At 42.3% G+C, this 57671-nt stretch carries 58 protein-coding genes, 1 tRNA gene, 1 other RNA gene and 2 pseudogenes (1 of these 62 running past the window's edge); 39 read left to right on the top strand and 23 right to left on the bottom strand.

The window, feature by feature from the left end; all coding sequences use genetic code 11:
• Positions 1-604, bottom strand: the 5' end (the start) of a protein-coding gene (gene fumC, locus NNJ73_RS01735) for a class II fumarate hydratase (protein ID WP_254475541.1). It extends 785 nt beyond the left edge of the window; 604 of the gene's 1389 nt are visible here — the first part of the coding sequence; its start codon is at positions 602-604; the stop codon falls past the left edge of the window.
• Positions 605-835: 231 nt separating this feature from the next.
• Between fumC and groES the strand changes: the two genes are divergently transcribed.
• From groES to NNJ73_RS01715, 4 genes are all read left to right on the top strand, one after another.
• Positions 836-1132: a co-chaperone GroES gene (gene groES / locus NNJ73_RS01730; RefSeq protein WP_005774667.1), complete on the top strand. Its 297-nt coding sequence runs from the start codon at positions 836-838 to the stop codon at positions 1130-1132.
• A gap of 61 nt (positions 1133-1193) precedes the next feature.
• Positions 1194-2837 (top strand): chaperonin GroEL, encoded by a 1644-nt coding sequence (gene groL, locus NNJ73_RS01725; protein ID WP_254475537.1) that lies wholly within the window; start codon positions 1194-1196, stop codon positions 2835-2837.
• A 339-nt stretch (positions 2838-3176) separates the two neighbouring features.
• Entirely contained in the window at positions 3177-3485 is a 309-nt protein-coding gene (locus NNJ73_RS01720; RefSeq protein ID WP_254492424.1) for a hypothetical protein, read from the top strand.
• On the top strand, positions 3392-3718 hold the full coding sequence (locus tag NNJ73_RS01715; protein ID WP_254492423.1) for a hypothetical protein: 327 nt from the start codon (positions 3392-3394) through the stop codon (positions 3716-3718). The genes NNJ73_RS01720 and NNJ73_RS01715 overlap by 94 nt, the downstream gene beginning before the upstream one ends.
• 1619 nt (positions 3719-5337) lie before the next feature.
• On the opposite strand, the gene NNJ73_RS01710 is transcribed toward NNJ73_RS01715, so the two are convergent.
• The 5 genes from NNJ73_RS01710 to NNJ73_RS01685 form a co-directional block, all read right to left on the bottom strand.
• The gene (locus NNJ73_RS01710; RefSeq protein WP_254492422.1) at positions 5338-5538 is read right to left on the bottom strand and encodes a hypothetical protein; all 201 of its coding nucleotides are present in this window, start codon (positions 5536-5538) and stop codon (positions 5338-5340) included.
• Positions 5539-5666: 128 nt separating this feature from the next.
• Entirely contained in the window at positions 5667-5903 is a 237-nt protein-coding gene (locus tag NNJ73_RS01700) for a hypothetical protein (protein WP_254492420.1), read from the bottom strand.
• Positions 5900-6562 carry a lysozyme gene (locus tag NNJ73_RS01695; RefSeq protein ID WP_254492419.1) on the bottom strand — a complete coding sequence of 221 codons (663 nt, stop codon included), beginning with the start codon at positions 6560-6562 and terminating at the stop codon, positions 5900-5902. Before NNJ73_RS01695 ends, NNJ73_RS01700 begins: the two co-directional genes overlap by 4 nt.
• A gap of 108 nt (positions 6563-6670) precedes the next feature.
• Positions 6671-6958 (bottom strand): hypothetical protein, encoded by a 288-nt coding sequence (locus NNJ73_RS01690; RefSeq protein WP_254492418.1) that lies wholly within the window; start codon positions 6956-6958, stop codon positions 6671-6673.
• Positions 6959-7240: 282 nt separating this feature from the next.
• On the bottom strand, positions 7241-8173 hold the full coding sequence (locus tag NNJ73_RS01685; protein WP_254492417.1) for a YopJ/AvrA family T3SS effector serine/threonine acetyltransferase: 933 nt from the start codon (positions 8171-8173) through the stop codon (positions 7241-7243).
• A 901-nt stretch (positions 8174-9074) separates the two neighbouring features.
• On the opposite strand from NNJ73_RS01685, the gene NNJ73_RS01680 reads away from it, so the two are divergent.
• On the top strand, positions 9075-9401 hold the full coding sequence (locus NNJ73_RS01680; RefSeq protein ID WP_254492416.1) for a hypothetical protein: 327 nt from the start codon (positions 9075-9077) through the stop codon (positions 9399-9401).
• 871 nt (positions 9402-10272) lie between these two features.
• Here the strand turns inward: NNJ73_RS01680 and NNJ73_RS01675 are convergent.
• A complete protein-coding gene (locus NNJ73_RS01675) occupies positions 10273-10854 on the bottom strand; it encodes a hypothetical protein (protein WP_254492415.1) in 582 nt (193 codons plus the stop codon).
• 1279 nt (positions 10855-12133) lie between these two features.
• Between NNJ73_RS01675 and NNJ73_RS01670 the strand changes: the two genes are divergently transcribed.
• The 11 genes from NNJ73_RS01670 (at position 12134) to NNJ73_RS01620 (ending at position 19557) form a co-directional block, all read left to right on the top strand.
• Entirely contained in the window at positions 12134-12637 is a 504-nt protein-coding gene (locus tag NNJ73_RS01670) for a hypothetical protein (RefSeq protein ID WP_254492414.1), read from the top strand.
• 9 nt (positions 12638-12646) lie between these two features.
• Positions 12647-13186, top strand: a complete 540-nt coding sequence (locus tag NNJ73_RS01665) for a hypothetical protein (RefSeq protein ID WP_254492413.1) — start codon at positions 12647-12649, stop codon at positions 13184-13186.
• Between the two features lie 57 nt (positions 13187-13243).
• Entirely contained in the window at positions 13244-13792 is a 549-nt protein-coding gene (locus NNJ73_RS01660; RefSeq protein ID WP_254492412.1) for a hypothetical protein, read from the top strand.
• Positions 13793-13806: 14 nt separating this feature from the next.
• A complete protein-coding gene (locus NNJ73_RS01655; RefSeq protein WP_254492411.1) occupies positions 13807-14004 on the top strand; it encodes a hypothetical protein in 198 nt (65 codons plus the stop codon).
• Positions 14005-14016: 12 nt separating this feature from the next.
• Complete coding sequence (locus NNJ73_RS01650; RefSeq protein ID WP_254492410.1) at positions 14017-14349, top strand: hypothetical protein; 333 nt, start codon at positions 14017-14019, stop codon at positions 14347-14349.
• 174 nt (positions 14350-14523) lie between these two features.
• Positions 14524-14817 (top strand): hypothetical protein, encoded by a 294-nt coding sequence (locus tag NNJ73_RS01645; protein WP_254492409.1) that lies wholly within the window; start codon positions 14524-14526, stop codon positions 14815-14817.
• Positions 14818-15037: 220 nt separating this feature from the next.
• Positions 15038-15427, top strand: coding sequence for a hypothetical protein (locus NNJ73_RS01640; protein ID WP_254492408.1), 390 nt, complete (start codon positions 15038-15040; stop codon positions 15425-15427).
• Positions 15428-15631: 204 nt separating this feature from the next.
• Entirely contained in the window at positions 15632-15955 is a 324-nt protein-coding gene (locus NNJ73_RS01635; RefSeq protein ID WP_254492407.1) for a hypothetical protein, read from the top strand.
• Between the two features lie 63 nt (positions 15956-16018).
• Positions 16019-17161, top strand: coding sequence for a hypothetical protein (locus NNJ73_RS01630; RefSeq protein ID WP_254492406.1), 1143 nt, complete (start codon positions 16019-16021; stop codon positions 17159-17161).
• 74 nt (positions 17162-17235) lie between these two features.
• Entirely contained in the window at positions 17236-17622 is a 387-nt protein-coding gene (locus NNJ73_RS01625) for a hypothetical protein (protein WP_254492405.1), read from the top strand.
• Positions 17623-19383: 1761 nt separating this feature from the next.
• Complete coding sequence (locus tag NNJ73_RS01620; protein WP_254492404.1) at positions 19384-19557, top strand: hypothetical protein; 174 nt, start codon at positions 19384-19386, stop codon at positions 19555-19557.
• A gap of 234 nt (positions 19558-19791) precedes the next feature.
• Here NNJ73_RS01620 and NNJ73_RS01615 read toward each other — a convergent pair whose 3' ends face one another.
• Positions 19792-20307: a short-chain dehydrogenase gene (locus NNJ73_RS01615; protein ID WP_254492403.1), complete on the bottom strand. Its 516-nt coding sequence runs from the start codon at positions 20305-20307 to the stop codon at positions 19792-19794.
• 1076 nt (positions 20308-21383) lie between these two features.
• Between NNJ73_RS01615 and NNJ73_RS01610 the strand changes: the two genes are divergently transcribed.
• The 4 genes from NNJ73_RS01610 (at position 21384) to NNJ73_RS01595 (ending at position 25098) form a co-directional block, all read left to right on the top strand.
• Complete coding sequence (locus NNJ73_RS01610; RefSeq protein ID WP_254492402.1) at positions 21384-21950, top strand: hypothetical protein; 567 nt, start codon at positions 21384-21386, stop codon at positions 21948-21950.
• On the top strand, positions 21907-22185 hold the full coding sequence (locus tag NNJ73_RS01605; protein WP_254492401.1) for a hypothetical protein: 279 nt from the start codon (positions 21907-21909) through the stop codon (positions 22183-22185). The genes NNJ73_RS01610 and NNJ73_RS01605 overlap by 44 nt, the downstream gene beginning before the upstream one ends.
• Before the next feature lie 214 nt (positions 22186-22399).
• The gene (locus NNJ73_RS01600; RefSeq protein WP_254492400.1) at positions 22400-22831 is read left to right on the top strand and encodes a hypothetical protein; all 432 of its coding nucleotides are present in this window, start codon (positions 22400-22402) and stop codon (positions 22829-22831) included.
• 1163 nt (positions 22832-23994) lie between these two features.
• Entirely contained in the window at positions 23995-25098 is a 1104-nt protein-coding gene (locus tag NNJ73_RS01595; protein ID WP_371923244.1) for a hypothetical protein, read from the top strand.
• Between the two features lie 1009 nt (positions 25099-26107).
• Here NNJ73_RS01595 and NNJ73_RS01590 read toward each other — a convergent pair.
• A pseudogene (locus NNJ73_RS01590) lies at positions 26108-26429 on the bottom strand (hypothetical protein).
• Between the two features lie 2540 nt (positions 26430-28969).
• A complete protein-coding gene (locus tag NNJ73_RS01585; protein ID WP_254492398.1) occupies positions 28970-29536 on the bottom strand; it encodes a hypothetical protein in 567 nt (188 codons plus the stop codon).
• A gap of 338 nt (positions 29537-29874) precedes the next feature.
• Here NNJ73_RS01585 and NNJ73_RS01580 point away from each other — a divergent pair, with 338 nt between their 5' ends.
• Complete coding sequence (locus tag NNJ73_RS01580; RefSeq protein WP_254474854.1) at positions 29875-30273, top strand: hypothetical protein; 399 nt, start codon at positions 29875-29877, stop codon at positions 30271-30273.
• 312 nt (positions 30274-30585) lie between these two features.
• Positions 30586-30789 carry a hypothetical protein gene (locus tag NNJ73_RS01575; RefSeq protein WP_254492397.1) on the top strand — a complete coding sequence of 68 codons (204 nt, stop codon included), beginning with the start codon at positions 30586-30588 and terminating at the stop codon, positions 30787-30789.
• Between the two features lie 129 nt (positions 30790-30918).
• On the opposite strand, the gene NNJ73_RS01570 is transcribed toward NNJ73_RS01575, so the two are convergent.
• On the bottom strand, positions 30919-31191 hold the full coding sequence (locus NNJ73_RS01570; RefSeq protein ID WP_254492396.1) for a hypothetical protein: 273 nt from the start codon (positions 31189-31191) through the stop codon (positions 30919-30921).
• A gap of 50 nt (positions 31192-31241) precedes the next feature.
• Between NNJ73_RS01570 and NNJ73_RS01565 the strand changes: the two genes are divergently transcribed.
• Positions 31242-32033 (top strand): hypothetical protein, encoded by a 792-nt coding sequence (locus tag NNJ73_RS01565; RefSeq protein WP_254492395.1) that lies wholly within the window; start codon positions 31242-31244, stop codon positions 32031-32033.
• Between the two features lie 9 nt (positions 32034-32042).
• Here NNJ73_RS01565 and NNJ73_RS01560 read toward each other — a convergent pair whose 3' ends face one another.
• Positions 32043-34289, bottom strand: a complete 2247-nt coding sequence (locus NNJ73_RS01560; protein WP_254492394.1) for a toprim domain-containing protein — start codon at positions 34287-34289, stop codon at positions 32043-32045.
• 60 nt (positions 34290-34349) lie between these two features.
• Here NNJ73_RS01560 and NNJ73_RS01555 point away from each other — a divergent pair, with 60 nt between their 5' ends.
• Positions 34350-34670, top strand: coding sequence for a hypothetical protein (locus tag NNJ73_RS01555; protein WP_254492393.1), 321 nt, complete (start codon positions 34350-34352; stop codon positions 34668-34670).
• A gap of 31 nt (positions 34671-34701) precedes the next feature.
• Here NNJ73_RS01555 and NNJ73_RS01550 read toward each other — a convergent pair whose 3' ends face one another.
• On the bottom strand, positions 34702-35334 hold the full coding sequence (locus tag NNJ73_RS01550; RefSeq protein ID WP_254492392.1) for a hypothetical protein: 633 nt from the start codon (positions 35332-35334) through the stop codon (positions 34702-34704).
• Here NNJ73_RS01550 and NNJ73_RS01545 point away from each other — a divergent pair.
• Complete coding sequence (locus tag NNJ73_RS01545; protein WP_254492391.1) at positions 35313-35636, top strand: hypothetical protein; 324 nt, start codon at positions 35313-35315, stop codon at positions 35634-35636. The genes NNJ73_RS01550 and NNJ73_RS01545 overlap by 22 nt on opposite strands.
• On the opposite strand, the gene NNJ73_RS01540 is transcribed toward NNJ73_RS01545, so the two are convergent.
• Positions 35614-36699 carry a DUF1376 domain-containing protein gene (locus NNJ73_RS01540; protein WP_254492390.1) on the bottom strand — a complete coding sequence of 362 codons (1086 nt, stop codon included), beginning with the start codon at positions 36697-36699 and terminating at the stop codon, positions 35614-35616. The two genes, NNJ73_RS01545 and NNJ73_RS01540, sit on opposite strands and share 23 nt — an antisense overlap.
• A gap of 77 nt (positions 36700-36776) precedes the next feature.
• On the opposite strand from NNJ73_RS01540, the gene NNJ73_RS01535 reads away from it, so the two are divergent.
• From NNJ73_RS01535 to NNJ73_RS01510, 6 genes are all read left to right on the top strand, one after another.
• Positions 36777-36980: a hypothetical protein gene (locus tag NNJ73_RS01535; RefSeq protein ID WP_254492389.1), complete on the top strand. Its 204-nt coding sequence runs from the start codon at positions 36777-36779 to the stop codon at positions 36978-36980.
• Between the two features lie 123 nt (positions 36981-37103).
• A complete protein-coding gene (locus NNJ73_RS01530) occupies positions 37104-37421 on the top strand; it encodes a helix-turn-helix domain-containing protein (protein ID WP_254492388.1) in 318 nt (105 codons plus the stop codon).
• 313 nt (positions 37422-37734) lie between these two features.
• Complete coding sequence (locus NNJ73_RS01525) at positions 37735-38124, top strand: hypothetical protein (protein WP_254492387.1); 390 nt, start codon at positions 37735-37737, stop codon at positions 38122-38124.
• A 2-nt stretch (positions 38125-38126) separates the two neighbouring features.
• The gene (locus NNJ73_RS01520; RefSeq protein WP_254492386.1) at positions 38127-38315 is read left to right on the top strand and encodes a hypothetical protein; all 189 of its coding nucleotides are present in this window, start codon (positions 38127-38129) and stop codon (positions 38313-38315) included.
• A 44-nt stretch (positions 38316-38359) separates the two neighbouring features.
• Complete coding sequence (locus tag NNJ73_RS01515; protein ID WP_254492385.1) at positions 38360-38563, top strand: hypothetical protein; 204 nt, start codon at positions 38360-38362, stop codon at positions 38561-38563.
• Between the two features lie 810 nt (positions 38564-39373).
• Positions 39374-40132 carry a YqaJ viral recombinase family protein gene (locus NNJ73_RS01510; RefSeq protein WP_254492384.1) on the top strand — a complete coding sequence of 253 codons (759 nt, stop codon included), beginning with the start codon at positions 39374-39376 and terminating at the stop codon, positions 40130-40132.
• 683 nt (positions 40133-40815) lie between these two features.
• Here the strand turns inward: NNJ73_RS01510 and NNJ73_RS01505 are convergent.
• Positions 40816-41139: a hypothetical protein gene (locus tag NNJ73_RS01505; RefSeq protein WP_254492383.1), complete on the bottom strand. Its 324-nt coding sequence runs from the start codon at positions 41137-41139 to the stop codon at positions 40816-40818.
• A gap of 802 nt (positions 41140-41941) precedes the next feature.
• A tRNA-Thr gene (locus tag NNJ73_RS01500) sits at positions 41942-42016 on the bottom strand.
• A gap of 182 nt (positions 42017-42198) precedes the next feature.
• Between NNJ73_RS01500 and NNJ73_RS01495 the strand changes: the two genes are divergently transcribed.
• The 7 genes and pseudogenes from NNJ73_RS01495 to NNJ73_RS01460 all read left to right on the top strand — a co-directional run bounded on the left by NNJ73_RS01495 (position 42199) and on the right by NNJ73_RS01460 (position 49083).
• Positions 42199-42351, top strand: coding sequence for a hypothetical protein (locus NNJ73_RS01495; protein WP_254474838.1), 153 nt, complete (start codon positions 42199-42201; stop codon positions 42349-42351).
• Between the two features lie 164 nt (positions 42352-42515).
• Complete coding sequence (gene murA, locus NNJ73_RS01490) at positions 42516-43811, top strand: UDP-N-acetylglucosamine 1-carboxyvinyltransferase (protein ID WP_254492382.1); 1296 nt, start codon at positions 42516-42518, stop codon at positions 43809-43811.
• A 70-nt stretch (positions 43812-43881) separates the two neighbouring features.
• Positions 43882-44433: pseudogene (locus NNJ73_RS01485) on the top strand (UDP-N-acetylglucosamine 1-carboxyvinyltransferase); the annotation flags it as partial.
• An 858-nt stretch (positions 44434-45291) separates the two neighbouring features.
• The gene (locus NNJ73_RS01480) at positions 45292-45516 is read left to right on the top strand and encodes a hypothetical protein (protein WP_254474832.1); all 225 of its coding nucleotides are present in this window, start codon (positions 45292-45294) and stop codon (positions 45514-45516) included.
• 1793 nt (positions 45517-47309) lie between these two features.
• On the top strand, positions 47310-47540 hold the full coding sequence (locus tag NNJ73_RS10070) for a hypothetical protein (protein WP_371923243.1): 231 nt from the start codon (positions 47310-47312) through the stop codon (positions 47538-47540).
• 277 nt (positions 47541-47817) lie between these two features.
• On the top strand, positions 47818-48171 hold the full coding sequence (locus NNJ73_RS01465; RefSeq protein WP_254492381.1) for a helix-turn-helix domain-containing protein: 354 nt from the start codon (positions 47818-47820) through the stop codon (positions 48169-48171).
• Positions 48172-48777: 606 nt separating this feature from the next.
• Positions 48778-49083: a hypothetical protein gene (locus tag NNJ73_RS01460; RefSeq protein ID WP_254492380.1), complete on the top strand. Its 306-nt coding sequence runs from the start codon at positions 48778-48780 to the stop codon at positions 49081-49083.
• A 160-nt stretch (positions 49084-49243) separates the two neighbouring features.
• Here NNJ73_RS01460 and NNJ73_RS01455 read toward each other — a convergent pair whose 3' ends face one another.
• The 5 genes from NNJ73_RS01455 to ssrS form a co-directional block, all read right to left on the bottom strand.
• The gene (locus tag NNJ73_RS01455) at positions 49244-51418 is read right to left on the bottom strand and encodes an isocitrate/isopropylmalate family dehydrogenase (RefSeq protein ID WP_254492379.1); all 2175 of its coding nucleotides are present in this window, start codon (positions 51416-51418) and stop codon (positions 49244-49246) included.
• Between the two features lie 507 nt (positions 51419-51925).
• Positions 51926-53125, bottom strand: a complete 1200-nt coding sequence (locus NNJ73_RS01450; protein ID WP_254492378.1) for a multidrug effflux MFS transporter — start codon at positions 53123-53125, stop codon at positions 51926-51928.
• A 365-nt stretch (positions 53126-53490) separates the two neighbouring features.
• Complete coding sequence (locus tag NNJ73_RS01445; RefSeq protein ID WP_254474824.1) at positions 53491-54312, bottom strand: TIGR00282 family metallophosphoesterase; 822 nt, start codon at positions 54310-54312, stop codon at positions 53491-53493.
• Between the two features lie 18 nt (positions 54313-54330).
• The gene (locus tag NNJ73_RS01440) at positions 54331-54936 is read right to left on the bottom strand and encodes a 5-formyltetrahydrofolate cyclo-ligase (protein WP_254492377.1); all 606 of its coding nucleotides are present in this window, start codon (positions 54934-54936) and stop codon (positions 54331-54333) included.
• 378 nt (positions 54937-55314) lie between these two features.
• Positions 55315-55475, bottom strand: a non-coding RNA gene (ssrS, locus tag NNJ73_RS01435) — 6S RNA.
• Positions 55476-55964: 489 nt separating this feature from the next.
• Here ssrS and NNJ73_RS01430 point away from each other — a divergent pair.
• The gene (locus NNJ73_RS01430; RefSeq protein WP_254492376.1) at positions 55965-56369 is read left to right on the top strand and encodes a pentapeptide repeat-containing protein; all 405 of its coding nucleotides are present in this window, start codon (positions 55965-55967) and stop codon (positions 56367-56369) included.
• A 37-nt stretch (positions 56370-56406) separates the two neighbouring features.
• Here NNJ73_RS01430 and NNJ73_RS01425 read toward each other — a convergent pair whose 3' ends face one another.
• Together NNJ73_RS01425 and ykgO are read right to left on the bottom strand one after the other, a co-directional pair.
• A complete protein-coding gene (locus tag NNJ73_RS01425; RefSeq protein ID WP_254492375.1) occupies positions 56407-57192 on the bottom strand; it encodes a tetratricopeptide repeat protein in 786 nt (261 codons plus the stop codon).
• A gap of 143 nt (positions 57193-57335) precedes the next feature.
• The gene (gene ykgO / locus NNJ73_RS01420) at positions 57336-57461 is read right to left on the bottom strand and encodes a type B 50S ribosomal protein L36 (RefSeq protein WP_004863016.1); all 126 of its coding nucleotides are present in this window, start codon (positions 57459-57461) and stop codon (positions 57336-57338) included.
• Positions 57462-57671: the final 210 nt, after the last annotated feature.

Genomic DNA, 57671 nt, shown 5'->3' with positions numbered 1-57671 from the left:
AAAATTCTTGGGCAAGCGTTAAGGGTGTGGCATCTTGTGTATGGGTACGTCCAATCTTGATGATGTCGGCAAATTCTTCTTCTTTTTTCTTGAAAGTGGTAATGAGCGCTTCAAGAATAGGAAAAAGATGTTGGCGTGTTTGCAGCGTGGTGGCAATGTGAAGCGCCGTGGGAAAGGAATCGTTGGAGGATTGACTCATATTGACATGGTCATTGGGATGAACAGGCTTTTTGCTGCCCAGTTTGCCCCCCAAAAGCATGCTAGCATGGTTGGCGATCACTTCATTGACATTCATATTGCTTTGGGTCCCTGAGCCTGTTTGCCAAACAGAAAGGGGAAAATGTTCATCGAAAGCGCCAGAGAGAACAGCATCAGCCGCTGTGACAATCGCTTTGCCAATCTTGGGAGAAAGTTTGCCTTTGTCCATATTGACAAGGGCAGCTGCTTTTTTCACAAGGCTTAGGGCATAAATGATGGTGAGAGGCTGCTTTTCACTGCCAATATTAAAATTATGCAGAGAACGTTCAGTTTGTGCTCCCCAATAACGATCTTGGCGTACCGAAATCGTTCCAAAGCTATCCGTTTCCTGACGTGTTTCAACCATGATAAGATCCTTTATTTGTTCACGGGTTCTTAAAAAAGCTAGATAACGCGAAATGGCAAGAAGAAGCAAGACGTGGAAGCTGTATTTATAGAGAAATTATTTTATGGCTATCCTTGACATTGAGAAAAGCCGATTTTATATCTTAGAGAGTGTTAGCACTCACATACATAGAGTGCTAGCAAGAACTTTCTAAGATTAATGCAATTATGTTCAGTTTTAAGGATTTAAAACATGGCTAATATACAATTCCGCCCACTTCACGACCGTGTCGTTGTTCGTCGGGTTGAATCTGAAAATAAAACCGCTGGTGGGATTATCATTCCTGATACAGCAAAAGAAAAACCACAAGAAGGCGAAGTGATTGCTGTTGGCAATGGCGCTCTGGATGATAACGGAAAGCGTGTGCCTTTAGAAGTCAAAACAGGGGACCGTATTTTATTTGGAAAATGGTCTGGAACTGAAGTCAAGATTAATGGGGAAGACCTCTTAATCATGAAAGAATCTGACATTATGGGAATTATGGGCTAATTCAAAAGCGCTCAATTTTTCATTGTGTACTATTTTGAAAAAAACTCCAAGGAGAAATTAAATGGCTGCTAAAGAAGTCAAATTTGGCCGTGAAGCGCGTGAGCGTTTGTTGCGCGGTGTCGATATCCTTGCTAATGCGGTTAAGGTGACACTCGGCCCTAAAGGGCGCAATGTGGTGATTGATAAATCATTTGGTGCGCCACGCATCACAAAAGATGGTGTGTCCGTTGCAAAAGAAATCGAACTGGACGATAAGTTCGAAAATATGGGTGCGCAAATGTTGCGCGAGGTTGCTTCTAAAACCAACGATATTGCTGGGGATGGAACAACAACGGCAACGGTGTTGGGACAAGCGATTGTGCAAGAAGGCGTTAAGGCTGTTGCTGCGGGCATGAACCCTATGGATCTTAAACGCGGGATTGATGCTGCGGTGGATGAAGTGGTGGCTAATCTTTTCAAAAAAGCCAAAAAAATCCAAACTTCAGCAGAAATTGCACAAGTAGGGACCATTTCCGCAAACGGTGCTGAAGAAATTGGTAAAATGATTGCAAATGCCATGGAAAAAGTGGGCAATGAAGGCGTCATTACCGTGGAAGAAGCTAAAACCGCTGAAACCGAATTGGAAGTTGTGGAAGGAATGCAGTTTGATCGTGGCTATCTTTCCCCTTACTTTGTTACCAATGCTGAGAAAATGGTGGCGGATCTTGATGATCCTTACATTCTTATTCACGAAAAGAAATTGTCTAATTTGCAATCCTTGCTCCCAGTTTTGGAAGCGGTTGTGCAGTCTGGTAAACCTCTTCTTATCATCGCTGAAGATGTGGAAGGCGAAGCTTTGGCAACGCTCGTGGTGAACAAGTTGCGCGGTGGTTTGAAAATTGCTGCTGTAAAAGCACCTGGATTTGGTGATCGCCGTAAAGCAATGCTGGAAGATATCGCTATCTTGACATCGGGTCAGGTGATTTCTGAAGATGTGGGCATTAAGCTTGAAAATGTCACTTTAGATATGCTTGGTCGTGCTAAAAAAGTGAATATTTCTAAAGAAAACACCACCATTATTGATGGTGCTGGACAAAAGGCTGAAATTACTGCACGCGTTAATCAGATTAAAGCGCAGATTGAAGAAACAACTTCTGACTATGACCGTGAGAAATTGCAAGAAAGATTGGCTAAACTCGCTGGTGGTGTTGCTGTTATCCGTGTGGGTGGGGCAACGGAAGTTGAAGTGAAAGAAAAGAAAGACCGTGTGGATGATGCCTTGAATGCAACACGTGCTGCTGTGGAAGAAGGTATTGTTGCTGGTGGTGGTACCGCATTGTTGCGTGCAGCAAGTGCGTTGAGTGTTAAGGGAAGTAATCCTGACCAAGAAGCGGGGATCAATATCGTTCGTCGTGCTCTTCAAGCACCCGCGCGTCAAATTGCAACCAATGCCGGTGAAGAAGCGGCTATTATCGTTGGCAAGGTGTTGGAAAATAATACTGACACATTTGGTTACAACACCGCAACGGGTGAATTTGGTGATTTGATTGCTTTGGGAATTGTTGACCCTGTGAAGGTGGTTCGTTCTGCTCTTCAGAATGCAGCCTCCATTGCAAGTCTTCTGATTACAACAGAAGCGATGGTTGCGGAAATGCCAAAGAAAGAGGCTCCAATGCCTCCAATGCCAGCCGGTGGAATGGGCGGAATGGGCGGAATGGATTTCTAAGCTCTTTTCCCTAGAAATAATAAAGAAACGGGTCTTTTTGACCCGTTTTTTTTGTCTATTTCTTTTCTTCTTCACGTTCTTGGGGGTGGCTTCCTTCACGTGGAAAAGAAGACTCTAAACGTCCTCTCTCTAATAGTCTTTGTTTATGGTCCCCAATATTATATCACAGTCCTAATGGCTCCATAAGCAGCATGCCACTTTCATCCCTTTCATTTTTATGCCTTTTTCCCGATCCTCTTTGCCACACCCGTTATTCTTCTTTACGATTTTGACAATTTACAGAAGACGGTAGAGAATAAACCTTGCGCTTTCAAGCTCATTTCGTGATAGAGCGGCTGCGTGGTACGAGGGTTGGTGCCATGGTGCGAGGGTTGGTGCTGCGGTACGGGGGCTGGTTCCGTGGTGCGAAGGTTGGTGCCGTGGTACGAAGGTTGGTGCCGTGGTGCGAGGGTTGGTGCCATGGTGCGAGAGCTGGTGCCGTGGTACGAAGGTTGGTGCCGTGGTGCGAGGGTTGGTGCTATGGTGCGAGGGTTGGTGCCATGGTGCGAGGGTTGGTGCCGTGGTACGGGGGCTGGTGCCGTGGTACGGGGGTTGGTGCCGTGGTACGGGGGTTGGTGCCGTGGTGCGAGGGCTGGTGCCGTGGTGTGAGGGCTGGTGCCGTGGTACGGGGGCTGCCATGGTGCGAGGGTTGGTGCCATGGTGCGAGGGTTGGTGCCGTGGTGCGAGAGCTGGTGCGTGGTGTGAGGGCTGGTGCGTGGTGCGAGAGCTGGTGCGTGGTGCGAAGGTTGGTGCCGTGGTGTGAGGGCTGGTGCCATGGTACGAGGGTTGGTGCCATGGTGCGAGGGTTGGTGCGTGGTGTGAGGGCTGGTGCCGTGGTGTGAGGGTTGGTGCTATGGTGTGAGGGCTGGTGCCATGGTGCGAGGGTTGGTGCGTGGTGTGAGGGCTGGTGCCGTGGTGTGAGGGCTGGTGTTGTGGTATGGAGAGTGGTTACAAAGTGTACATTCTTATGGTTCACTTTACAGTTATACGTTTTTACGATTTTGACAATTTACAGAAAATAAGACATTTCCGATCACTATCATTTCAGTCATCATTGCTCTCAAAGCCTATTGATTGGTATCATTCCTCTTCAAACAATTAACAAGCATAAAATGAGATAAGAGCTATATTATATAGCTTCTATGGCTCTCAATGTACCACGGCACTGATGGCTCCACGAGCAGTATGCCATCTTTTATCCCTTTTATTTATGCCTTTTTCCTGATCTTTTTTCCCTCACTCATCATTTTTCTTATAAAGCGCACATTCTTATGGTTCATTTTACAGTTTCACGTTTTTACGATTTTATAAATTTACAGAAAAAAGTAGAGAAGAGACATTGCGTTTTCAAGCGCATTTCGCGATGGGGTTGGTGCCGTGGTGCGTGATGTGGGGGAAGTTGGGGAAAGGGGGATTAAATCAATAGTCTTGAAATGTTCATCGGCTCTCTACGGATTTCTGTGAATAAGCAAAATTGTAAAAACGTGAAACTGTAAAGGCAAAGGATGTGTGCTTTGTCAAGAGCATGAGGGTTTGCGGATGATTGGATGAAGAGAGGGGTGAACGGAAGTGTAGAGGTTGGAAAGTTGTGTGGAAGAGTGAGATTTGAAGAAGGTGTGAGGGGCGCTGAAGAAATAAGTAAGGGGTATATGCGGTACTGTCTGCTTTTTACCATAAGGTGGTTAGGTGGCAATGAGATGCAGCAATGAAAAAACGCGTATTGTTCTCGTTATGAGGGGAGGCATTATTTTAGATCATGCCATTGCTTCACAGTTTTGAGAGGGGCGTAGGGGGTATGGTGCGTTGTTTCTTTTATTTTACGTTTGCCTTTGTTTGAAGGGGGATTAAATCAATAGTCTTGAAATGTTCATCGGCTCTCTACGGATTTCTGTGAATAAGTAAAATCGTAAAAACGCGAAACTGTAAGCTAAGGGGGGGGCGTATGTGGTTGGTGCCGTGGTGTGAGGATTGTGAGGGCCGGTGTGTGGTATAATGCTCCCACGAAGTGTATGAAACTTATAGGGTGCTACCTTTAGGCTTCAGAAAAGATGGAGGGGAGTATTCTTTAGCATAATATGATTTCTGTTACTTACTGATGCGTTTATTGAAAAGAAAACTCTTCGAATGGTCTAAAAATGCTTCGCGATGATACGGATAATTCTCTGTCCATCAATATGTTAATTTAAACGGTCTCCGTTGGCATGTTCATTTTCCCAGAATATTTTCTTGAGGCAGCTTAAATTTCTTCCTCATGGGCTTTTTAAAAAAATCCCTTTTCATGCCGCTTAGTGCCGCTAAAATGAATGCTGCTTAATGCCTGAAAATTCATGACAGAATAGCGTTTGTGAAGCGTGTAAACTTTCTCATGAGACGTGAAAATTTATCTATAAAATCTTCCCGTGTTTTCAAAATAACGGATGTTTTTTTAAAATTGAACACGTCTCATGTTTCATTGTTCATTTTAGAGCTGAATATTCGATTTTTGTGTAAAAATACTTGTCAAGGCATCCATAATCCGTGAAAAATCAAGCGCTAAGAGGAAAATGATGAATATAATCCACTTCGTATAGCGTGACATCACTTTTATACTTTTATAAGTCATGATGATTTCTTGGAGAATTTCTTTTTCCTTTTCTGTAAGCTCTGTTTTTTTTCTAGCCATGTTTCCACCCACACAAGCCTTCCCCTTGTTTGTTATGTTTTAAAATTTCTCTGGCGAGATTTGAACTGATGTTTGTGAGATCTTTTTGCTCTAAATAAATGGGCATCCAACCCATGCAGGATGAAGGCTCATGGATTGTTTTTATCGCGCAACCAGTGAATAAGAGCAGCGCGCACATCAGCATCACTTTTTTGATTAATTTCATTTTCCACCTCAAGCCGTGTTGTTGATGACTTTAGCATTCTTTCTGTTTGCTTTTGCTGTTCAAGCTTTTTTCCAAGCCTAAAAGCTTTTGCTAAAGCGATAAAAAAAGCGGTCAGAGCCGCTCCTGTGATCATTAAATTTTTTTTCAGCCATTCCATCATAAGCGCTGCTCCTGAAAGCGTTTTGTTACAAAGAAAATGCCAACACAAGCGGCTAAAACCATGATGGTTGCCAAAGCCCATTGGATGGGACCATTGCCTGCCAATAAACCTCCAAGACCAGAAAAAGAACCAATAATGGGGGTGAGTGCTTCGGCTTTGAGAAAACCCATGGGGTCTTTTGTTTCAACCGTTTGATAATTGGGAGAAACATAAGCCCCTTTTGCCCATAATCCTGCTTCTGCTGCACGACGGTGCACAAGACCGTGAAGACGTTTTCCACCCGCTTTGGTCCACTTTTGTAATTCAGAAGGAACAGCTTCATATTCGCTGTTATTAAGTTTTTTGAGCAGAGTCGACTTGCAAAAAGCCGCTATTCCTACATTATAGCAAAACGATACGAGCGCGGCAAATTGCTCATCTGTTAAGGAAACCGTCACATTTTTTTCAACGGCATTCTCAAATTGTCTTAAATCGTGGGAAAGAATTTCTTCGGCTTGTTTTTCTGTGATGATCATGCCCTTGTGAACAAACGGTTTGCCAGCCGTGCTGGTATGACCATAGCCAATTGTCCACACCCCGATGGCATCTTTATAGGCCTTTAAACGCAATCCTTCCCATTGTTTAATGAGTGAAAGCCCTTTTGGTGATATTTTTCTCATTTGCTTCTCCATAAAATAAAGCCTCTCAAAACTGTGAGGCTGGTCGACAGATTAAAAATGATTTTTTTCACGCTTCAAGAATAAAAGAGATGTAAAACTTTAATGAAATCAAAAGGTTGGTGATGGTATCTCCAGTGGACATTCTAAGTGGATATCCCAAGTAGGGGAATGGTTGGTGGTGTTTGCCTTTAGCTGATGGGCGGGGGTGGTTTTGAGATTTCCTCCGTGTGCTGGTTTTTTGAGGGAGTCTTGTTGGGGGGGACTGGCTGTTGGTTGAGGTACGATAAGCGTACTCCATTGCGGTTGTTTGATCTGATGGCATGAAGGCGCTTGAGATAAAGTGACACGCTCAGAAAAATAAGCGTGGGTATAGGCTTTGATTGAAGACGAAAGCATCAAAATAATTTTACTCGTTCAGCATTCTGTCTATCTACATAAGGATCATGGTGGACAAGAGCTTTGGGCGAATAAGAGCTGTGGAATTTTGATACAGTTTTAAAAGGGGCTGGTTTTGAGAGAACATTTGAGAGGATAACAGCCTTTTGCTCTTAACAGACAAGTTGCTTGCTATTTTTGTTTTACGAACGCAAAAGCCCCTTTGCTTATCGCAATCTTAGCTATAAAGAAGCAGCGCTTTGTGCTTGATGAAGAGGAAAGAGGGGAAAACGTCAATGACAATTACATTGTCAAAGCTTTGTATTCCGTGGCTCTTTTTCTATGTTGTGAAACAGAAACAGTTTTTCCCCCTTCTTCTTTTAAGTTTTTTTCAAATCTCTCGGTGACAGTTTCCCCTTTTTTGTTGACTTTTTCATGGGCGGCTTCTGGGTTGGTTTTGAGATAGTGTTCGAGGCGTCTTCGCCCTTGCGCATGTTTATATAAACTGACGGGAAGATAAGAATCTAACTTTTCAGGAGATAGAGGTGTATCTGGTTCGCATAATACACCCTGAACATTATCCTTATGCAGTCTTTCTAATTTTTGAGATTCAAGGTAAAGCTTTTTGGCGAGCGCTAAACTAAACATTCCACATTCAGAGGAGCTTCGTTGAATATCCATTTCTGCTATAGCAAAAGAACAGTTGGACAATTCATGCGCTTTAATGGCCAATTGTGTTCTTAATGCTAGCATCGCTGGTTTCATATTGTTAAGTGTTGTCGGTTCAAAAAATACCACGGACGTTTTGTCATCGATGGTTTGGTGATCAATGACTGAAAAATGGATTCCTCTATCCTTTGTGTAAATGATAAATCTAGAAGATTGAATGCCGTTTTCGAGTGTGTCTTTAAGGGCAAGGGCAAAGTGGTGAGATGACGTTACCAGTTGGAGATGCATTTCGGGATACTTGCTATTTGCTTGTTCTACCAAGGCTGGCATCAGTTGAAGATCTGTACGGGCATAATCAGCTGTAAACCAACGGCCAGTTAAGATGTCATCTTCTAAGCCCGCAATAATAGCTTTTAACTTTTTACGATCGAAAGGGATATTTTTTTCTTTGGCGCTGTTAGGGTGTTCTAAATGTGTTGCAAGATTTTCCGTAGGATCATTAGAACTTGCACCTTCTGGTGTTGCTGAAGAATGAGGGGAGACCTCTTGTGAAGCTTGTGGTTTCATACGATTAACCTTTCTCTTGAGGAGCGAGAGGCGATATTATTTTCTTACATTTTGACAAAATGATGTTTTGAAAAAAAAGCTTTTGTTTCTTGAAAATTCAGGAAAAAATCATCTTTTCAATGGTTTTATAAGAAGGTCAATTGAGAAATTTTCTGCGTTTTTAAAATCGGCGTGTTTTTTACAGCTGTAAAATCTGTAAAAATTGGAGGAAATTGGCGGGTGTTTACAACGTTATCTTTATAGTTTAAGTTATTTTTATCCCATAGCGCATTTCAATGAAGAGAGGACAGCATTTTTTCAACAGTTCTCCCTGTGAAAAAATGAGATTATCCACAAGAGCCGTTTAGCCAATATTGCCTATTTAAAAACATTCTTTTGGATTTTTGCCCAAAAAAGTCCCCAAAAGCCCTAAAAAGATCGTCTTCACCTTTTGTGATCAAATGATCCTGCTAGGCTCTAAAACACTCCTCCTTTGAGGGCGTATGTTTCTGGAATCGGTTGTGATGTGCTTTAGGGCGCAGGGAATCTTTTAAGCTTGTTTATTGCTGGCGGTTTTTTAAAGGTCGCAACTCGGATGAAAGGGGAAGTGCGCTCTGTGGATTTCAAGTGTTCAGGTTGTCGCACATCATCAACAGTGGGGAAACAGTAGGAACAAGGTGTATGAGGGGAGTGGTTTTTTTAAACAGAGGGGTAACAGAAGAGGGGGACTAGTTTGTTATGCTCTAAAACACTCCTCCTTTGAGGGCATATGTTTCTGGAATCGGTTGTGATGTGCTTTAGGGCGCAGGGAATCTTTTAAGCTTGTTTATTGTGCTTTATGGAAAAATTTTAAGGGGGACTGTTTGTGAATCCCAAGTGCACCTTGGCGTGAAAGGCGTCGTTTTTTTATAAAGCAATGGGAATGATCTTCATCTTTTGTGGTGTGGGGCTTTGCAGTGTGGGGCAGCTCAAAATGGACTATGCGTCAAAGGAGATCGCTGTGTTTAGCTTATTACTCTGCGTTGCTGTGATCGCTTGCATCGGTGTTTTAAGGGGAGAATGGGGGGTGTTAAGGGCGGTGTTTTGTTGCGGGCGCTTTATGAGAAGGGGGCGTGGAGCCAGTTTTCTCTCTCTTGCTTTTGGTGCGGCAAAAGAAAGATCATTAAAAAAGCTGGAAGTTAAAAAAAGACGAAAGACACCGTCAAACAATCAATTTTTGCAGCAAACTTTTGAACTTCTCAAACAGTAAAACTTCATACAATTTTATACATTGTTGTTTATACAACTTTATACATTGTTGCAAAACACACTGTTTTAGAACAGATTTTAAAACAGTCTCTCATAATTTCTCACAACATAAAAATTTAATGGTGATTTAATGATGAAATTAAGACGCAAATATCCCTTTACCGCACCTGTCATTAAATACGATTTTTCATCTTCTGTCAACAGAAAAACAATGATTTGTCCTTTTTTATCGTGGAAACAAAGTGAAAGAAAAAAGCGCATTTATAGGGTGTATCTCGCAAAATATGTTGTCTTAACAAAATATGTTGTTTTACATGGGAATTTTTATGGGAGAAAATTTTTTATGGGGGGAAAGTTTTTTTGATGAAGCTTTTTGATGGAGCAAAGAACATTCCTTTGAGAAAGAAAGGGTGAGGTGGAGAGATTGTTGATGGTGATATTGGGAGGGGAAATTCTATCGACTGGTGGTTTATGGAGGGAATGGAACCTTTAGATTGGCTGGTGTTGGAGAGAAGAGGAGTGTGTGAGCGATTGAGACTGGCGCGGCTGTTGTATTCGCTGGGGGATGGATGAGAGTGGCTTGTTCCAACAAAAGGGTGTTTGAAGAGGGGGCTATCTTGTTCTACCGTAAAATATTGTCCTTTGAGAGCGTCTGTTTCTTGGGGCGCGGCTGTAATGTTTTTAAAGGTGTGGGGGCGCTTTTGAGGCTTGTTTATTGTGCTTTAAGCCCCGCAAATCCCCCCGCAAATCCAATGACAAGGGTACGCGCTTTGTGGATCTTAAGTGCCTCTCTTCTGAGAGGCGGATTTTACAAACGAGGCGTAGGGTTTTAGAAGCTTTAGCCTTTGAGGGGGAGACGACATTAGTGTTTTTTAGCGAATACTCTTTGGGCTGGAACAGTCAAAATGTTTATAAAGAGCATCAAGAATAAGGCGCAGTGAGCCAACAAGCGTTGGTAGGGGCTGATCTTCACTAACAAGATATTGTAATGCTGCATGAAAGTTGTGTTGACGATGCAGATTTTGGGCTTCTTTAATCGCTTCTTGCATCGCTTCATAGCGTTGTGTTGCTCTTTCAACCCATTGCTTTTTTGCTTTCTCATCAGAAGCACTGTGCTTAAAGCCATCATAATAGCCGTTTGGCAAACCTTTGGCACATAAATAGTCGTTTCTGATTTGCAAGTATTGTTGCGCCGTGTCATATTGCTCTTGACTGATGCCTGATGAATCCCCTTTATAGCCCAGCAAACAAAGACGCCCAATATAGCTCCCCACAAGCGGATTTTTTGCTTCTTCAAGGCTTAAACCAAAGTGTTTTGCACGCATTTCAATGGCTGCTTGGAGCGCTGATTGAGATGTCAATTTGCTGGGGCTTTTGGCACGTGAAATACGGCCATTGGGTTCTCTTTGTTTGCCGGTTATTCTCGGTCTACCGCGTTTTTTACCTATTTCCATGAATTTACCATTTGAATGAAAAAGAAACTGTCTGTTGCGGGGGACAGGAATTGTAAAAAGCATTTGGAGAAAATACGGGGCGAAAAAATACTGGGAGGTTATAAGCCGTTATAGTGCAAAGGAGAAACGAAGCCTTTAAGCGTCAAAGCAACCTTGTAGGGCAAAAAAATCATCTTTAAGATATTGTTTTTACTCCACCCCCATCATGCTTATCTTTATCTTTTTAGCCGCGATCGCGGATGATTTGCTTTCTACAGATTTTTCAACGTCTCTGGAAAAAGTGAAAAGAAATTTTTGTCACATGTGAATGAAAAAATAAAGTTCCATGGGGCTTCTCCTTATTTTTTCGCATAAGTTTTTTGTCTCTTCTCATCGGTGTATTAGGGGATTATAAGGGGCGTATTGAGGGATTATAAGGCTTTTATCTTTGAACGCTGAACCCAGAAGCTTGATCTCCATCACGCTGTTTAAGCCCTTATTCTTTCATAGAGTCCTCTTATAAAGGTGGTCCTCTATAGAGGAGCTTTGCCGGAGAGTGAAGGGACAGAGAACGCTATAAAACAACCTTATTCATATTCGTCATTATAACATAAGATGCCCTCTATTTTCAAATAAATAATCACTTATCGGCTCAAATAAATACTCAAGAATCAAGCGATTGGGTTTGGCGATGTTCTTTATCTATCCTTTATAGAGGCTGAAAGTTTCTTTGGCTGTTTTAATGGATTTCATCATGAGTAGGGGGCTGTCGTTTAAAGGGTGCGATGTCCTATCCAAAGAAGCTGTATGAAAAGATCCTTGGAGATAAAGGGGGCTTCAAGAGAAAAGAGGCGTCTATGAAGAGAGGCTTTTATAAAGCTGGGGGCTTGTGAGAGACGAAACCTTTCTTGCTAATGTTAAAAGAGAGGCTTTTTCATTTAAGAAATTTTAAAATGAGAATGGAAAAATTTTAAGGATGCTGTCGCGGCATTTTAGGTCATCGGTTGTTTTTTCGCCAGTGGGGTATTGAAGGAGGGTGTTCTAAGGAGGGTATTCTCAAAACAGTGTCCTTTAGGGAAAGGCTCTCTGGGCTTGTGTGATCGATCAAGAGGGAAAAAGGCACGTTTATAAGCATTGAGAGAAGCTCTGTTGTTAGGTGTTCAAGGAATTTTAAAAAAGACTGAAAAAAACTATTCGTGCTTGCTTCATGATGAGAAGAGTGCTAAGCGACTCCGTCACGCTGTTTCTTGTGTTATCAGATATTAAAGCGTGGGTATTTTAGACGTGGGGGATTATTCCTATGATCAAAGATCAATCACAACAGCCATCAGCCTGTGAGGAGAAGGCTTATATCTCGCAATCTGAGTTGGATCAATCGGCCGCTTTTAAAAAAGCGATGGTTCTCTCAACAAAGGATTATGTCATCATTTGTTGCTTGGCTATCCTCTTGTTGGTGCTTTTTGTTGCTGCTGTCTCTATGGATCCTTGGGAAGTTTTTCAAATTTCTAAAGAACAGCTGCAAGCAATGAAGCAGCAAAATTTTCAAGAAGCGATGCGAGAAAGTCTTCAAAACCCTTTAAAAAATCCTATCATCGAACATTTGCGTGATGCGGGGTGGAAGAGTGTTTGGGCTTTTGTATGTTTTATGCCGTCAATGATTTTTGGGGCTCTTGCTGGTTTCTTTCCACTCTTTTCTATCTTTCACGCCATCTTTAAACGGGACGTGAAGGAAATGATGCAGCTGTGGGAAACAGTGCCAGAGCAGCAACCTTTAGATAACCAATCTCTTAACACAAGACTATAGGGGGGATACGTGAGCGTTTCTTTCATCATTGGATGGTTAATTACTGTAGGGACAATAATCTTTATGTATGTTGCATTGCTTTCGGTACTCTTTTCTACCGTGAAGATCATCTTGGCACTTTATTATTCTTTGATAAAACGGACAATCGTGTTAGTTAAGATGCGGTGCAAATTAAAAAAGGGGCCAGCGCAGAATTTGAGGTGTTATCAGGTAGAGGATAGAGAACAGAATACAGTTCTTGCAACACAGTTTAGCGCTCGTTCTTTTAAAGAATCTTTGGAACTCTCAAGAAAAGATTATAAAATAATCTCTTGTATAGCTTTCATTGTGGTTGTGCTTCTCGCATGTGCTTCGCTTTTTTTATCTCTTCTCATAAAATATACGGCTGTTCCCTACAGTGATGCGTCGGCCTTGTTTTTTCTTGGTGCACTGCCGTTTTTGTTTATTTTGGTATGTAGCACTTTCACTTTACCTGTCATTTTAATTCTCCATAGTTTCCTTTATTATGGCGTGAAAAAAACAGTGAAGAAATTAGAAACATTTGCTTGAGCAGAGAATAAAAATGATGATTTCATCTCAAGGCGATAGAGAAAAAAAGGGAGCGTTATGATAGAATATTTAGCTTTTTTAGGGGGACTCATTATTGTCATTTTAATGTTTATGGTCATTGTCAGGCTTCCTTACCTGTTGATCAAGCATATGAGGGTGTCCTTTAAACTTGCTCGAGAATTGAAAAAGAATACGACGCAACAAAAGCAAGCCATACAACAGTTGTGTAATGATCCGGAAGAAATGAAAAAACAGAATCTCACGCATAAGACCCTTGAGGCAAAAATGCGCTTTCTCAACTTTAAAGAGTCTCTGCCCCTTTATGCAAAAGAATGTAAAATAATCTTTTTTATCTTTATTCTCTTTTCTCTTCTAGAATCTGCTTTTTCTACCACAAATTTGCTATGGTGGAAGAGTGATAGCATTGTCTTTATCATGGTGCTGTTGAGTATTATATGGATAGGAATTCTTTGTTTGTCTCCCATCATGGCAATAATGGGGATAAAATTAACCCGAAAATTGAGAGAAACGCTTCAACAGTTAGACGAAGTGATCGAACAGCGCGATCAGGCAATTCGTATGCAGAATGCACAAAATGAAAAATAGCAAGGGGGGACAAAATGTCCGGTAGTCTTATAACATTAGCAGCATGTTCTATTCTGTTATACACGCTCTTAAATGTCTTAATATGGGTGCCCATTGTTGTCATTTATTATCTGTTTATTAAGCGTGCGCGGCTCTATTGTCGTGTGAAAAAAGAGTTGAAAGAGGTGCTCCATGAGCGCGATAGTGCCTTGGAACAAATCGCCCAAAAATGAAAAAGTGAGAAAATGAAAAGCAGCAGTCTGTTTGATCAAAAACAGCTTTCGCTTGTTTGGGCCGACTATAAAAAAATATTCACTCTTTCAACCGTTATGGTGACACTTCCAACAGTTATCACTGTTATCGTTAAGATATGGAGAAGGAAGGATTTTTTTTCTGCGGCTCTCTTAGAGCCATTGGCATGGATGCTGGCTTGTGCTTTTTTATTCTTACCCATTGTTTTTATGATGCTTTTTATCGTAACCCGTCAATTGAAGAAAATGATCCGACAACTGGAAGAAGAGGTTGAGCAGAAAAAAACACCGATGATCCTCTATCGTGAAAATGAGGGGGAAAAGTGAAGAAAAAGGAGAAAATAAAGCATTCTATTCTACGCACATCTTGGAGTTTTTGCGCTTTAAGGGGCGGTGGTGAGATCCTTTGAGTACAAAAGCTTTAGGGATGGTGAGAGGTTTAAGCTTTGAAACAAGCATAAAATCCATTTCCACCATGCTTTGAGGATGGCTTAAGGGAAGGTGCGTGGTTTAAGTTTTGGTGATGGCTTGATGACTCAAGTTGTTTTCAAGACAAAGAAATGCGCAGATGATTTTCTTGAACCGCTTTACTTCTCTTGTGAAAGGGACTTCTCTTGGGGAAAAACACCACTCAGAATTTTAGAGCCAGAGACTGAAAAAGGCGGCAAGAGTAAAGGAGGAAGTGTACCGTCATTCTATAGAGATGGCATTCTATGGGGATGGCGTGCAATAGAGGTGGCTTTTATAAAAGGTGGGTTGAGGAGAAAAACAGACATTCAGACAACGAGGAGATAAGACAAACGAGAAGATCCGTCTGCGGTGGGAAAACATGCCCTTTGAGGTCAAAGAAAAAACGCTTCTTCCGATATTATTTTTATAAAAGATGAGAAAAGACAAGGATTAAAAAAAACAAGCAATTGAACTAAAAACCATGGATGGTGATGAATGGCATTTATGATCAGGAACAACGTTTTGATTCATGAACTTAATGTTTTAGATAAATGAGGGAGAAAAAATGAAGCGCAATGGGGGGAATTTAATATCGAATAGGGGGAAAAATTCAAGATCAGATCAGAAACCATCAAATCAGGAACTACGGGCTTTTTCTTTGGCAGAAACATTTCTGACACGCAAAAATTATAAAGTTATCTTTTGCCTTGCTTTTATTCTTGAGGCTTTTAAAGTGGCACTTGCACTGGTATTTGAGTGGGATTTGACAGGGTGGTGGAATTATAGCCTCTTCATTCTCATATTCATATTGGTTGTTCTATCCGTTCTTCTTTTTTTATTGATCCCTGTTGTCTTTTTCGTCCGTCTTACTTTTACGCGTTTGTTGAAAAAAAAGATTGCTCAGTTGGAGCAAGCAATTAGCCAAGCGGAGAAAAATTCCTTCTTAACAAAATAAGCGTGTAAAGAGGAGGGCAAAATGAATATACGGTTTTTTTAATCTTTTTATGCTTTGTCGGAGCGCTTTTATGGGCGTGATGTTTGACCAAGGGAAAAAATGTGCGGTTGATCTAAACGCGGTTGATCGTGGTAAATTGAATTCATTGTAAGGACAAAAGCGTCGTTTCATGAAAGTAGCTTTTTAGATCAATGAGGGGTAAAAATGAGACACCATGAAAAAAATGCAGCATTGGATGGGAGCCCACGGGTTTTTTCTTTGGAAAAAGCGTTTCTGACACGCAAAAATTATAAAGTCATCTTTTGCATGACTTTCACTCTTTCAACTTTGAGAACGGCTCTCTTCTTACCAGCATTGCTTGGGGTGAAGTTGACAGAGTGGGAAGCCAATGTCGCGGCTCTTCTCTTGCTTATCATACTGTTTATATCATATTTAATTTTTATATTGATCCTTGTTGCTTTTGTGGTTCGTGTTACTTTTACGTATTTGTTGAAAAAAAAAGATTGCTCAGTTGGAGCAAGCAATTGATCAAGCGGATAGCGGCTACATATCGACAAACGAGTGCGTGAAGGGGAGGGGAAAATGAGAGATATGGATATCGTTGTCCTATTTTCATGGGGTGTGGGCGTGACGCTTTTTACACTGCTTTCTGCTGTGGTCATGATGTTTATTTGGGCATTGTATTATTCTGCTTTCAAGCGGGTGAGATTATATTGCCAAGTGACAAAAGAATTAAGACGTGTGCTTAAACAACCGGTTGCTTTTGAGCCGTCCAGTGGGGGAACACCAATGATGAAGCCATCATTTGAGGAAAAAGAATTCAAAGTATTTTCTCTTGCTGATGAAGAAATTCTCACAATGGAAAATGCAACGGCGCTTTTAAAGAGTTTGGGGGGAAGGATAGAAATTGAAGAAAAAGGGGATCATTTGGCAACCTTCTTTTTACCAGATCGTGAAGTGCAGTTTCTTTATAATGCTGAGAAGGGGTATCCGCAATTTGATTGTGCCATTGCGGTGATCTCTGGTATCCATGCGGCAGCTTGCCAAACGATCGATCCTTATAATTCTGGAGGCTTGATTGCTCTCGAATTGAGTTTTGATCTGAAGGGATTAGAAATTTTTGAAGAAAAGGTAAGTGTGGGGCGTTTGCGCCATGCGCTTGAGAAAGCTTTAGAAAAGGCTATGGACGAGGTTGATCTTGGTAACATGCTCCGCTCTCAATATCGCACCCTTCCTTGGGAAAACAAAATTGTGGTCCCTCAGTTGACGCCTTATGCGCTGCGTTATCTTGCGGCTTTAGCCTTGGTAGGGGATGTTGAAACTTTAGACTCCTATCACAAAAGCTTTATGGAAGGTGAAAGACTGGGCTTTGGGACAAGCATTAAAGAAGAGCATCTGGAACGCGCGATAGCGATTGCTAAAGCGGTAGAAGAGACAAAACAGCTTAGTTATGATCTGCTTCAACAGACGGCAAAGAGTTTTTCTATGGAGGTGGAGAGTTATGACTATTTCAGAGCTACAGATCCAAATTTGTGCAGTAGAAGACGTTCTGTTTACGAAAATTTGCTCGAGGAAAAAAGAGAAGAATTGAGGCAACAGGGATATACGGTTTACGAAAAGGACACGATTTGTGAGATTGATGGAAAAAAAGCTCGTCCCCATATTCTTTACATGAAGGATGGGGAAGTAAAATATATGGATGTAAAAATTGAGATTAATGAAAAAAATTATTGAGAAAAATAAAGCAGTTAGGTAAATTAAATAAAACTTAAAATGGCGCGTCAAAATGAGATAAACAGAGGGGATCAATGCAGGAGAAAAACGCAACATTTGGAGAGTCTTTCTTTTCATGTAAAAAATTGACAGTATCTTTAGTGGCAAGCTGTAAGGGGGTGGAAAGAGATCAAATGATCGGGCGCTCCTTTTTCATCATGTTTTGCACAATGTTTTATACGGGCCTTATCATGATGGTTTTAGAAGTTCCTGCGGGTGCAAAGTCTCTGGTACAGCCAGAGCCGTGGACAAGATGGGAGAGTATCGCTTCTCTTATTTTTCTCTTGCCGGTGTTGATTTGGTTTTGTCTTCTCACCCCTCTTCCGATCCTTTGGGGAGTTCGTCGTTTTAAAGAGCGTAAATTGGAAAAAATAAGGCAAAAATTAGAAGAAGAAACACAGCCGTTAAAGATCAATCGGTGAGACGATCGCCATGAGAAATGAGGTGGTTGCGCTTTTTATTTTTTTCTGCCGTTGGGCTGTTTTCTTCTCGAGACTGTGGCGGTTTTTGCTCTTTTTGTCACGATGATCATTGTGACGCCTTATTATTGTTTAATTAAGCGGTTGAGGCTCACTTTCAGAGTGAAAAAATAAACAGGTTTGATAAAAGAACGACCGCAGCATTTTTGTTTCTCTAAAAAAAGTCTTAAAGAGATCGTGCAGAAAAACTTAGCGCCGGACACAGAAATAAGTTCCCATGCGTTTAAAAAATGGCTCTTTTTTTCCAATAAAGATTATGTCATCCACGCATGCCTCTCTTTCATCATTATGGTTTTCAAAGTTTATGTCTATGTGACTTTTTATACAGAGGTGAATTTTTTGAACGATGAGAAGAGATTTATCTCTATGAACATTTTCTTTTTTACTTTGTTGTTTTCTCGGCATGTCTTTTGGCAACGGTTCCTGTTATTATAATCCTTCGTGAAATTTTAACCTCTCGGCTAAAAAAGAAGATTCAGCAATTGGAAGAAGTGACTAAAGCCCCCCAATCAATTATAAAGGGGAGAGGGTAAAATGCATTACGAGATGCTGGAAGCTGCCACGGTGGTTTTGATGGTTCTGTTGGGGGGCTTTTGGATTTGTTCTTAACGGTACCCATTGTGGCACTGTATATTTCTTTTATCAAGCGTTTAATATCCTATTATAAGGTTACGCGGCAATTAAATGCAGTGCTGAAAAAGCGCATGTAGTCTTCGTGGCGTGAGGAGGTATCCTTTTAGATCATGCCATTGCTTTACGGCTTTGAGAGGCATGGAGGGGCTATGGTGCACTCCGTTGTTTTTTTCATTTTACATTTGTCTTTGTTTGAAGGGAACTGATGATCAATTGACTTGGGGTGGTATTAGCTTTCTACGGTTTTCTGTGAAAGAGCAAAATCGTAAAAACGTGAAACTGTAAATTCAAGGGTGTGCGCTTGGTCAAACGCATGAGGGGGGGATGATTGGGTGAAGAGGGCGTGAATGGAGAGGGCGGAAGAGCATAGGGCAGGAAAGGTTGAAATGGTGTGGGGGAATTGGGAAAGTTTTTTGGAAGATGTGTGGAAAGAATGGGGGAATGGGAAAGGTGTATGTGGAGGATGGGGTTTCAGAAGGGAGTGGGGGTGCTGAAGAGCTGAGCAAGGTGAGGAACATGTATGGCACTGTCTGCTTTTTTTATCAAACGTTTTTTAATTATAAGCTCACGTGGCAATTAAATTCAGTACTGAAAAAGCGCATGTAGTCTTCATGGCGTGAGGAGGCATTCTTTTAGATCATGCCCTTGCTTTACAGCTTTGAGGGGCATGGAGAGGCTATGGTGCACACCGTTGTTTCTTTCATTTTACATTTTCCTTTTCCTTTGTTTGAAGGGAACTGATGATCAATTGACTTGGGGTGGTATTAGCTTTCTACGGTTTTCTTTGAAAGAGCAAAATCGTAAAAACGTGTAACTGTAATTCCAAGGGTGTGAGCTGTTCAAGAGTATGAGGGGGGTGGAGATGATTGGGTGAAAAGGGGGCGAATGGAGAGGACGGAAGAGCATAGGGCAGGAACGGTTGAAATGGTGGGGAATTGGGGGAAAGGGAGATAATCAGTCGTCTTGGGATGGTATTGAATTTCTACAGTTATTCTGTGAATAAGTAAAATCGTAAAAGAGTGAAACTGTAAAAACAAGGAGGGCTTGGTCAAGCGCATGAGGGGGGGATGATTGGGTGAAAAGGGGAAGAATGGAGGTGTAGGGGCGAATGGAGAGGACGGAAGGGCTTGGGGGAAAAGGGGGGAATTGACGTGGGAAAATGAGGGAAAATTTTGGGGGAGAATGGGTGGAATGCTGGAATTGGTGGGGAGTTTGGGAATGCGAAAGCCGTTGTGTGGAGCATAAAGTTTGAAGAAGATATGCGGGAAGAGAGTGGAAATGTGGGGAGATGTTTTGTACCAATTTATTAAAAGATTTGGCTTTTAAAGGGATCGACTTTATTGTCTTCTCAAGACTGCCATGGAGGCGTGTTTATTTTCAGTATCCATGATTTGAGAGAGTGTCGTTTAAGAGAAAGTTTAGAGCACAGAGTTTGGAGGGTGTTTGCTTGGTCACGAAAAAGCAAAAGGAGGGATTGTATTACAAGTTTTGTTTCTTCATATGATTTTTTATGGCATCGAGGATCTGTTGACTTATTTCCTGATGGGTCAGCCAGCGTGAACCTTTTGACGTTGTTTTTTGTCCTAATTGAATAGAGATGAAATCAATCTTATTTTTGCGTGCGCACTCAGTGATCATTTGATCATGCGTATTGGAACCAAAAACATGAAGAATGCACGGGGCGGTAGGTAAAAGCGCTAACTGTTCAATTAATGCGCAAGAAAAGGCAAAGGCGGACGAATGAATCCATAATATGCAATATTTTAAACCATGCCATTGCTTCACGGCTTCTAAAAATTGTGTCCGTGATGTTGCACAATCATAATCCAACGAGATGCACAACTGCTGTTTTTGGAATGCTTCAAACTGGACTTTTGGGGAAAGAAAGCGTGCAACGATAATGGCTTCTTTTGGCTTGAGGGATTGACAAAAAGGAGCAAGCATCCCTGTACCTCCTACAACTAAATAACGATAATGCGCGCCCTTTTTTTGCATGTCCCCACCCCTTTGCTTTAAATGCGTTGCTTTAAAAATGTACACATTTCATTAGAAAGCTGTTCACAATGTGTTTATATCTTTTTCCTTATAACTTGCCAAGGAAAACCTTTGTCTTCTAAGGAAACCTTGTTGGAAGAGGTTATTTGACATCATGCTTAACCCATAAAGTGTACACACCACCGGCAATCAATGCGCAGATGGTGGTGTGCATTTTGGGGTGGTCCTTCCATGAGAGATAAGCCCAACGGGTTTATTTCAAAAGGCATTATAAGCGCAGTGATCAAGCGCATTTTTTAAAACATTCGCATATGAGCCTTGAGAAAGGGGGATTTGTGAGAAGAGACTCCTCCTGCGATGGTTTTTACAAATTGTGGGTGTGGGTGAGGCTTGTCGTGAGCACAGGGGTGGTGTGGTAAGGCGGGGCGGGTATGGCTGTCCGTAGCGGTGGGATATGGTGGTTGTGGGGGTAGTTTGTGGGTGTGGGTGAGGCTTGTCGTGAGCACAGGGGTGGTGTGGTAAGGCGGGGCGGCTATGACTGTCCGTAGCGGTGGGATATGGTGGTTGTGGAGGGTATAGTTTGTGGGCGTGGGTGAGGTTTGTCGTGAGCACAGGGGTGGTTTGTCGTAAGGCGGGGCGGGTATGGCTGTCCGTAGCGGTGGGATATGGCAGTTGTGGGGGCGGGTATAGTTTGTGGGTGTGGGTGAGGTTTGTCGTGAGCACAGGGGTGGTGTGGTAAGGCGGGGCGGGTATGGCTGTCCGTGGCGGTGGGATATGGCAGTTGTGGGGGCTGGTTGAGGTATTATGATGGGGATCTATGAAATGGGGGTGAGGCTTGTTGGTTTGGCAGTGTTGAGCGCGTGCTGCTTTAAAACAAGACTGCGAAGGGGCGGTATTTAATGATTGACACCATCAAGATTGAGAATATCCGTATCTTTGGGTAATATTGGCAATATCCTGTGTCTTCGGGCGCATTCTCTTTAAGGACTTCTATTGGGTGACAATGCGTTTTACTTAAGAGATGATTTGTGTCAAGAAAGAAAAAAACACATATTTTTGTAAACAAGGAAGAGCAAATGAAGGGGGAAATTTCAACAGGAGATCAAAAAAATCGCTCTTTTGCTCTGGAAGAGTCCTTTCTTTCCTCTAAAGAGCATAGCATCATTTTTCTTATTTCTGTGATCATGGCGCTGTGTCGGTGGGTTTTTTTGATATTCTTAGAATTCAAGAAACCGTTGACTGTTGCTCAAGAGAACACGCTTTTTGCCTTTTTTGTGCTGCGTGAAGTCATCATGGTCTGTGTGTTTGCTTTGATGCCTGTTTTCTTGGGGCTTTATCTCATCTTAACGCATTTTTTGAAAAAAAACATTCAGCAGTTGAATGAGCTTCTTCAGCAACGGGGGCAAAAAACCGATCAACAAAATCATCCTGCAAAAAAACATAGAGAAAATATAAACCGTTTTTTTATCGTATTCCTTTGCTTCATCATTTTGTTTGACGTGTCTTTTACGGCAGGGGTTGTCATACTGATTTTGGAATTTTATTCTTTTGTCTTCAAGCGCGTGAGACTGTATTGCACCGTGAAACGCGAATTAAAACATGTCAGACAAGAGCCAAACAGAGCGCTGTCGCCGTTATCGTGAGGGGAAAAAGCCATGTTCAGCCATTCTCGTGATACAACGCGTGACACAAGAAGAGGAGAGGGTTGAAGAATCATCAGATGAAGAGGGGGATGACGCCCATTGTCGTTTGTGGATGAGGAGGTGTTCTTATCATTTGGAGGGCAAGAGCGTTAAAAAATCTCTTTTTAAAAAATCTCTGGGAGATTTATTCGAAAACAAGGGAAGAGCTATGCGTCGCACTTTTCGTGCGGCTTAAAAGAGCGGGCGTGAAAAAAGAAATATGCTTGTATAAAAAAGGGAAGAGCAAATGAAGGGGAAAAATTCAACATTTTATAACGAACTGTGCGATTTTTGTGAGAAAGAGTGTTTTTCTGTGCGAGAGTATGTTGTCATTTGTCTCCTCTCACTCATGATTGAGCTTTAGAAACAGAATCTTCTTTCTACCACTGTTATTGGAGTCCAAAGAGCAATTGACTGGGTGGCAGGCTAGTTCTCTTTTTCTCGCTGTATGTGCGCTCTGGAAAGTTATTGTCGGGCGCGTTGTAGTTTTGAACTCCGTTATGATGATCCTCTGCATCATATTGTGGCGCTTGTTGTTTAAAAAGGTGCGCATATTGAACAAAATAAATGAGCAGCGGGGGAAAATAATCCCTCAGCAAAAAGATCGCTATAAAAAGGGTGCGAGGGTAAAAATGGACGAGCTTCTTGTTATAATATTGTGTCTTGTACTTATGTACGTGACAGGTTGCTTTGCGTGTACTCCCATGACGAATTTGCAACTTTATTATGGTGTCTTTAAGTGGGCGAGAAGATATGGCTGTTTAAAAAAAGAACTGAAAAGCCTGTTGAAAGAGCAGGAGATAGCCTTTGAAAAATCATTGAGCGAAGGGAAAAAATTCTAAAAAAAATGCTGAGAAATTGAGCATTGATGGGGAGTGCTCTCGATAACATTTTGCCTTTGAAGTTTTTAAGGGGCTTGAGGGGCGCCATACAACATTGCTCTAAAGGGTGGGGAGGGGGAGTGACATTTTTGGGAAAAAAGCTTGAATTGTAGATGGTCATTGATAGGCTGTGTGGGATTAAAGACCGCGTGGAATTAAAGAAATGTGGGATTTAGAGTGTGGGGTCCTAGAGCTTAGCGTGTGTTTTGGGCGCTTGACTTTACTCGTTTGAAATGTGAGATAGGTAAAAAAGCCGTTTTGGGAGTAGGGGATCGCGGTCTATATGCTGGTTCTCTCTTTTTAGGCGCCTTGTTTATAGAGGTTTTGAAATGAATCTGATAGTGTGAGGGCGAGGAAATTTTCTTGAAAAAAGGGGAATTTTTTGGCAGAAAAAGCTCGAATTGTAACTGATGTCTTTTAAAGATTGGCGCGGGTTGAAATTCTTCATTGTTTGAGGAAGGCAAGAGGGGGAAAAATCCCTCGGATATTATTACTTTTATGATTTTTATCATGACGCAAGCCATGAACCGCCTGTGCTCTTTTTTTGATTTTCGGATTTCGCATGCATCCTCATGCACCAATTGCCAAAAAAAGATCTAGAAATGAGAAAAAGCATTCTCTGTATGAGAGCTAATAAGCTCTCTACCGCATGAGGCTTTGTCAAAGAGTGAGAGGGGAAAAAATGAAGGAGAAAAATTGGACATCAGAGCAACAAACGTATAAAAGAACCCATTCTTTTGCGTGCCAGCAAGCGTTGCTCTTTAGCCAAAGGATTATAAAGTTATCTTTGCTCTTGCTGTGATGATTATCCTTTGGAGAATGATTCTCAGAATACCAGATGTCTTAAATTGGCAGCTGACAGGGTGGCAATATGCGGTGCATCTCGTGATCTTTAAGGGGACGGACGTCATAGAAGGCTGTGCTCTTTTCTTGATTCCGGTGATGTTCCGAGTGCGTCGCAACGTGACGGGTGCGTTGCAAAAAAATATTCAGAAATGAGAACAAGCACTCTCTGTACGAGAGCAAATAAACTCTTTGTCGCATGAGGCTTTAGCAAAGAGTGAGAGGGGAAAATGAACAATAATCCTATCGTCGTACGTCTCTTGGATCCCCAGTTCTAGGTGATGATTGCACTTTTCATGGTCATTATCATGCTGGTTTTGGCTCTTTATATTTCTGTCTTCAAACGGATGAAAATGAATTTCCAAGTAAAGGGCGAGCTGGAACGTGTGCTGAAAGAAAATGATCTGGCAACGCAGCAGTTTTGGAAGGATGAAGCCAAGGTGCAGGAGAGGCGTTTGCAACAAGAGAGAAAAGAGCTCTTGGTCGATGATAATGAAATTCTCACCATGGAAAGTGCAACAGTGCTGTTAAAAAGCTTGGGGTGGTCCGTGGAATTAATGGGAAAAGGTGATCATTTGGCGACCTTCTTTTTGCCTGATCGCGAAGTGCAGTTTCTCTATAACGAGAAATACGTAGAAGAATTTTCACCCTTTGATCGCAGACTTCTGGTAATGAGCGGTATTTTTGCCGCGGCTTGTCAGACCATTAATCCTCTTAATTTTGGGGTTTTGCCAACGGTATTTATAAATTTTGTCCCCAATGGGGTGCAAATTCACGAAGAGAAAGTGACTGCTTCGCGTTTCAAGAAAGAACTTGATAAAACTTTAGAATGGGTAAAGGAAGATGATTGTCTGCATGAAATGCTTTGCACTCAATATTGTATTCCACCTAGGGAAAAAGACTCTTTAGTATGGTCAACCGTTGAAGCAGAGCCAGCTCCTTATGCGCTGTTGCATCTTGCTGCTCTTGCCTTGCTGGGGGATGTGGAGACTTTAGCTTCTTATGATGAAAGTTTTGCGGTAGGCGATAAACTTGGCTTTGATGAAACCATTGAGAAAATCCATCTGGAACGCGCGATGGTGATGGCTCAAGAGGTAAAGGAGGCAGGAAAATTCAGTTATGATCTGCTGGAACAGGTTGCAAAGATCTTCTCCATAGAAGTGAATGACACTCAAATTTTCAGAGTGAGAAATCCTTATTTATGTCATCAAAAACGAGATTTGCATCAAAAAATAGTCGAGGAGAAAAAACAAGAATTAAGGCAACAAGGATACGTTGTGAGTGATGAACCATGCGTCATAGAATCAGAGGGGGTAAAACATGCTCCTGATATTACCTATATCAAAGAGGGTGAGCTTGCATTTATGGATATAAAAATTGATTAGTTTCCTTAACGTGTTTTTTTTAAAACTCTTATTTGAAGCACAAACATGCTTGTTGAAAGAAGCTTAGCACCGTGATTGAAAGGTTTTCTCCCCAAAGCAATACAAAAAAGATACAAGAGCAAAATAGAAGGGCTGGAAAAAATCAAAAAGTACAGCAAGTTTAAAAAATCCGCTGAAAATTTTTTTTCTCAAGATGAGGGGCAAAGTGACGTGATGGTAAATTTGTCTCTTTCTTGTTTTTTTAAGTCTATTCCTTTTTTAAGAAAAGTTGCTTTATTATGTGAAAAAAAGCGCGCTAGAAATGAGAAAATATTCTGCTTAAAAAGCAGAATCAATCATTATGGACTGCATAGAACACTGTTCTTTCCGGTGTGGGGATATTTTCATACATTCTGGTGTTTTTTTTGTGAAAGCCGGTGTTTTTTATGAAAATCTGTGATGAATATTTGAGGGCGAGATTTGACAAAAGAGCTGATGAAAAACTCTTCTAAAGTGGGGGACTTTAAAGTGGAGGATTGAAGCGTGCAATTGGCAAAAACTGTTTAAGAAACACTGGATTTTTTAAAGATTGAGAAATTTTGTTTCTTCGGCTGGAGAGAGTATTCTGACAAAATATTATCTTTTAAGGCGTGGGGATAGGGGGGTAAAAACTTTAGGGGCGCTTCATATTTTTAGGCACTTTATTCATCAAGGCTTGGACCTAAATCCTCGTGACATAGGGGCAAGTTGAAGTGGGGGAAAGGGCATCTTCTTGAAAAGAGAAGAATTGACTGAAAAACGGCAGAATCGCGGTCTATCGTTGTCAAAAAACAGTGTGAGATTGAGAGCCTTCTCTTCATTCAAGAGGGAGGAAGATGGTATCAAGTGCTGTTCTTAAGCAGCTGATTTTGAGGACATAAAATACAATACAAATTAAAATAAAACAAAGGCCCCCTTTTAAAAGGGCCTTTTTATTTTCGTTTTATAGTATACAAAATGTATATAACTTTATTTTTAAAAATTTTGTATCTTATACTTTCGCAGAAATCATTCGCAGAAAATATATCTTAGTAAACCTAAAAAATTAGCAATGGCATCTAATAATTTTTTCCTTTTGTATAGAGATCATTCCTTGATGCTTGCTCTGATGCAGTTCTATTCGCTGTTCTCAGTATATTCAATGTATCCGATGGGCTGCTTACTTGTTTAAAAAACTGTGAATGTGTTTTTTCAACAGTATAAGGAGCAACAATAGGAGAGGGCGCTTGATTGACTATACGATCAGACTTTTGAATCGCAAGAGCTAAACCGCTTGTAATGGCTCCCGCTATAAAAAAATATCTGATATTCATCGTTTTCTCCTACTATTTATTTCTATAAATAAATACCGATACGTATCATATATAAATTCGCTTTAAATGACTATAGTAAAAATACAACAGTCATAAAAAAGAATAAACTTTGTCTACATTTTGACAAAATTTACTCTTAATTGCCTAAATCAATTCTTTATGATTCCATTTTATGGATATTTTAAAAAAGCTCGAGAGCTCTGTCCGTGAAGGGGAATCCCGTAAGATGAGTGACAAAAGAACTGCTGTCAAAATTCTTTTTGTGCCATTCTTTTTGTGCCATTGAGTAAAGATTTATAAAAATGAGGGTTCATTAAAATTAAAATGAGATGTGATAAAAGTTAATTCAAACCCGTGAAGGGAAAGGATGCGTTCTTATGCAAGGCTAGAGTGCATCTTCTATGAGATTGGGTACATGCCGCATGAGGGTTGAGGCATGTGTCCCTTGAGGGGAAGGATGCACTCTTTGTGAGGGCTAGAGTGCATCCTCTATGAGATTGGGTACATGCCGCATGAGGGTTGAGGCGTGTATCCCTTGAGGGGAAGGATGCACTCTTTTGAGGGCTAGAGTGCATCCTCTATGAGATTGGGTACATGCCGCATGAGGGTTGAGGCGTGTATCCCTTGAGGGGAAGGATGCACTCTTTTGAGGGCTAGAGTGCATCCTCTATGAGATTGGGTACATGCCGCATGAGGGTGAGGCGTGTATCCCTTGAGGGGAAGGATGCACTCTTTTGAGGGCTAGAGTGCATCCTCTATGAGATTGGGTACATGCCGCATGAGGGTTGAGGCATGTGTCCCTTGAGGGGAAGGATGCACTCTTTGTGAGGGCAGAGTGCATCCTCTATGAGATTGGGTACATGCCGCATGAGGGTGAGGCATGTGTCCCTTGAGGGGAAGGATGCACTCTTTTGAGGGCGGAGTGCATCCTCTATGAGATTGGGTACATGCCGCATGAGGGTTGAGGCGTGTACCCCTTGAGGGGAAGGATGCACTCTTTTGAGGGCTAGAGTGCATCCTCTATGAGATTGGGTACATGCCGCATGAGGGTGAGGCATGTGTCCCTTGAGGGGAAGGATGCACTCTTTTGAGGGCTAGAGTGCATCCTCTTATGAGATTGGGTACATGCCGCATGAGGGTTGAGGCGTGTATCCCTTGAGGGGAAGGATGCACTCTTTGTGAGGGCAGAGTGCATCCTCTATGAGATTGGGTACATGCCGCATGAGGGTGAGGCGTGTATCCCTTGAGGGGAAGGATGCACTCTTTTGAGGGCAGAGTGCATCCACAGGGGAAGGCATATCTCATAAAAATAGAGAAAGCCCAAGAGATTTATTTTTATTTTATCTCTACCGGTTTGTATATTTTATAGATATTTGCTTTGTCTCCTCAATATTTGAGAGGGTTATAGAGTAAGACTCACTGATGAAGATCAGCTAATGAATATTGAGATCTCTATGAGAATTAAGATATTTTTGTGCTTTTTTTTTGTCTTTTTCTTGATTTTATTAGCTCACACAAAATTTATGAGGCATTTTCCTACAATTTGGCTTTTGGTTGTGCCAATGGATTTGGTTTAATATTTCAATGATTTCAATGGTTTTATTCATACCGCCTTTAAAGAATGATACTTTATCATAGAATAGAATAAATTGAGTCAATTTTTGTAATTCTTTATCTTTGACGTGTTTTATTCTACACGAGCTCTCTTGCTTTTAATGAGTTGTTGGCTTGATGAATTTTAAGATAAAACAGCGTTGAAAGAAGGGAAGCCGGTTAAAAGAGGAAAAGTCTGAGAGAGTTGGCTCTTTTAGGCTAAAATTTCTAAGATAAAGAGCAGAAAACTATCATTCATTAACCCATTGCTAGGATAAAAATACCTTATTGCTGTTTTAATGATAAAGAAAAATATGCGTGAGTCTGTTGTGTCGTAAAACAGCTTCTCTCGTAAATCCCTCGTCCTTTGAGAGAGAATTTTTAAGTTCATTTGAAAAAAGAATAATCTTTTTTGCAGGGAGAACTTATGGAAGAAAAACCCAAAGTTTAAGAGGGCTTTAAGATAATACAGCCATAAAAAAAGCCCTCTGCTTTAAACAGAAGGCAATAATAAGAAGATTTTCAACATTGGGTCGTAAAAATATCAAAAAAGAATGAATTAAAAAAACTTACTCTTCTATCATTAGCAGAAAATTAAAAAGAGAGCAATATAAAAATACTTTTTACAAAAAAGAAAACTTTGTTTTTTTGGCCTTAAACCTCATGAATACTTCTTTTTCATTGAATGTTTAATTTGAAATTTACTGTCAACTTAAGTCTTTAAAGATGTTATGACGTATGCAACCATATTTATTCTTCACTAAAAAACCAACAAAGAGAGCCCTACATGGCGATAGGCTGGTGCGATGGATTGGTGTGGGATGAGAGGCTTTGTTTTTTAAGGGTGTGCGTGTTGCGTGTAAGGGGTTTGTGAGGCTTGTGTTTTGTTAGGTGTGGTGAGGGATGGTGGGGGGCTGTTGGTATGTTGCCCTGAATGACGAGGGGGATTATTCCGAATGTTTATGGTTTGCATAGCCCCAATGAAAGGCAAGTAAGTCTAAACAATCACGTAAATGATCGGCAAGGGAGTTTTGTTTGCGTTTTGAAGGACTTAATTCTTTGATCGCTTGTCCATAACCAATCACTCGCTCAAGCAGTGAATAGCCAAGAATACCAAGCTGCCCTTTGACGGTTTTTAAATGATTGGAGGCTTCTATTTGCCGTTCAATGAGGTGGGTATAGCCTTGGCTACAGGAAACTTTTTCACGCGTATAGTCAAGGCTCATGTGCAGGTCTGCCTGACTGTGACGCCAATAAAAATAAAAACGTTCTGCAGCTTTATATTGTGCCTTACTGAGATGTCCTTTTGCATATAAAAGTGCAATGGGGCGGCTTTGTGCATTGACAAGAACTTTAATGGTACGCCGATTGCTGGAACTTTCTGGATGATGGGGTTGAAAATAAGGATTGCGCGTTTCAAGGGTGACTTCTTGCGTCTTTAAATGACCTATGTGCTGTCCTTTCTCGTGAAACTCAAGAGGGCGCGTGTTTTTTTTCTTATCGTGATGGTTCATCTCATCTCCTTGAATAAAGTATCGTTTGATTCTCGTTTTTTAAAAAAATGTTGCTTGCTCTAGGGAAAAGCGAAGGACGAGAGGAAGATATATGTTGGCATGTGTGCGTGGGAATGCGGTCTTGGGGGATGGCTTGGATTGTTGTGCTGTGGGGGAGGGGCCCGTGGATTTTGCATCTTGAAAAGCGAGATGTTTTGTTGCATGGTGGATTTTCCTTGAATAATTTGATGGGGAGGGGTGTGAATGTCGCCTGATGGGATATTGGGACCGTTGTTGGTGTTTTTAGGCTTTAATCGAGTCTTTCCTTGTTTTTTATTTATATCAGTGCGCATATAGCCATGAAGCGTTTCGGGCTTACAAAAAAGGCAGTGTTAAAGAGTGTGGTATGTTGGAGCATTGTGATTCTTGTCTCTCAGTTGCTTTATATGGCAGCAGAACGTGTTGGTGTGAGCTGGCTTTGGTTCTCCAATAGATGGCTGTTTAACATCCTTTTTGGCTTTGTCCTCAGTTTTGCTGCTATCGCTGCAAAGCACCTTGGGGTGACTTGGCTGGATTTTCTTTATATGGGAATGGAGAATTCGGTTGTTCCTTGGGCGTTGTTCTGGAAAAGAGTAGCTGTTTGCTGCATTGTCTTCCTTTGCCTCGTCTGTGCTTTTGTGGCAGCACAAGCATTTCTGTGTGACAAGGAGCAAATGTTGGGGCTTGTTTGTATAGAGTCGTGTTTTCGGCAATGGTAAATGAGGGTATGGGTGAATTTGTCCTTGGATTTTGCATCTTGAAAAGCGAGATGTTTTGTTGCATGGTGGATTTCCTTGAATAATTTGATGGGGGGAGTGCTATGGCGTCGCGCGGGTTTTTGTCTTTGAAGAGACGGTTTTCTGCATTGTGGTTGCTGTCTTTGGGGCTGTTTATGTGGAAATGAAGGCGTTGGGGATGACGTGGGGCGTATTTTTACGGGCTTTGGCATTTTATGGTACTCCCGGCATTTTCCTTATGGTGGGGTATGAAGTCCTGCAGCGGCGCGGTATCGATAAGGTTTGTTCTTCAAGATGCTGTTGTTTGGCTTCATTTTTGCCGCTGTTACTGATTTTGTTTATAAGCAAGCCCAAGCTTTTGATGTGAGCTGGCTTTGGTTCTCCAATAAGTGGGTGTTTGACGTCCTTTGGGGACTTGTCTTTGGTCTTGTTCTAGGGCTTATTTTTCGAGGGGCAAAACGTTTTGGGTTTAGGCTTTCATTCTTTGAAAAGAATTAAGATTTTGCTCTACCAGCATGCTTGTTGGGATTGTTTTTGTGAGAGTGGGGGGGGGGTGATGTCACGGGGTTTGGTGTTTTTGAAGAGCTTAGCTTTTTGCTGCATCATGAGCGTTGTCCTTGTGTTTGCTTATGCCGGAGTAAAGCGTTTTGATCTTCCAGTCCAAGCGTTTTTATTGGGGGCGGTATTGGTTGTCTTGTTCAAACTATCCTTGGATTTGCTAATAAAAAGGATTTTAGGGTTGAGGGGGCAAAGCTTAGTGATCGTACGTGTTTTTTTATTTTTGAGGAGCTTAGCGTTGACTTGTCTGTTGAGTTTTATCCTTGGTTTGGCTTTGATCGGAGCCAAGTATTTGGGTGTGCCTTGGATTTGGTCCTTGAATGAGTGGGCTTCAATCTGCATTTGTGTCCTTCTTGTTCGTGTTAAGAGCATTTTTTTCATGAGGGAATGCAGTGTGTTGGGGTGACGTTGGGGGGCTTCTTAAAAAGAATGGGCATTTTATTGAATCGGGGGCGTTTTCTTTAATTTTATGGCTGTGGGGAGACTTGTTGATGTCGCAGAGTTTGGTGCTTTTATTGTTGTTGCTGTTTTTTTGCCTTTTTGTTGTCGCTGGTGTTTTTCTTGATAAGGCGGCTGCGCGCCGCGGGGTTACAAGGTGGATGTTTTTTGGCAGGTGGGTGGTCTTTTATGGCGTGATTGCTCTTTACCTTGGTTTTGTTTTCGCAGGCGTGGGACGTTACACTGTTAGCGGGGCGTTGTTGTTGAAGGGAGCACTGTTTTCTTGCAGTTTTGCCGCTGTCTTTGGTTTGGTGCATGGGGGCGTAAAAAGTCTCCCTGTTGTTTGGCAAATGTTCGTGAAGGCGACCTTCTTTTGTTGCTTGATGGGGGGTATCCTGTGGCTTTTTATTGTGGGCGTCAGCGATATGAATAGCACCAGGGTGATATTCTTGAAGGTGTTGGTCTTGGCACTCTTGTTGGAATTGCTCTTGGGGTTCTTTATACGCGAGCATCGTGATACGGTGGTGCAGAGGGTGTTGCGTGTTTTGAATTTTGTGCTGTTTATCTGCATTTTGGCTCTTGTCTTTAGTTTTTCTCATTGGGGAGCAGAGCGTTTGGGTTGGAGTTGGCTTTGGTTCTCGAATCAGGATGTATTGATTTTCATTTTTGGATTTCTTTCTCCTTTGATTTATCAGGGAATGAAGTCTGCGCGTGTGATGGCGGGACGTTTTTTAAAAAAAGAGTGAGGAGGGGCGTTAAAGATAACGCCGCGGACAAGATTGTTCAAAAGAACAGCGATAGCGGTAGGTTTGGGGGTCAAACCAGAGACCGATTTTGCCTTCAAAATCGCCAGAACGTTGTTTGGCAATATTCATAATGACACCGGGGCGTTTGACTAAATCGGCTTTTTCTTGCGCCAGAGAGGCGGCAAAAATTTTATCTTCTAACGACCGATTGCGCCAAATGGTGATAATGTTAAAAGCATTCGCTCCAATTTCTGAGGCGCCTTTAATATCTTCTGTTCCGGGGATATCTTTATCCAGCCCTCCTTTGCGGGCATGGGCGACAAGATGAATATGCACAGTGTTTAAAACAGCCCAATCCACCATTTTATAAACCGCTTGTTCTTGCCCGGCATAATCATCAGAGGCAATGCCAAGCCGCATGAGACTGTCGATAATAAATTGATCGCACCCATAGCGCGCACGACAATAGTCAAAGACATCAAGTAAGGTGTCAACACTCGATTTGCCAACATGTTCATAAAGAATAAGCCCATCGTCTAAAAAATGCAAAATGCGTTCAATGGTCTCTTTTGTAGGCTTTTCTAAGCCGCCCGTTTGTTTGGTTAAACGTCGAAGCGATTGTTCTCCTTTCATTTCTAAAGAGGCTAAGCAAAGGCGACTGTTTTGCGCAATCCAATGGGGAATACAGTCAGACAACAATTGGCTTTTGCCTGCACCACTGGCGCCGCTCCACAGCGTTAATTCTGCGGGGCGAAAATGCAATTTACCTTTAAGTTTAGGATAGGGAACCGTATAGCCAAGGTGTTTTTCAGGCTCTGGCCAAAAAAGCCCAATCACTTGATCTTTATAGTCTGAGGCGCGTCGTAAGCCTTCTGGGGCAAAGCTTTTGGCGCAAGTAAAAGCCGCCTTTATGGTGGCAGCATCAATCCCCGTGGTTAAACACTCATTGGCATCTTTGCGGGGTAAGCGAACCCGGTAGCAACGGTGACGCCCAAGCCTGCTGGCAATTTCATGAGCGGCTTCTTCTCCGGGCTGGTCCATATCGGTGGCTAAAAAAATGGTTTCAAACGCTTCTAAATGATCAAATTCATTTTCAATCCAATTGTGCTTGCCTCCCTTTCCACCGCCAAAGGGGACAGAGACCGCTGGATAGCCATAGGCGGCAAGCGAAAGCGCATCAATTTCTCCTTCCGTGATGACAATTATTCGGTTTGTTGAAGAAAGCGTGGGAAACAACGCGTGGTCTATGGACGCATGCTGAGGCATCTGCGTGGTGGCGTGGGTTGTGGGTGTGGGCTGAGAGGTGTGCGTGGCGCTGTGGATTGTGGGCGCGGGCGCAGAGGTTTGTGTGGCGCTGTGGGTTGTGGGTGTGGGCGCAGAGGTGTGCGTGGCGCTGTGGGTTGTGGGTGCGGGTTCAGAGGTGTGCGTGGTGGCGTGGGCTGTGGGTACGGGTTCAGAGGTGTGCGTGGTGGCGTGGGCTGTGGGTACGGGTTCAGAGGTGTGCGTGGTGGCGTGGGCTGTGGGTACGGGTTCAGAGGTGTGCGTGGTGGCGTGGGCTGTGGGTACGGGCTGAGAGGTGTGCGTGGTAGCGTGGGCTGTGGGTACGGGCTGAGAGGTGTGCGTGGCGCTGTGGGTTGTGGGTACGGGTTCAGAGGTTTGTGTGGTTTTGTGGTCCGTAGGGTAAAGGGCTTGCCAACCAAATAAAATCGGTTCACATTGGGCTGCTGTGGGTTTTGTTTTGGCGCCTGCTTGTGCAAGCCGTTCTTTGACTAAAGCAAGGGTGCCATCGGGTTTATAAAAGGGGAAAATGATTTTTTCACCCTCTTCTCCTATGCGGTAGCGCTTGATAATCTCTAGAGGGATATGGCGTTCTTTGTGGAGATAGGTTTTTACGCGATTTTGTGGGGGGTGCCCTTTAGGAACCGGGGGACGGCGGTAGGAACGTTGGGGAACCATAAAAGGTTTGGGGCGTGTGAGATTGAGAGTTGCGCGTGCTTCTTCGAGTGCTTGAGAGAGGCTAATGCCTTTGACTTCACACCAAAGGTCTAAAATATCGCCTCCGATACCTTCTGCAAAATCATACCAAAGCCCTGCTTTACTGCCGCTTAAGCAAATCGATAAACTTTGACCGGGCTCCCCGCGTGTGTTGCCAACAATCCAATGGTTGCCACGTTTGTGCCCTTGGGGAAGAAGCATTTCTGCTATCCGATTAGCTTGGGCGATAAGTTTTTGTTTGATTTCAAAAATTGTGCTCATGGTCATGCGTGATCTTATGGGTTTTGGGATTCTATTTTGTTGTTTTCGCCATTCAATTTCGTGGCGAAATCCATAGCGCTATGGCGCTTGCCAATCTGCTTTGTGGGCTTTTTACGGGTTTTGGCTTGCCAATGGGTTTGGCTTTTACTCAGGCCTTCTAAAGCGGCTGCGTTGCTGTTTGGTTGCTTGTGTGGGAAGGGGTGCTCTTGCCGGGGAGCGGTGGGACAAGGCGTGTGTGTGACAAGAGAAGAGGCGGTGGCTTGCGGATGTTGTGTTCCTTTGCGTGGAAAAGATAAAGCGTGTGGGGCATGGGCTGTTATGATGAGAGCCGTGTGGGGGATGGTGATGCGTTTTATGGTGGCTGCTTTGCCTGTTGTTTAGATGGGTGTTGTTTGGATGCCTATTGTTATGTTCAGGGTTGTTTTGCCTGTGTGGCAATCGGAGCTCTTGCCGGGGGGCGGTGGGGCAAAGCGTGTGTGTGAAAGAGAAGGGGCGGTGGCTTGCGGGGGTTGCTTGAAGGATTGGTGCGTTGTTTGAGCCTTCTAAAGCGGCTGCGTTGCTGTTTGGTTGCTTGTGTGGGAAGTGGAGCCCTTGCCGGGGGACGGTGGTGCAAGGCGTGCGCCTGAAAGAGAAGGGGCGGTGGCTTGCGGGTGTTGCTTGAAGGATTGGTGCGTTGTTTGAGCCTTCTAAAGCGGCTGCGTTGCTGTCTGTTTGCTTGTGTGGGAAGTGGAGCCCTTGCCGGGGGGCGGTGGGGCAAAGCGTGTGTGTGAAAGAGAAGAGGCAGCGGCTTGCGGGGGGTGCTTGAAGGATTGGTGCGTTGTTTGAGCCTTCTAAAGCGGCTGCGTTGCTGTTTGGTTGCTTGTGTGGGAAGTGGAGCCCTTGCCGGGGGGCGGTGGGGCAAAGCGTGTGTGTGAAAGAGAAGAGGCAGCGGCTTGCGGGGGTTGCTTGAAGGATTGGTGCGTTGTTTGAGCCTTCTAAAGCGGCTGCGTTGCTGTTTGGTTGCTTGTGTGGGAAGGGGTGCTCTTGCCGGGGGGCGGTGGGACAAGGCGTGTGTGTGAAAGAGAAGGGGCGGTAGCTTGCGGGTGTTGTATTCTTTTGCGTGGAAAAGATGAGGCGTGTGGGGCATGGGCTGTTATGATGAGAGCCGTGTGGGGGATGGTGATGCGTTTTATGGTGGCTGCTTTGCCTGTTGTTTGGATGAGTGTTGTTTGGGTGCTCGTTGTTGTGTTCAGAGTTGTTTTGCCGGATAGTGTTTTGTTTATGGTTTTGAAACATTGGTGCCCTCGCGTTTGCTTGTGTGAGAAAAGGGTTGGACCATGTGATGTCAACAATCGTCGCTATAGTTGATCAGACTGCGGTAAAGATTCTCGTCGCTCTCAGAAGGGCGCGGTGAGACGCTTTCCTGTTTTTGCTGTTCTAACCGTTCGATTTCACGGCGATACCAGTTGCGCCATGTGGCTTGCCAATCTACTTTGAGGGCTTCTTTGCCACTCTTGGCTTGCCAATAATCGCGAAACTTCTTGGCTTGCCAATGGGCTTGGCTCTCACTTAAGCCTTCTGAAATTGCTGCCTTGATGTCTGCTTGCCAAGTTTCAGGAAGACGGTGTCCTTTGACAAGGCTGGAGGGGGTGGTTTTTTTGTTGGAACAAGGCGACGAAGGCGATGTTGAAAAGCTCGAGGACACACAATTGACGGTTTTTTTTGTATTTTTCTTTGGGACAATCGCTGTGAGAGCGGATTCTCGCGCCCCTGCTTGAAGAGCGGTGGCGGTGCCGTTTTCATGTTTTGTTTCTGCCGGTGAGGAGGCGGCTAGTGAGACGGAGGTTGGTGAGGCGGAGAGAGCCAATCTGGGAGATGGCCCGCTTTGTTCCAGACTCTCTTGGCTGGAAAGGTCCACTTCTTTCTCATCAAACACCCTATTCTTTTCAAAAACACCGTTAGGTGTTTCCTTTTCTTCTGCCTTTTGAGCTTCTAAACTTTGTTGAGCATCTTTTGTTCGCGCGTTAAGCAGTTGTTGAATCTCAGTATTGATTTTCTTGCGCTTTTTTGCCGAAGAACGACCCGCAAAGGACTTTTGTTCAAGCAATTTTTCACGCTCTTGAAAAACATTTTCGCAACGCGCATTCCATAAACCATTGGCTAAATTTAAAATCTTACCCTCGTGGATCAGCATTCCTAAAACATTAACAAAAGTTCGCTTGTCACAACCGCAAAGACGCGCTAAACGTTCTTCCGAGATTTCTAGAGGACGACCGCGTGCATACATTTCATTGAGAAGAACCGTATAAATTCCAATCTCATGTGCGCGCATGCCACGAACACCTCCTAGAAAGTCATTTTGGTACCAACAAACATATGGAAGCCTGGACGATTCATAGTGAGGAGTTTCTTGTTGATTAACGTGTTTCATACGGCAGTCTACTTTCTTCTTTCTTATACAGTTTCATTGAAGATAAAAGCGCAAACAGAAATTTAACGTGTGGTGCTTTGATTCTGTTCGATGACAACTATAAAGAGCTTCTTTATGACGTTGATAAATCTGTGGGTGTGCTTGAAGGGCATGGAAACTTAAAACTTGAGTTTGCAATGATGGAAAAAATAAAAAGAACAACACGTCTCAATGAATCAGTTTTGGGAAGTTGCCCTTTGTCTCCATGGTGTGGTGAAAGTGTTTTTATGAGCAAAAAATGATTTTTTATTTCCCCCTAAAAAATAAAATTTGTCCCCTTAATTTTATCCTTTTTAAAGGATATTGCAAGCCCGTTTTGTAAAAAGGACGTGTTTTTTTTTAAAGACGCGCTATATGGTGAAATTATGAATATCGATGGTTGGCGTAAAAGATTAAGGACCGCTTTGGAAAAAAGTGGACGCTCAAAAAGATCTATCTCTCTCGCTGCCGGTAAAGGCGCGGGTTACCTTCATTCTATCCTTTCTGAAGGAAAAGAGCCAACAATCGAATCTCTTTCGCGAATTTGTCACGAAATTGATATCAGTATGAATTATATTCTTTACGGTAAGGGGGCTAGCCCTGAAGATAAAGAATTTATAGAGCTTATTTCAAAGCTCTCTCCTGAAGAGAGACAGGCGATTTTAACTCTTTTGCGGCGACCCGTTGACGAAGCTTCAAAATAAGTTCTTTTTGTGCTTTTGAATCAAGACGACTCCAGTATTCTATTAATATTATATCACTCATTTTATCTCTCCTGTGTGTTTATCGTTGCAATTAAGTGAGAACAAATAGCGAACAACAAAAGAACATGAGGGGAACAAGGTATAACAGATCTTTATTTATGTATGTCATTTGAACCCCGCAAAGACTTAAAATATATCTTTTATGAAGGATAAAATGCTTGACATCTCTCCTATAGAGGAGATAAGACTAACGCTATATTTGATCTTGTCAAGATGAAGCCATGCTTTATCAACTATCTAAAGGGGGAAAATCATGAAAAATATTCCATTCGTTAAAGAGGATGAAATCATTATCATTCTCTGTGAAGATGAAAAGCCCGATAGCTATGAAGGACCTATCGAAGAAATCGAAGAAGTACTCGAACTCATTGAAGAATCTGAAACTGTTTATAAAGTTTTACGATTTGATCTTACAACAAATCATGCTGAAGATGTGACCGAACAAATCGCTGATTGTTATGTCGAAAATTATGAAATAAACGAAGAAAATGCCCACTTGCAGCCCTTCATTTTGAATAGTGAAGCCTATCATGCCTGTTTAGATGAAAGAGTGGCACGCGATTATGAAGATAATCTCTATGGCTCCTATGAAAAACAGCATCGTTTACGCCCTTGTGATGTCTTGTCAGATTATTGGTGGTAATCATGCCAAGTTATCTCAAGACATCTTATCGAGGCTTTCCACTTTATTATGCTGGAAAGACTCAAAATTTAATCAGACTCGAACCACAAAAACACAATGCTGTTCTTTTCATATCGCAAGAGGCGGCTGAGGATATGGCAAACAACTTGGCGGAAGAATATTGCCACCATGATTTTTCTGTCGTGCAATAGCAGCATGGAAAAAAAGCTCTTTCCTCCCGTGAGATAGATCATTGATGGCTAAGGTAAAAGCCTCCAGTGTTTTTTCACGGGGGAAAAGGGGGGCTTTCCTTTCATTCATTTTTAGGGGCTGTTTGGGGGGAGGCGCTGTTTGGGAGAGAGAGCCGATAGGGGGCGCTAGTATGGAGAAAAGGGGAAAGGGGTGGGCGGCGCGTGAGGGGGAAAGGTTGGCGCGCAGTTGCTTGATTTTGGGAGAGTAAGAAAATGAAAAAGATGTCGCAAAAGGCAGAAAGTTTAGCGGGATATGCTAAAGTGTCTGCAGGACAATGAAGTGTGAGAGAGGTAGAGGGGGAGGTGTACAGAGTTGATGAGGGCAAAAATTCTATAAAAGGTAAGTTTAAGGCGGAATGTGGGTGTTGAAAGGAGCATCAGAGGCTTAGCGTGAGAAGTGTTGCGGGGGGAAGATGGTGGACGGTGTTGGGGGGAATCTAAGGACGTAGGCGCGGGGGAAGAAGGGAGTTTTGTACAGTGTTGATAAGGGAGAAAATTTCATAAAAAGGCAGTTTTAAGGGGGCGTGGGTGTTGAAAGGGGCATCAGAGGCTGAGCCGTCGCAAATATTGCTTGAGGGAGATGGCGGAAGATTTTTCACAAGCAAGAGATAAGAAAGTCAATTGGGGGAAGATGTTAGGGATGTAAGAGAGGAGACCGGGGGCGGTTTTGTCTGCTTTTGTATCGTGTGTGTGAGGGGTACAGTGAGAGATTCCCCCCCCATGGTAGGTCAGTTGACGGATAATTGACGGGATAGGTGTTTTTTCACGGGGGAAAAGGGGGGTGCTTTCCTTTCATTCATTTTTAGGGGCTGTTTGGGGGGAGGCGCTGTTTGGGAGAGAGAGCCGATAGGGGGCGCTAGTATGGAGAGAGAGACAAGAGGGTGTGTGAAGCGTTTGTGCAGTTGGAGGGAAGGAGGAGGCGTCTGTTGTGCGTGGGGGATCATAAAATGTGATGTTTCAAAGAGCATCTTGCAAAGAGGATATAGTGTCAAAAAAAGAGCCAGATAAAGGGGGAAAACATGCCAATTATTATCGATTGTATTCAGGGAACAGAGGAATGGCAAAAAGTGCGCAATGGTTTGATTACAGCTTCTCTGTTTGAGATGGTTATGGCAGAAAAAAAACAGGGACAAAAAACATCACGCTATTATAGTGTCATGATGAAATTGGCAGGAGAAAGAATGACCGGAAAAACCGTTGAGGAAGGGACAACACTTTCTCAGCGACGTGGGACAGAATTAGAACCAAGAGCACGACAGCTTTATGGAAAACTGACACAGACAGAACCGGAATGTATTGGCTTTGTTTTAGCCGATGATCGCAGAAAAGGATTTTCTCCTGATGCTTTTGTGGGAAAAAATGGATTATTGGAAATTAAAACAAAAAAACCTGAAATTTTAATTCCTCATTTTGCGCAAAAAAATTTTCCAGCAGAACATAAAGCACAATGTCAGGGAGGCTTATGGATTTCGCAACGCGAATGGGTGGATTTGATGCTCTATTGGCCAGATATGCCTCCTTTGATTAAACGCGCTTATCGTGATGAAGCCTATATCAGCAAGCTTGAAGTTGAAATTCATCGTTTTAATGAGGCTTTGGAGAAGATGGTCCAGCATATTAAATGTTTCGAGACAGGCTTTAGCATAAGAACAGACAGTGCTTTGAGGGAGGGGGAAGGAAAAAAGTTGAAGACAAAGCGTCTGTTGAGAGGAAAAACAAGAGTAAAACGGGAAAGAAAGGGATCTTGTACAGCGTTGATTAGGGAGAAAATTCTGTAAAAAGGTAAGTTTTAAGGGAAAAGGGGGCATCAGAGATTTAGCGTGAAAAGTATTGCTTGGGGAAGTGGGAGCGATGTTTGAGGGAGGATGTCAAGTGGAGGACGTACTTTGGAGGTGAGATGTTGGGGCAGTGAGAGAGGAGATGGGGGGCGGTTTTGTCCGCTTTTGTGTTGCGGGTTTGAGGGGCATGGGAAGTTTCCCCGTGAAGATTCACGTGTTTTTTCACGGGGGAGAGAAGGGAGGGTGTTGTGTTTTCGTTTCGTTTATTGTGGAGAGCTGTGTTGGTGGGGAGGCAATAGGAGGCGCCAGCATGGAGAAAGGGGAAAGGTTGGCGCGCAGTTGCTTGATTTTTGGAGAGTAAGAAAATGGAAAAGATGTTGCAAAAGGCAGAAAGCTTAGCGGGATATGCAAAGTATCTGCAAGACAATGAAGCGTGAGAGAGGCAGAGGAGGAGGCGTACAGCGTTGATGAGGGGAGAAAATTCCATAAAAAGGTAAGTTTCAAGGAGGAACGTGGATGTTGAAGGAGGGGGTATCAGAAGCTTAGCGTCATAAGTATGCTGAAAAATGGCGGTACGTGGCACATAGTATCTCAATGCGGGGAGATACAGTTCAAAATACTTTAAAACATAAGATGTTCTTCATGTTTTGAGAAAGTTTTTTTACGAAAGGAGTGAGAGACGATCAACTAACTATAAAGGGGATGGCCATAATCGCCAAGGCTGTCATTATTGTCAATAAACAGGCTGGAATCTTAAAGCGAAAACGCCAAAGGATATTGACTGGAACAGACATGATCGTCGTTAAGATGAATCCTACGATAAACCATTGTAGAGATAATCCTATGATATTGATCTCATTTCTATTCAAACGATCTTGTTCTAATTCTTTCTCTGAAACACAATCGATAATAGAAAAACCACGATAAACAGGAAATTCTCTCCTTGGACAAGAAGTAACGGAAAATTTTTCAAGCTTTGACCATTCTTCTTCTTGTTCTATTTCCAATCGCTTCTTTTCTATTTTTTGTCTTATATATTCTTTTGAAATACAATTGATCGGAGATGTCTCCCCAACGAAAAACTCATCCTTTGCACAGCTACTCTTTGCAGGATCTGTGAATAAAACTGCGCTTATTGCTATAGGGCAAAATCTTATTGCTATAGCGAATAAAATAAGGGGTTTAAACATGGGGCTTTATTGTCCTTTGTTGCTAACGCGTTTTTATAAGAAGTTTCTGTTGAAAAGATCAGTATGTGTCGTTTTTATGTTAAAAATATGTACAGAAGCGTGTTTAATGAAAATGGCGATCGTGATCATCTTGTATTCCAACAAGGGTGTGGTACAGGTTAAAACCCCGCCTGAGCGGAGTTTTTATTTGTTGGAGAGGAGATTCATATCATAAGCAGAATGAAAGCGCGTGGGGGAAACATTCAGAAAATGAAAATGCCTCGACAAATCTAAAAAAGTCAAGGGAAGGGCAAAGGGCTCAACGGGTAAGGCTTGGCAAAGGGAGGGATAGGACATTTTCATGAAGCTTAAGAAGGGGTATGCAAGGCAAGAGCAGGTATGCAAGCAAGGGGGCATTGTTCTTGGTGTCTCAATTTCAAAATTTGTGCGCAAAGTGTTTGAGAGATCAAGTGTTTTGGAGGCTAAGCGCGTCATTGAGATCATTGATGGTGAAGCCATTAAAGCACATGGCTTAAAGCAGGGAGAATTTGGTCAAGCCAACAGAGGCTGGAAGGGAAAAGATGGATGCTTGCAGGAAAGGCTTAGAGACAAGAAAGAGAGAGGAAAAAGAAGAATAAAATGGTGCTGCGAGAGAGGATTGAACTCTCGACCTCTCCCTTACCAAGGGAGTGCTCTACCACTGAGCTACCGCAGCCGTTTTCAATCGTTGCGCTGTCTTGTGCCATATTGTCAGAAAATAGGCAAGAGAACATTTGTATATTCTTGCAAGAAAACGTATCTTATGTCATGACAAGTGTGTTCTTATACTCTTAAACATTTTTTAAAAAGCCGTGAGTTGATTGGATAGAAGCTCAACACTGTTTAAAAGGTTGCGCAATGACACAGATGCATCAAAAACAAAAGCACAATGAAATAAATCATCAAGAGGAAAAAGCAAAACGACGTCAAGAAAGATTGGCGCAGCAATTGCGACAAAACTTAAAACGTCGAAAAGAGCAAAGTCGAAAAAGAGCCCAAGAAGAGCTCTAAAATGCAAAAAAAATGTTTTTTTAAGGCATCTTTGCAACCAAACGTCTCAATTATTTGTTCTCATCGTTAGAAGGCGTTTTAAAAAAACGATCAATAAAGCATAACTTTTCAAAAGGAGAAAAACCTTTGGAAGAGGTGGCGCAAAGGAAAAGAGGGAAAACACGATGGATGCTATTCAAATTGTTGGTGGGGAAAAACTTAAAGGGACAATTCCGATTTCAGGGGCAAAAAATGCTGCATTGCCTCTTATGATTGCGTCATTGTTGACAGAAGAAACGCTCACGCTAGAAAATATTCCGCATCTTGCTGATGTTGAATTGCTTATTCGTATTCTTAATAATCATGGGGTGGGATATGCCGTTGATGGACAAGAGTTTCATGATGATGGGACCAATTCAAGAACCATTCACTTTACCGCGCAAAAAATAGCCACAACACGGGCGTCTTACGAATTGGTGAGAAAAATGCGCGCAAGCTTTTGGGTGATTGGACCACTGCTTGCTCGATGCTTGGAGGCTTATGTTTCGCTGCCTGGGGGGTGTGCTATTGGAACAAGACCCGTGGATTTTATCCTCGAAGGACTAAAAAGTTTAGGTGCTCATATTGCTATCGAAAATGGATATGTTCATGCAAAAGCACCAAAGGGATTAAAAGGGGCGCATTACCGTTTTCCTAAAGTCACGGTTGGGGGAACCCATGTGTTGCTGATGGCGGCGACAATGGCAAAGGGAACAACCACTCTTAAGAATGCGGCGTGTGAACCAGAAGTCACAAATCTTATTCGAACCTTGAATGCCATGGGCGCTCAAATAACGGGTGAAGGTACAACGACGCTTACCGTTGAAGGGGTGAAAAAACTCAAAGGAACAAGAATACGCGTTATTGCAGATCGAATTGAAGCGGGAACATATGCAATGGCTGTGGCAATAGTGGGCGGAGATGTCTTTCTGAAAAATGCCAACCCTAATCATCTGACAACAGTGCTGAAGGTTTTGCAAAAAACAGGGCTTGAGATTCAAATAGAACCTCAAGGAATTCACGTGAAGCGAAATCCAGCAATCACAAAAATTATGCCCGTTGATATTAAAACAGGACCATATCCTGCTTTCCCAACCGATCTTCAAGCGCAGTTTATGGCGTTGATGACACGGGCTGAAGGAATCTCCCATATTACGGAGACGATTTTTGAAAATCGTTTTATGCATGTTCAAGAACTCAACCGGTTAGGGGCAGAGATAAAACTCGATGGTGAGACGGCAACGGTCTATGGAAAGGAGAAGTTGCAAGGCGCCCCCGTGATGGCAACCGATTTGCGGGCTTCTGTCTCTCTGGTGATTGCAGCATTGGCTGCAAAGGGCGAAACAATCGTTAATCGTGTTTACCATCTTGATCGTGGCTTTGAGAGGTTGGAAGAAAAATTAGCCCGATGTGGTGCTAAAATTCAACGAATAACGGCGTGAATCTGTCCAAGATATACTGAAGACTGTTTTGGGGGAGGGCATGCGTTCAGGCATGTTTTGAGGTGTATTGTTAGAGGTGGTGATGGCGGGAGGAGATGTCTTTTTTGAAAAATGCCAACCCTAATCATCTGACAATAGTGCTGAAGGTTTTGCAAAAAACAGGGCTTGAGATTCACATGAGAGCCTCAAGGAATTCACGTGAAGCGAAATCCAAAAAACACAAAAATTATGCCCGTTGATATTAAAACAGGACCATATCCTGCTTTCCCAACCGATCTTCAAGCGCAGTTTATGGCGTTGATGACACGGGCTGAAGGAATCTCCCATGATTGTGGAGACGATTTTTGAAAATCGTTTTATGCATGTTCAAGAACTCAACCGGTTAGGGGCAGAGATAAAACTCGATGGTGAGACGGCAACGGTTTATGGAAAGGAGAAGTTGCAAGGCGCCCCCGTGATGGCAACCGATTTGCGTGGCTTTTTGTCTCTCTGGTGATTGCAGCATTGGCTGCAAAGGGCGAAACAATCGTTAATCGTGTTTACCATCTTGATCGTGGCTTTTTAGAGGTTGGAAGAAAAATTAGCCCGATGTGGTGCTAAAATTCAACGAATAACGGCGTGAATCTGTCCAAGATATACTGAAGACTGTTTTGGGGGAGGGCATGCGTTCAGGCATGTTTTGAGGTGTATTGTTAGAGGTGGTGATGGCGGCCCCCGTAGAACAGATGAGGTGGTGATGGCGGGCGGAGATGTCTTTTTTGAAAAATGCCAACCCTAATCATCTGACAACAGTGCTGAAGGTTTTGCAAAAAACAGGGCTTGTTGATTTTTTTTTATGTACAATTCGATACCATTTTTAATCTACACATGCTTGTTTTTGTTTATCTGGGAGAAATAATCTCTTTCATCTGACATTTCAGTTTTAAACTATCTTAAAAAAAGGGATAAAAATAAACTTCCGCGTTGTTTTATCGTAAATAAATCCATTGAAAGAGAGAAAAATGAAAGAAAAGTTTGAAATTATTGAATTTCATAGCTTGATCAAGTATTGCTGGATATTTTCTGATTTATTCTTGACTTTGAATGTGTGAAAAAAGGAATATGTGAAAAAACCACAAGCAGATAAACTTGAGGTCAGAAAAGTACTGTTAGAATGTCGTATGACAAGCTTTTATGATATGGATTTGAGTCATAAAGGTTTTCAGTATGAATGCGAATGCCCCGATTGAAAAATATCTCATACAACCAGGATATTATAATAAAATGAGAAGATAGCAGAGCGGATTTGCGATCAGAATTATAAGACTGAATTGCTTCTTATTTGTGTTCTTTATATTATCATTCATTAGAAAAGTATTTAAAAGTATATATCAAAATGATAGTAATTTTTCTTAATATTTATTGTTTACTTTAATTTAAAATACAGTATTAATATAACTTATGTATTTTTATGAACTTAATAAGTATTAAGGAAATTAAAATGACTTTGAAATTATTAAGCTTGCTATTGACTATGATGGGGTATTATCAAAATGAACTTTCTCAAACGAGAGCAGATGCGGGGAATAAAGTTGTCGAAGAAGATTTGCAGAACGACCCTGCATATATAGAATGGTGTATTGTCAATGACAAGCATCCGGATTGTAATCCTTCAGAACCTCGCAATCCACGTCATTCTACCATAAATCTTGGACATTGGGATTGATGAAAATGGCGGAGTAATCTCTTTAACAGATGAAAAAATGAACATGAAAAGCCTATAGGAAAACCGATAAAAGATGGTCATACCAACAAAGTAGCTTCATTCTTTAAAAGCTGAGAAAGAGTGGTATTGTGCATGGGGATGCAGATAAAGCACTATGAGTAGTAGATAAGCGATGTCTCTCATAGAGCAGTGTAGGGGGGGTGATGGTTCTTGATTTGTGCGCTTTTTGTTTCTCTGATGAATGCTGTAAGCTGTTGTTTGAGGGAGCATGTGTTAAGGCATGTTTTTAGGTGTATTTTTAGGAGATGCTTTGGAGGGGGATGGTGTTAGGACGAAGACGTTGTTTTTGTTTACTTTCTTTTGTATGTGAAATTTGGGGTAGCTGATGACTTTTTAAAGAAGCCTTCAAGTCCATTTTATTCAAAAGTGAGAGGATGCGTGTTCTTAGAGAGAGGTGACGTTTTTTATTGTGGATTTTTAGAGATTAAAAGAAAATCCGATGTGGTGCCAAAACTCAACGGATAACGGCGTGATCTTATCCCAAGAGCATGGCAAATCTCGTACGGGGGTTGTTTGGGGACATGCGTTCAGGCATGTTTTTAGGTGTATTTTTAGGAGGCTTGATCTCAAGGATTATTCGTTTTCTCAATCAATTGCTGGTTTTCCCTTATGGTTTGGGAGAGTGCGCATAAGCGTGTGACAGATCTCTCCTAAAAAAACAGAAGGCAATTTTGAGTTTGATTTCTTAAGCGATGAAAAACACTCCTTTAAATTTTATTGTAAATTTTCCGAAATTCCTTTATAGCTTAAAAGGTAACTTTGGTTGTAGACGCAACGACCAAGAGGGATTCAAAAACCCCTAAAATCCGAGCGTAAAAATGAACCTACTCTTGTGGGATTCCCGGAATTCCGGGAGATTTTGCACTGTCCAGGTGTGTTTGTACACTAAAAGCAAAAAAAGCTGATTCGAGGTCAGTACTTTCAGACTCCCGGAATACTTATGCGAGGGCGCTCGCAATGGGTCAGGGGGCTTGAAGTAAAAGCGAAAAATCCACATTCTAACGATATTTTGATAGGCAAAAGAATTCGTTTGAGAAGAGAAATGTTGAAAATTTCTCAAAAAGAATGAGGGTATCGTTTAGGGGGCACCTTTCAACAAATCCAAAAATATGAAAAAGCTATCAATCGCGTTGGTGCAGGGCGCTTACAAGAAATTGCTGATATCTTGGATATTTCTATTTTCTTTTTTTATGCCGGTATTTCAACGAAAGAAAAAAATACATCCTATGATGAAATTGCTAATAAAGAAGAGCATACCCTGTTGAAAAGCTTTAGAGAACTTAAACCTAAGCAACAGAAGGCAATTTTGTGTTTGATTTCTTAAGCGATAAAAAACACTCCTTTAAATTTTATTGTAAATTTTCCGAAATTCCTTTATCAATAGACCTTGTGACTTTGGTCGTAGACGCAACGACCAAGAGGGTCTGAAAGCCCTAAAGTTCGATACATAAAATGAACCCACTCTTGTGGGAATCCCGGGTTTCCGGGAGTTTTTGCTATGTCCAGGTGTGTCCACACACTAAAAGCAAAAAAAGCTGATTCGAACTCAGTACTTTCAGACTCCCGGAATACTTATGCGAGGGCGCTCGCAATGGGTCAGGGGGCTTGAAGTGAAAGCGAAAAATCCACATTTTAACGATATTTTGATAGGCAAAAGAATTCGTTTGAGAAGAGAAATGTTGAAAATTTCTCAAAAAGAATGAGGGTATCGTTTAGGGGTAACCTTCCAACAAATCCAAAAATATGAAAAAGCTATCAATCGCGTTGGTGCAGGGCGCTTACAAGAAATTGCTGATATCTTAGATATTTCTATTTTCTTTTTTTATGCCGATATTTCAACGAAAGAAAAAAATACATCCTATGATGAAATTGCTAATAAAGAAGAGCATACCCTTTTGAAAAGTTTTAGAGAACTCAAGCCTAAGCAACAAAAAGCAATTTTGAGTTTGATTTGTGAGCAATAAAAAACACTCCTTTAAATTTTATTGTAAATTTTCCGAAATTCCTTTATAGCTTAAAAGGTAACTTTGGTCGTAGACGCAACGACCAAGAGGGATTCAAAAACCCCTAAAATCCGAGCGTAAAAATGAACCTACTCTTGTGGGTGTCCCGGAATTCCGGGAGATTTTGCTATGTCCAGGTGTGTCCACACACTAAAAGCAAAAAAGCTGACTCGGATTCAGTGTTTTTGACTCCCGGAATACTTATGCGAGGGCGCTCGCAACCGGAGGGGAACCTGAAGTGAAAGCGAAAAATCCACATTTTAACGATATTTTGATAGGCAAAAGAATTCGTTTGAGAAGAGAAATGTTGAAAATTTCTCAAAAAGAATTAGGGTATCGTTTAGGGGTAACCTTCCAACAAATCCAAAAATATGAAAAAGCTATCAATCGCGTTGGTGCAGGGCGCTTACAAGAAATTGCTGATATCTTAGATATTTCTATTTTCTTTTTTTATGCCGGTATTTCAACGAAAGAAAAAAATACATCCTATGATGAAATTGCTAATAAAGAAGAGCATACCCTTTTGAAAAGTTTTAGAGAACTCAAGCCTAAGCAACAGAAGGCAATTTTGAGTTTGATTTGTGAGCGATAAAAATCACACCTTTAAATTTTATTACTGCTCTTTTGAAATGATTTTATGAATAAGTACATCTAATAAGTATACACGGGCTCTCGTTGTACAATGCAGTTTTAAGGGGGAATCCAAAGCCTGAAAATCCAAATTGAAATATGAGCCTTCTTTATAAGGAGCACGAGATTCCGGGAGCTTTTGCACTGTCCAGGTGTGTCCCCGCGCACTAAAAGCAAAAGGCTGAGTTAAGTTTCAGCTCTTTCAGACTCCCGGAATACGCATGAAGAGCCACTTGAAATGGGTCAAGGGGAGTGATCTGTTAGTCTATAAGGAACATGAGATTCTGGGAGTTTTTGCCATGTCCAGGTGTGTTCACATGCTAAAAGCAAAAAAGCTGACTAGGGTTCAGTGTTTTTGACTCCCGGAATACACATAAAAAAGCCGCTTGCAATGGGTCAGGGGGTGTGACCCGTGAACGCTAGAAAACAGCCTTCTGGTTGATTTCTCGTGAGTGTAAAAAAATTTAAAGAGTCTTTTTTCTCCATAATAAATTATTCGATAGTTTTTTCTAAAGGAAGGGAGTTCTGTGGCGGCGGGTTCTGTGGCGGCGGGTTCTGTGGGCGGCGGGTGCTGTGGTGGCGGGTGCTGTGGTGGCGGGTGCTGTGGCGGCGGGTGCTGTGGCGGCGGGTTCTGTGGCGGCGGGTGCTGTGGTGGCGGGTGCTGTGGTGGCGGGTGCTGTGGTGGCGGGTGCTGTGGTGGCGGGTGCTGTGGTGGCGGGTGCTGTGGTGGCGGGTGCTGTGGTGGCGGGTGCTGTGGTGGCGGGTGCTGTGGTGGCGGGTTCTGTGGTGGCGGGTTCTGTGGTGGCGGGTGTTGACCTTTTCCTCGCAGAAATATCCCAAGAAAATCTCTTCCTCTTCATTTAAAAAATCATAAAGTTCTTATCCTTTATTCTTAAAGGCGGCTTGAGATAAAACGCTTTGGGTGAGAGGAAAACGCATTCCATCAAACAAAGGGCGCTCTCGTCGTGGTTTCTGTATTCGAAGGCGCGCGCTCTCTCCAAGCGTCTTTTCAATGTTTCAACAGTGTGATCGGCTCATTGGCTGTTTTCCCTTCGCAAAACTCTTTTTAAAACCAACCACGCAGCATATTCTTGTAAAACAACACCTAAAAGCGGTCGTGTATAGGGGAACGTCAGATGATCATCATCATATCCTTTCATTTGCACCGTTATGGTCGCATGGCCAAGGCTTTCTGGCTGCTTTTCTAACACCTCAATGGAAGGAGAGAGGCGCACTGCAACTTCAATCTGCGGAATATTTTGGGTGCTTTTTTCTGGCGTCTGAAAATATTTTAAAAGATGTGGATCATCGATCAACCAATGTACCTGTGCATATTTTGCGAGTTGTTGACACGCCGTGGTCACTTCTCTGCCAACCAAATGGGAGCGAAAATGATGTTCAAATTCTTCGATTAAAGATTGTGCCAAGGGAGTGGATGATTGACCAACCAATTGCACCAAAACATAGGGGCTTTTCCATAAAAAATGGCGTTCAAAGGGCGCATGTGCAAAATGACAATCAACCCAATGCGCAAGGGTACTTTCATCAATTCCAATCAAAGTCCAAGCATACGCTGCACGCGATAGTGAAGAATATTTCTTCTCATTTTGCTGTAAATAATCTTCTAAAAGGGCAAGAGCTTGGGAGGGAGGACCAGGCAAAACAACAAGCGCGCTACCATCACAAGAAAGATAAAATCCTGGCGCGGTGCCCGTAGGATTGTCAAGCACTGTTGCCGTTTCCGGAAATAAGGCTTGACGCGCATTATTCTTATCTGGCGCAATCTTTAACCGCTCCAATTGACCTTTTACTGTGCGCCAAACATCTTCATGATGCACCAAAGGTTGTCTTACAGCTTGAGCAACGCTATCGCGTGTCTTATCATCAGAGGTCGGTCCCAAGCCCCCACTGATGATAATCAAATCTTCTTGTCCAAGACAAGAAATAATCGTCTCACTGATTTGCTGTAATTGATCCGCACAAACAAAATGACGCATGACTTGAATGTTTCTTTTTTCCAAGCTTTGGCTTAAATCTTGTAAATTCGTATTCAAATATTGTCCTGAAAGAAGTTCATCACCAACCGTGATAATCGCAGCACGATATGAAGAAACAGGATTTGCAAGAAAATTGCTAACAGCTTGTACCATTTGACGGGGTGAGGCGCTCCCTCCTAGATCATGGGGGACCGTTTTTCCGCTACGAATAACGTGATCAACACTTTGAGATAATTGGTGTGCTTCCTCGTAAAAGCCTAAATGCTCTAAGAGTAAAGCCGCAGTATAAAACATCCCAGAAGGATTGGCTTTATTCTGTCCAGCAAGGTGTGGTGCGCTTCCATGAGCAGGTTGAAAACAGGTCATCTTATCCCCTACATGGGCATGCGCTGCAAGCCCCAAGCCACCCATCACGCCGGCAGCAAGAGCAGAGAGAATGGCGCCAAACATGTTGTCAGCAACAATCACACCAAATCGTTCTGGCTTTGTTGCAATCCGTACCGCCACTGCATCAACATCATGAATATCTGCTTCAATTTCTGGATAGTTTTGCGCGATTTTTTCAAAAATTTCTTGAGAAAATTGTTCACTTTCTCGCATCACATTCAGTTTATCCGCAAAGGTAACCCGCCCAAACCCATGGTTACGTGCATAAGAAAAAGCGTATTCAAATAATCGCTCTAAACCAAAGCGTGTTTGCAAACGAACGGACCACGCTGCTTCTTCAAGACCATATTTTGCTAAATTGGGATGTGTTAACCAAGCGGACATTTCAGGCGTAATCCCTCGAAAATCTAATCCCGCACAAAGGCCTTCACTCTTTTCGCTGATCACACAAAACTGAAAAGGATTTCTCGGACCAAAGATGTATCTTATCGGACATATCGTGGCAAATAAGCTTAACTTTTGGCGAAGTTGAAGGAGGGGAGAAAAATCGCTCAGGTTTTGCTCTTTTAAAGGCGGTGCAAGTTCTTTTAAAGCGACTTCTTTTCCTTTGTCTGTCACAATCCCAAGTAAAACAGCGTCACTTTCAGAGATTTTTTGCCAAGTCGCTTGTGGAATAGGATCTCCGTCTTGTTTCCAGCATTCCCAACCAATATCACCATAACTGAATTCAATCGGTAATTGAAATTGCTCTAAAACCATCAGTGCTGCATCGCAGAGCTCTGGTCCCACATCATCACCCGCTAGCACAAGAACTTTCTTTTTCATCATCCCTCCCTCAATTTGTTGATGATTTTATTCGTCATAACAGAATGAACCTCCCACATATGCATTCAAACTTCACGGATAATAACGCCCATCTCCTTCAACTCTCTCTTTTTTAAAAAAGAGCTTTTTAAAAGAAGAGCCAAAACTTTCCCATCTTTCCCATTGGTTTTCTAGGTGTAAGAACAACACGATGCTCATATCGTTTAAATGCCTCGCACTTTTTATTGTAAAGTTTAAAGGGTGACAAATCCCTCTTCTAACGCTAAAAATATTTTAGTTGACTCTAAAGATATTTTACTCTCTTGCAACGCTTAATTTATAAATGCTTTTGATCTACATTGTCCATGGGTTTAAACGACCCTTTAAAATAGCTGATTTCAATATATTCAACTTGAGCCGCTGTCAGATTTTTAAGAGGTTCAACGATTTCGTCTCGTGAAAAAGAAAATTCTTCCATCACGCAAAGTGACATCAAGATTTTTAAGCATTACTCACCCCCCAATTTGGTTATTTGACTTGATTTATGGTGATAAAATAATTGGCTTTTCGAATATAAATGATAAAGCCCACGCTACAACATATTGCCAATAAAAGTGCAACATCCCACGGACTATGTCCGGATAGTTTTCCAATCACTGCGGCGCTTAATGCTGCGCTTCCTAATTGTAAAGCGCCCATAACACCGGATGCTGCTCCAGCTGCTTGCGGATGTGAGGAAATCGCTAACGCTGTTCCTAATGGCAACAAAAAGCCATTGCCAAAAGTTAGAAGTGAAATGGTACTCAAACTCGTGACGAGAGGCCACGGACTCACATAGATTTGGAGAGCAAATAATATCCCTCCTAGGACAAAAATAATATATCCACGTCGAATGGTCCGTTCCATAGATTCTTGCTTAAGAAATCTTCGTGCAACCAAGTTGCCTAAGACATAGGTTAAAGAAACACCAATGTAACTATATCCAATATCGTTACTGGGTAAGCCCAAAGCTGTAAGAAAAAAAGGTGACTCAACAATGTAAGCGAAATAGGTTGCATAGGCAAAACATGGTATCAATGCGTAAAAAATAAATTGCTTATTTCTAAGGACGCCTAAACTACCCTTAAGGACTCCTATAGGCGTGAAAGAGTGACGTTTGATAGGGGGAAGAGTCTCTGTTAGGACAAAATAACACAGCAAAATGGTTGAAAGGATAAAAAGGCTTAAAAAGATAAAAGTGGCTTGCCAATGAAAAACTTGCAATAACACCCCCCCAATTAATGGCGCAAGTGCTGGTGATGTTCCAACAAAAGGAAATATAACCAAATAAAGCCTTCCTGCGGCCTTTTTATCCATCAAATCATTAATAATAGCGCGACTTAAAACGATCCCAGAACAGGCTCCAAGACCTTGTAAAAAACGCAGTGCAAAAAAAGTTTGAATATGAATGGTGTAAATTATACTCAATGTGGTAAAAAACCACAAAAATAAACCAAACAAAAGTGTCTTTTTGCGTCCAAAATTATCGCTAAGCGGTCCATAAATCAGTTGTCCAACAGCTAAAGCAAGTAAAAAAATGGCCACCGCACTCTGTATCTCAGATTCACTCACTTGGTAATATTGACGCATATCTCCAAGAGCGGGGAGAAAAATATCCGTAGAGATTAAACCACCGATGGATAAACATACAATAGAGATTATAAATAATAAAGAAGGCTTATTATCCACAAACAAATACTTTTCAAAACTTAAGATTTTTAAAGTAAGCACAATTTATACTTATGCATATAGTGATATTGTATCATCCTTTATCTTTATCCACAGGAAAAGTGATCACTTTTATACGTTATCGTCCTTCACTCATATTAATGCCTTCACTCATGTAATGAATGTCCGCTCATAAAAATGTGTAAAAATGATTGAGAGATTTCTTAATTGATTGGGAGCTGCAAGAATCGTCTCTTGCTGAGTTTTCAAAAGGGAAGAGGGGTGCGTGATCCATCAAAGGGCGGGGCTAAAGAGGGAGAGGCTTAAAAGAGGGGGCGCGGTTTAAAGGAAGGGGCGTGCGGCTTGGAGGAAGGGGCGCTTAAAGCCTACCAAAAATCTGGAACTTCCGGCTTTAAATGCGGACCAATGCGCACTGCTGAGACCTTTTCTGCTAAGCCGGTGCGGTCTGAAATCTCAACCGCAAAACCACAAAGGGTGGCAGGTCCACGTGCCGGTTCAAAACGATCTTGCTTCGTCTTATAAAGAAAACGGTGTAACGGTTCTTCTTTATCCATGCCAAGGGAGGAGTTGTAATCACCACACATGCCCGCATCTGTTAAATACGCACTGCCGCCTTCTAAAATCTGTGCATCAGCGGTGGGAATATGCGTATGCGTGCCAACAATAACACTCACACGACCATCAAGAAAATGACCAAAACATTGCTTCTCGCTCGTCGTCTCTGCGTGAAAGTCAAAAATAATCGCATCGGCTTGTTCCATTAACGAACAGGCAAGCAGAATATTTTCCGCTATCTCAAAGGGATCGGTGACTTTATCGGGCATAAAAACACTGCCCAATAGATTGGCGACAAGAATACGCGCACCATTTTTAGCCGTAAAAACACCAGCACCTCTTCCTGGAGTCTCTTTCGAGAAATTGGCAGGACGTAAAAAACGATCACTCTCATGTGCATACTGTAAAGCTTCTTTGTTAGAAAAAGCATGGTTGCCGGTGGTCACAACATCAACACCCGCCATTAAAAGATCTTGATATGTCTCTTGGGCGAGACCAAAACCATCAGAGGCATTTTCTCCATTGACCACAACAAAATCAAGCTGCCATTTCTCAATCAGTTGAGGAAGATGCTTAAAAACAACTTCACAGCCTGTGTTACCGACAATGTCACCCAAAAATAAAAACCGCATAGGCGCTTTAATCACATTTTAACATTTTAAGAAACCTTTTTCTGTAAAAATTCCTTGAACCTGTAAATCATGTTCGGCTGCTGGAATAGAGAAAACCTCCTGACACGAAAAGCCTATGCCCCATAATGCCATATGATGTCCTTGTTTTTCAAGGGCTTCAACGGCGCGGTCATAATAGCCGCCTCCATAGCCAAGACGGTGACAGTGATGATCAAACGCAGAAAGTGGAACAAGAATATTATTGGGGATAACAGTCGCATTGTCTACTCCTGGACCAACGGTGCCAAAACGCATAGGCTCAAGCTGCGTGTGTGGCGAAAATGCTCGAAAAATCATGGTGGTCGAATCAAGCACGGCGGGTAAGGCTAAACGTCCTCCGCGTGAGGCTATCGCCTCAAGGAGAGGGCGCGGGTCAATTTCCGATTTAATGGGAAAATAGCCTGCTAAAATGAGGCGTGAAAAATCTGTCCCTTTTTTTTCAAGATATTCAAGAAAGTGGCAACAAGCATGCTGTGAAAACAGCGTGCGCTCTTCTTTTGAAAGGGCATCACGACGTGATAAACCATTCTTGCGTGCTTTCGCGCGAAGGGATGAAGCTGTTTCACAGAGAGGAACTTGGGGCATTGTTTCGTCACTTGTTTAGCGGTTGGTCTTGTCTCCATTGTAGCCATGGTTTGTATTTTGTAAACCGCTGCTCAGAATTAAGAGTCATGGGCGTGGAACAAGTCAAGCTTTATGAAAATTAAGGCGGGCTCTTCTTGTGAAAAAGCATCACAACGCGATAAACCATTCTTGTACTGCTTTCGCGCGAAGGGATGAAGTTGATAGGGGATATTATTTTTATCAGCTGTTGCAAATCTCATGAAGTTAAAGCTTATCGTCATTTTAATCGCTTAAAAAGAAGCTATTGATTTATAGAAAAGAGAGTCTCAATAGAAAAGGGCATGAACAATTTTAGTGTAGGGGAAAAAAGTTTTAGGGGAGGGAAAATGATGCAAAAAAGGGTGATCCACAACAGCCGATGGAAAAAGTTGATCCCGGGAACCTATACAAATAGGTGGGCGCCATATGAAAAAGCCCACGGGCTTCATCAGGGACAGCTCCCTTGGAGATCACTAAGGTCTCAGGAATACGTTATTTCCTGTCGAGAAGCGCAGAACACCCTCTTTAATATAAAACAATTTCACAGCTTCTGCTAGAGATAAAATAACCGCAAATGTTTTATTTTTTATAAAGTTTTACAAGAGATTTTTTACACCCTCGCTGGTGATGGCGGGGAAGCACTGAAGAATGGATGGATGGCTTATTCAAAGTATAAAAATCAAAAAAAACACTGGATGGAAGAGGGGGAATGAAGCAACTTTTTTCCATTGGCAATGTTTGATGGGCGTTTTGCTTTTTCGGGGGAAAGCTTGATTGGCGCTTTCTAGGCAAGGCTTTATTTTGATGTTTTACGGAAATGTTTGCCGGCAAAGCTTGAAGAGGAATATTTCTTATTCAAGGATGTTTGTTGAATTCAAACGAAGCACCTTTGAAGTTTTTTGTCTTATGAAGTGTATTTTAAGGCTGCTTTCAATTATGAGGGCACGCAGGGGATGCCTTTCGTTTTTATCATTTTCTAAGGTTGTAAAAAAAACATTGCCAATGGCATAGTGCTGGAGGGCGTGGTGCTGGAGGGCGTGGCGTTGGAGGGCGTGGTGTTGGAGGGTGTGGTGTTGGAGGGTGTGGTGCCGGAGGGTGTGGTGCTGGAGGGCGTGGCGTTGGATGGCGTGGTGCCGGAGGGTGTGGCGTTGGAGGGCGTGGCGTTGGAGGGCGTGGTGCTGGAGGGCGTGGCGTTGGAGGGCGCGGTGTTGGATGGCGTGGCGTTGGAGAGTGTGGCGTTGGATGGCGTGGTGCCGGAGGGTGTGGCGTTGGAGGGCGTGGCGTTGGAGGGCGTGGTGCTGGAGGGCGTGGCGTTGGAGGGCGCGGTGTTGGAGGGCGTGGAGGGCTTGTGTGTGGCAGGGAGCAGGGTTCATTTATTCAGCTTGAAAGGGGCTGCGCGTTTTATGCAAACTTGAAATAGACTTAAAGGGTTTTGTTTTAAGTATGATCCGTTCAAAGAGCTTGCGGTGATTGTTCGTCTAACAAAGTTTCAATGCGCTTTTGAATCCTTTGCATTTGTGGATAGATGCTTAAGGCCGTTTCATAAGCTTTGAGAGCAAGTTTTGGACGCTCTGTCGCTTCCATGGTAACTCCAAGTTCAAAAAAGGCAATGTAGTTACGCGGCTCAAGTTCAAGAGCATGGTTGAGATCAAGCATGGCAAGTTTGAAATCACTCAGTTGAATGTGAATCCAAGCACGTCTTATCCAAGCTTCAGCGTGGTGAGGTAAAAGGGCAAGAGCATTATCAATATAATCAAGCGCAAGCCCATAATCATCATTATTGATCGCATTTTCAGCCCATGACATTAAAAGATCAATCGTCTCACTCCCCGATTGGGACCATAAAAGTTGAAGTTGTTGACTGATCTTTTTTGCTTTTGCAACATCAGCGCAATATTTTAATTCTTTCAATAAACGTAAAATTTCTGCCTCTTTGCGTTGCTTAACTCTATCAACAGAGGAAAGCTGCTCTGAGTCGAAATCTTCAAGAATCATCACTGACGAATCAGAATCAGAGGACGTTGCGGAAGAGGGAGGAGGAGAATTGGGGATCAGATCATCTAAGGGTAAAAGCGACTGTGGAGAAGGACGATCTTCAGGAAGTGAAGGAGGATTTTGTCCATAGCTAGAAGAAATGAAACAAAAAATACCCATCAAAGAAAGAAAAAAAGCGCGCTGAAAAAGATAAAAAAAACACCGCGGAAAAAATTGAAAAGCTTTTAAAATAGAAAAATCCATAACAACAAGCCCTCAAAAGATAAATCACCAAATATTATCAAACACTGGACTCGTCATCAACAGACTTACACTCCTTAAAAAATTCAAGAGAAAATTTTAAATGCCTACAAAAAGTAGGCATAAAAACATTTACTCTGAAAAAATCAGCCCTGACGCGCTCTAAAACGTGGGTTCGTTTTATTGAGGATATAAACACGTCCTTTACGGCGCACCAAACGATTGTTCCGATGGCGTTCCTTGAGTGCTTTAAGCGAATTTTTAATTTTCATCCTATTCACCGTTTAAACAGTTTACATAATACAATATCATAACAACAATAAAACAATACACGGCATATGAATATTGCCTTATGATCGTATCATTGCATCATAATACAACACCCTACACTTTTTCACTGTGATCATAAAAATAAAAACGCACCCTTAAGGCACGCGTCAATACACTTCATTAGCACAATGAGTAAGTGAAAATTGCAAAAA

The organism is Bartonella sp. B1099, from assembly GCF_944801835.1.
GTDB lineage: Bacteria > Pseudomonadota > Alphaproteobacteria > Rhizobiales > Rhizobiaceae > Bartonella.
Note: the sequence above shows the minus strand (reverse complement) of the source record. Positions and strands in the feature narration are given on the sequence as shown.

Bases quoted from the DNA above. Each gene is read 5' to 3' on its own strand.
- groES (WP_005774667.1), top strand. From the start codon at position 836: ATGGCTAATATACAATTCCGCCCACTTCACGACCGTGTCGTTGTTCGT.
- groL (WP_254475537.1), top strand. From the start codon at position 1,194: ATGGCTGCTAAAGAAGTCAAATTTGGCCGTGAAGCGCGTGAGCGTTTG.
- NNJ73_RS01710 (WP_254492422.1), bottom strand. From the start codon at position 5,538: ATGGCTAGAAAAAAAACAGAGCTTACAGAAAAGGAAAAAGAAATTCTC.
- NNJ73_RS01700 (WP_254492420.1), bottom strand. From the start codon at position 5,903: ATGATGGAATGGCTGAAAAAAAATTTAATGATCACAGGAGCGGCTCTG.
- NNJ73_RS01695 (WP_254492419.1), bottom strand. From the start codon at position 6,562: ATGAGAAAAATATCACCAAAAGGGCTTTCACTCATTAAACAATGGGAA.
- NNJ73_RS01690 (WP_254492418.1), bottom strand. From the start codon at position 6,958: ATGCTTTCGTCTTCAATCAAAGCCTATACCCACGCTTATTTTTCTGAG.
- NNJ73_RS01685 (WP_254492417.1), bottom strand. From the start codon at position 8,173: ATGAAACCACAAGCTTCACAAGAGGTCTCCCCTCATTCTTCAGCAACA.
- NNJ73_RS01680 (WP_254492416.1), top strand. From the start codon at position 9,075: ATGATCTTCATCTTTTGTGGTGTGGGGCTTTGCAGTGTGGGGCAGCTC.
- NNJ73_RS01675 (WP_254492415.1), bottom strand. From the start codon at position 10,854: ATGGAAATAGGTAAAAAACGCGGTAGACCGAGAATAACCGGCAAACAA.
- NNJ73_RS01670 (WP_254492414.1), top strand. From the start codon at position 12,134: ATGATCAAAGATCAATCACAACAGCCATCAGCCTGTGAGGAGAAGGCT.
- NNJ73_RS01660 (WP_254492412.1), top strand. From the start codon at position 13,244: ATGATAGAATATTTAGCTTTTTTAGGGGGACTCATTATTGTCATTTTA.
- NNJ73_RS01655 (WP_254492411.1), top strand. From the start codon at position 13,807: ATGTCCGGTAGTCTTATAACATTAGCAGCATGTTCTATTCTGTTATAC.
- NNJ73_RS01650 (WP_254492410.1), top strand. From the start codon at position 14,017: ATGAAAAGCAGCAGTCTGTTTGATCAAAAACAGCTTTCGCTTGTTTGG.
- NNJ73_RS01640 (WP_254492408.1), top strand. From the start codon at position 15,038: ATGAAGCGCAATGGGGGGAATTTAATATCGAATAGGGGGAAAAATTCA.
- NNJ73_RS01635 (WP_254492407.1), top strand. From the start codon at position 15,632: ATGAGACACCATGAAAAAAATGCAGCATTGGATGGGAGCCCACGGGTT.
- NNJ73_RS01630 (WP_254492406.1), top strand. From the start codon at position 16,019: ATGGATATCGTTGTCCTATTTTCATGGGGTGTGGGCGTGACGCTTTTT.
- NNJ73_RS01625 (WP_254492405.1), top strand. From the start codon at position 17,236: ATGCAGGAGAAAAACGCAACATTTGGAGAGTCTTTCTTTTCATGTAAA.
- NNJ73_RS01615 (WP_254492403.1), bottom strand. From the start codon at position 20,307: ATGCAAAAAAAGGGCGCGCATTATCGTTATTTAGTTGTAGGAGGTACA.
- NNJ73_RS01610 (WP_254492402.1), top strand. From the start codon at position 21,384: ATGAAGGGGGAAATTTCAACAGGAGATCAAAAAAATCGCTCTTTTGCT.
- NNJ73_RS01605 (WP_254492401.1), top strand. From the start codon at position 21,907: ATGTCAGACAAGAGCCAAACAGAGCGCTGTCGCCGTTATCGTGAGGGG.
- NNJ73_RS01595 (WP_371923244.1), top strand. From the start codon at position 23,995: ATGATTGCACTTTTCATGGTCATTATCATGCTGGTTTTGGCTCTTTAT.
- NNJ73_RS01585 (WP_254492398.1), bottom strand. From the start codon at position 29,536: ATGAACCATCACGATAAGAAAAAAAACACGCGCCCTCTTGAGTTTCAC.
- NNJ73_RS01580 (WP_254474854.1), top strand. From the start codon at position 29,875: ATGAAGCGTTTCGGGCTTACAAAAAAGGCAGTGTTAAAGAGTGTGGTA.
- NNJ73_RS01575 (WP_254492397.1), top strand. From the start codon at position 30,586: ATGCTGTTGTTTGGCTTCATTTTTGCCGCTGTTACTGATTTTGTTTAT.
- NNJ73_RS01570 (WP_254492396.1), bottom strand. From the start codon at position 31,191: ATGCAGATTGAAGCCCACTCATTCAAGGACCAAATCCAAGGCACACCC.
- NNJ73_RS01560 (WP_254492394.1), bottom strand. From the start codon at position 34,289: ATGAGCACAATTTTTGAAATCAAACAAAAACTTATCGCCCAAGCTAAT.
- NNJ73_RS01540 (WP_254492390.1), bottom strand. From the start codon at position 36,699: ATGAAACACGTTAATCAACAAGAAACTCCTCACTATGAATCGTCCAGG.
- NNJ73_RS01530 (WP_254492388.1), top strand. From the start codon at position 37,104: ATGAATATCGATGGTTGGCGTAAAAGATTAAGGACCGCTTTGGAAAAA.
- NNJ73_RS01525 (WP_254492387.1), top strand. From the start codon at position 37,735: ATGAAAAATATTCCATTCGTTAAAGAGGATGAAATCATTATCATTCTC.
- NNJ73_RS01520 (WP_254492386.1), top strand. From the start codon at position 38,127: ATGCCAAGTTATCTCAAGACATCTTATCGAGGCTTTCCACTTTATTAT.
- NNJ73_RS01515 (WP_254492385.1), top strand. From the start codon at position 38,360: ATGGCTAAGGTAAAAGCCTCCAGTGTTTTTTCACGGGGGAAAAGGGGG.
- NNJ73_RS01510 (WP_254492384.1), top strand. From the start codon at position 39,374: ATGCCAATTATTATCGATTGTATTCAGGGAACAGAGGAATGGCAAAAA.
- NNJ73_RS01495 (WP_254474838.1), top strand. From the start codon at position 42,199: ATGACACAGATGCATCAAAAACAAAAGCACAATGAAATAAATCATCAA.
- murA (WP_254492382.1), top strand. From the start codon at position 42,516: ATGGATGCTATTCAAATTGTTGGTGGGGAAAAACTTAAAGGGACAATT.
- NNJ73_RS01480 (WP_254474832.1), top strand. From the start codon at position 45,292: ATGACTTTGAAATTATTAAGCTTGCTATTGACTATGATGGGGTATTAT.
- NNJ73_RS01455 (WP_254492379.1), bottom strand. From the start codon at position 51,418: ATGAAAAAGAAAGTTCTTGTGCTAGCGGGTGATGATGTGGGACCAGAG.
- NNJ73_RS01445 (WP_254474824.1), bottom strand. From the start codon at position 54,312: ATGCGGTTTTTATTTTTGGGTGACATTGTCGGTAACACAGGCTGTGAA.
- NNJ73_RS01440 (WP_254492377.1), bottom strand. From the start codon at position 54,936: ATGCCCCAAGTTCCTCTCTGTGAAACAGCTTCATCCCTTCGCGCGAAA.
- NNJ73_RS01425 (WP_254492375.1), bottom strand. From the start codon at position 57,192: ATGGATTTTTCTATTTTAAAAGCTTTTCAATTTTTTCCGCGGTGTTTT.
- ykgO (WP_004863016.1), bottom strand. From the start codon at position 57,461: ATGAAAATTAAAAATTCGCTTAAAGCACTCAAGGAACGCCATCGGAAC.